This is a genomic window from Snodgrassella alvi (assembly GCF_002777855.1).
In the GTDB taxonomy this organism is placed as follows: domain Bacteria; phylum Pseudomonadota; class Gammaproteobacteria; order Burkholderiales; family Neisseriaceae; genus Snodgrassella; species Snodgrassella alvi_E.
Genome location: NZ_MEIK01000028.1, coordinates 57,672 through 115,342 on the forward strand (window position 1 = coordinate 57,672; position 57,671 = coordinate 115,342).

The window sequence follows — 57,671 nt, forward strand, 5'->3', positions numbered from 1 at the left end:
GTATATAATTACCATACAGCGATATATGGTCAGTGGCTTTAAACAGCAGTGCCGTACCGGGCGTTAAAGCGTGTTTTTTGTAATGAGTCATCAGCGTTTTATAGCCGGGAGAGAACATATCGCTTTTTACCTCCTGATAGCGCAGACCCAGTGTTAGCTGTAGTCTTTCATCCAGAAAAGACATAATATCTGCCGCTCCATAGCTGGTGAGCTCAAGCGTACTGACTGAAATCGGTGCTTTATTAAACGGTACCGTTTTGCCCCATTTTGGGTGATACATATTGGTAATCCAGTCAGCACCGGCTACTCTTCTCACCCCGTAATCATGCTCATCATGTTTGTAATAAGTGGTATTCATTACCCACTGATGCGACACTGGGCCGGTATTGAATTGACCTTTCAAACCCACGTCTGCGGATTTTTTATCCACATCGAATGCTAGCTGGCCAATCATCGTATTGATGGTGCCTTTATTGTCCAGCAGCTCAGAAGAAGTGGCACCGTTGTATTCATATTTGGTTTTACTGCGCCCAAACGCTGCATAAGCCGTGATGTTATCGTTAAAATCATATTCAGCCCGCATCATTGCACCGCGGTCTTTATTGCTGACATAAGACCAGTCGGGATTGACAAGCGTTTTCGGGTTTGGCGGTGCAGGAACATCCTTTATCTTGCCCAGATTGATCCCCCTCACTACGCCATCCACACGATCATTCGCCATATACACATCGGCTGAAACTCTGGCTCGGTGGCCACGCCAGTCCATTCCTATCGAACCAAGCTGCGTTTTCAGATCCTGCTGTCTCACCGGTCCGGAACCATTCTGATACACACCGTTGACACGGATACCAAACTGTTTGTCCTGACCAAACCGACGGCTGGCATCAATCGTGCCGCCCCATTGCGAATCAGACATATAGGTAGGTGATATTCGCAGCAGCGGTTCATCTCCGGCGCGTTTGGATACCAGATTAACCGTACCTGCCACCGAACCGGACGGCGGCATACCATTCAGCAGCGCAGAAGGTCCTTTCAGCACCTCAATCCGTGAAAACATGGCCGGTGGCGTACGGTAATATGGCGCAATACCGAATAACCCGTTCATCGACATATCATTGGTATCAGACTGAAAACCACGAATATAGTAATTTTCACTCCAGCCGCCAATCGCACCATTGGTGAAAACGGATGGGTCAGTAGCTGCAATCACATCTGTAATATTGCGTGCCTGACTGTCTTCAACGAATTTATCCGTATAGCTCACCGTATTAAACGGCGTTTCCATCGCTGTTTTATTGCCCAGAAAACCAATACGATTGTTTTTAGACACATGGCCTCCAGGGTAGGTGCTACTTTGGCCTGCCTCAACCACCACTTCGGCTAGGTTGGCTTCACCGGAAGGCTGAGCCTTAATCGCAGCGCTTTTCCTGACCGCTGGTTTAGCCTCATCATCAGCCGGTTGGGCATACAGCGCCGGCGCATACATCAGCATGGCACTGGCCATACTCAGTAGCAGCGCTTTGGGTGCAAAAGCAGTAGCTTGTAAGCCACGGCTATCGCGTTTCTGCGGCGCAGACAAGCCATCCTGCCTGCGGTGATGCGTGTGTTTACCCATCAATTTCTCCTGAAAATTCAGTCTACAAAAATGTTTAAATTTATTGGCAGTAGTTGATTCCTGTAGGCTGATAAGGGTTTGGTTGTGAAATCGTTATCAGTATTATTGATAACCTTTTATCACATCCTGCATCAGCAAACGCATCGAAGTAGGGCTAGCACCGGTGGTATACCAAGCATCGGCATCCACAAAAACCACGCGCTTATTCTTCCATGCTTTGGTGGCGCGCAATAACGGATTGGTTACCTGAGCCTCCGTAATCACTGGCTGATGTTCCATCACCGAAGTGCGGTCGATAATATACAGAATGTCTGGGTCAGCCCGTTTGATAAACTCACTGGAAATTGGCTGTCCATGCAGCGTGGTACTGGTGTCATTGCTGGCCGGTTTTACCCCCAGATCGCTGAAAATAAAGCCGTAACGGGAATCCACCCCGTAATTGCTAAAAGAGCCATTGTTGTACAGTACCACCAGCGCCTTTTCCGGCCGTCCTTTTGTTACCGCGCGTACTTTATTCACCTCTGCATCCAACTGCGCCACCTTAGTGCTTGCCAGCTCTTCACGGTTGAAAATCTTACCCAGCGTCAGCAGATGGTTTTTAATTGTGTCTAGATGTCCGTGTTCACTGTTATTGAAATTAATTTCATAATACAGCGCGGGCGCAATCTCACTCAGCTCCTGATAATGGTCTTTCTGAATCGGAGTCATCAAAATCAGGTCTGGTTTCAAGGTATGGATGCGCTCCATATTCGGCTGCACAATACCGCCTAAGTCTGCGATATCATCATGATTGTTTTGGTATTTTTTCAGAAAATGCGGAATAAAATCCTTAGGCATGCCGGCAATCGGCACATTGAGCTGATCCAGAAAGTCTGCTTCATTCATATCCAGTGCCGCCACCCGCTGTGGCACATCATTAATTGTGGTGGTACCCAGCTGGTGTTTGATAACCAATGGTTGGTCACGCATTTGTACCGGCGTGGCGGTTGTCGGTGCCGCCTGCTTATCACACCCACTCACCGCCAGCAGTGACATTACCGCCGTCAGTCCCAGCACACCGAGTGCACTTTTTCTGAGTTTCCCGTTCATATTTATCCTTTCAACGTATGAAAATACTGACACACATAACCATGCTTACCCTGACTGATTTCAAATTCCAGTTCATATAGCCCGCTCAAACGCTCTTCCGTTATGACTTCATGAGTAGCTCCGCTGAAATAAACCTGTCCCTGTTTTAAGGCCACAATATAATCAGAATAATTGGCCGTAAAATTAATATCATGCACCACCATAATCACCGTTTTTTGTTGCTCTTCACACAGCCGCCGCACCGCTGACATAATCTGTACCGCATGATTCATATCCAGATTGTTTAGCGGCTCATCCAGCAGCAGAATCGGTGTTTCCTGTGCAATCGTCATTGCTAAAAAAGCCATTTGGCGCAGACCGCCACTTAATTCATCGATATACACATCGCGCAGTGCGCCCAGCCCCAAAAAATCAATGGCCTCATTTATCACCTGATGGTCGCGTGCAGACAGCACCCCGTGCCCATACGGAAAACGGCCAAAAGACACCAGCTCCTTTACCGTTAGGCGCAGGCCGAAATAGGTCGACTGGCGCAGCGTTGCCACCAGACGGGCATATTCAGCAGTCCGGATGGCAGCGATATCCTGCTTTTCCAGCAGAATCGTGCCCGAAGTAGGGGATAGTAAACGGGCCAGAATCATGAGCAGTGTGGATTTACCTGCCCCATTCGGCCCAATCAATGCCGTTACCTGATGCAGCGGCAGCTGCAGATTAATATCCTTCAGCACCGGCTTATGGCCATAACTTTTACAAATATTCCGAATATCAATCATGCCATTCCCCGATGACGCACAATCAGCAGCAGGAAATACACCCCGCAAATCAGGTTAATTAAAATACTGACCGTGGTCTTATAATTGAACACATGCTCCACCAGAATCTGCGCCACCAGAAACACCGCCACCGCCACCGCACTGGCAAACCATAGAATGCGTTTATGCTGAAAATGGCCGGCAAAGGCATAAGCCATATTGGCAATAAATACCCCCATAAATGCCGTCGGCCCTACCAGACTAGTCGATACCGCTACCAGCACCGCAATCAGACCAAATCCCCAGCGCACAAAACGTGCGTAATCTACTCCCAGAGACACAGCCTGTTCTTCACCCAGTGCCATCACATCCAGCGTGGATAGATACGGGTAGCCCAAGCTGCCCACAACCAGTATCGCTACTGCTGCATAAATTAGAGTCTGAATTTCCGAATGATTAAACGAAGCATAATTAATACCCTGAAACACCGAAAATTCCCCTGGGCTAATTTTCAGCTCAATAAACTGCGTCAACGTCGTAATCACCATCGTCAGCACCAGTCCAAACAACAGCAATAACCACAGATTCTGCCGTGCGCGTGGCAGCAGAAAATGATGAATCAGCCATGAATACAACAGCATCAGACCCATTGAAGCAAAGAAATTGCCATTGAGGCCCAGCAGCCCCAAACCACTCTGTCCGAGAAAAAACAGCAGCAGCACCTGCCAAAACAGGTACACCGATTCATAGCCCATCACTGCTGGTGTGAGAACACGGTTGGTCACCAATGTCTGAAATACCACCGATGACACCGCAATGCACACACCTGCCAGCAGAATCGTTCCCAGCCGCAACAGGCGTTTGGGCAGTACATAATCAACATCAAAGCCGGAGTCATACAGCATAAAAAACAACGCTAGTCCGACAATGCAGGCACATAGTATCCAGAAGCGACGGTTCATCAGCGTAACCCCCGCAAAATCAGCAACAGAAACACAATGCCACCCACCGCTCCAGCTGTTAGCCCAATCGGTACTTCGAACGGATAAATCAGCAGACGGCCGCAGATATCACACAACAGCAGCAAGCAGGCACCACCAAGCGCCACCAGTGGCAGGGTTTTAACCAAATGTTCGCCATATTTCAGCGCTACCAAGTTTGGAATCACCAGCCCAATAAATGGAATCGACCCCACCGTAATCACCGTGGCAGCCACCGTTATCGACACCAGCAGCAGCCCCAGCGCCACCGTGCGCCGGTAGCCCACACCCAGACTAGTGGCCATTTCCGCCCCCATGCCCACCACTGTAAACCGCTGAGCAAACACAAAGCTGAACACAAGCACCGGAATCAGCACATACAGCAGCTCATAATGCCCCTGTACCACACGGGCAAAATCACCCAGTAGCCAACCTTGCACATTTTGGAGAAGATTATATTTATAAGCATAGAATTCAGCTGCGGCACTGAGCACACAGCCATACATCAGCCCGATAACCGGAATCAGCACAACTTGTTGAAAACGGATTCTGGCAACAATCAAAATATAAATCGCACCGGCTACAAAGCAGAACAGCAGTGCAGTCAGCATTTTGCTGAACACACCGGCTGAAGGCAGCAGCACCAGCGATACCAGAATGCCCAGCTTAGCCGCATCCAGCCCGCCAGCTGTTTCCGGCTCCACAAATTTATTGCGGACAATCTGTTGCAAAATCACCCCGCTAACAGACAGCCCCATACCCGTCAGAATAATGGCTATCAGGCGTGGCAAACGGCTAACGCGTAGCGTCAGCCAGTCACCCTCGGCACCGGCCAGTAAGCCCGACCATGACACCGGATCTGAGCCTACCAGCAAAGACACAATGCACAAACTGATAAACACAGCCGTCAGCGCCCGATACATCAGCCTAAAGCCTTATCAGCGTGACAACAGCACCTTGCTATCGACATTGAATTGAAAATAAGAAAAACCGCAAGCCCGCAGGATAAATTCTGCGCCTGCTCTGGCTGAAACCGCCCGCGCATTGATTCTCCTCAAGAAGGTGTATTGAATTCTTATCTCATGAGCACATGATTCAAAACATATGCCAAAAATAGATAACACCGATTATTATTGATGGAAATGAGAATCAATTGTATTATATTGCTAAATTATATGTAAAGTATTATTAATACAATAAAAACAATCTAGCTTCAAAAGCAGAATAACACCGACACAAGCCCCTCAAATAGTTAATAAAAGTTAATTTATTGGCGTTTTATACCAATAAACGGCCATCAATTAACATTTACTCACTTAGCATAGTCAGGACAAGAGAGGTTAAACAGCATGCTCGACACCCAAACAGCACCATCACCCGCAACCGAACATGAAGAATATATCTGGATGCAGCAATTGCAGGAACCGGAGCAGATAAAATATCAGCTCACAGCATGGCAGATGCATCCTGCTGCGGATACTGCCATCCTGCAACAAAGCATTCAAAATCTGCTCAGCAACCATCCCGATTTAAATACCCGTTACGAATTCACCGATGATGGCGATTTATACAAATATCCAGACACAGACTGGACAGCCTGCATACATCATGAGCAGACAGACTCAGACAGCGTTGCCGGCTTATTAACCACTCTGGCGCAGCTTCAATGGCAACCAGAAAGCATGCCACCATTTTTGGCCGATATCATCAGCACCAGCACCGGCGTTATACTAGCCTTTCGCCTTCATCCAGTACTCTCACAATCATTCACAACCGAAGAACTATGTGAAGAAATAATGGCTGACTACACCAAGTTGAGTCATTCTACCCGCCCGCCCGAGCTGATTCCCATTAATCTAGACGGCCTCAACACCATGGCTCAGGCACACGCTAACAGTGCCATTTCTGACCTTATTCTGACCGAGTTCAGAAACACACTGGCCGAGCCGGATATGTCAGCGGACGATGACTTCTTCGACTTTGGTGGCCATTCACTGCTGGCTACCCGCGTCATTGGCAACCTACAAAACAACCACGGCGTCAAACTCACCTTCAACGACTTCTTCAAATCACCCACCGCCCGTGCACTGGCTACCGTCGCGCGGCAAGAGCAGGCTCCAGCCAACACCACCGAAGCACAGCCGGATGAGCAGGCACCCCTAACACTGGCACAGGATTTTCTATGGCAGGCCTATCGTGCTTTCAACTTTAGTCCCATATATAACTTACCCTTTGCTATAGAATTTCAGCAGCCAATCAATGAAGAAGCTTTGCATCAGGCTTTTCAGGACTTAATCATCCGCCACGTTGGTTTGCGTACACTATTTCGCAGTGATGGAAAGCAAACCATACAATACACCGTGCCCGTAGCCGAACTAAAGCAATACCACTGGTTCTGGCCAAGCAGCGACAGCACCGGCGCCACATTAGCCAGCGAAGCAGCCTACCAGTTTGATCTGACCCGCGAACTACCACTCAGAATCCGGTTATTAAAAGCCAAAAACGGCCACACCATTCTTTCCTTTCTCGTGCATCACATGGTCATCGACGAATGGTCTCTAAATACCATCATGACCGATTTAAACACCGCCTACGCCGCACGCCTGCAAGGTAAAGCGCCTGAATGGCCAAATAGCGTACCGAGTATTCATGAATTTGCACGCCAGCAGCGTTTGCACGGCATCGACCCGCAACACCTCGAATACTGGCGCAGCCGTCTGCAAGGAGCCGTTACCGGCCTGAACCTAAAAACAGCCGTACCCGCAACCAGCAACAGCGCCCCACAGGTAGAATGGCTGCAACTCAGTTTCGACCACACCTTCCATCAACAAATTTCTGCCTTTGCCAGAGCCCACCACGCCTCAATTTTCAGTGTGTTTTACACCGCCATCGCCAGCGTGCTGCAAAAAGAGGGCGATTTACAAGAAATCGTTATCGGCACCTCCGCTTCCGGCCGTACCGACCCAAATTACTTTGACACCGTCGGCTACTTCACCACCATGGTGGCTCACCGTATTCATTTTAGTCCGCAGCAGACATTCGATTCCCTGCTGGCTGCCACCAGCCAGCAAATCAACGAATCCATGGATTATGCCGATATCCCGATAAACTATATCCAGCAGGCCATCGGCATCCCCGATAATCAGGGATTAATGTTTGACGTATACATCCACATCCACTCCGGCAACGCCCTCAACGGTGAGCTCAACACCCCAAAGGGTACGGTTCCCTACCGGCAAATACTGCCCGAACGCAATGAATCCATGTTTGGCCTGCATTTCGAAATCATGGAAAACCTCATCAACAACCAGCCCAGCCTGAACATGATCATCACCTATCAGGCACACCGCTTCCCGAGCGCATTAATCCAACGCATTGCCGCTGAAATACAACAGTTATTGCTGCAATTGGCTGCTCAGGCTGTCATCAAAGCTGGTCGCTAAACCAAAGTCCCAAAAACAATAAAGTGCTTAAATCTACTTTAAGCACTTTATTGATATTATTTTCTAACACTAATGCCGCATCTTCTGCTGCACCTGTCGCACCACATCCTGTATCGTCTTACAACGCAGCAGCAACGGCGCCTCAAGCTTAATATCAAACCGCTCTTTAATCCGGCCAGCCACCTGCACCAATTGTTTCAGTCGCATGCCCATCGCTAGAATCTCAGTGTGTCCAGTGATATTTTCGGTACTGGCAGCCGATTGCGAGTGGAAGTCGCGGAAAATCGCCACAATATCCGCAGCCAGAGTCTGCTCCTGCACTGAAGTGGTCTCAGCCTGCGGTGCAGACGGATACAACTGTTCCTGTGCCATTTGCTGAACCAGCTTGCGGTCAATTTTCACATTGCGTGTTAGCGGAATTTCTTCAACCGCTAGCCAGCGTGTCGGAATATGCGATTTAGGCAGGCTCAACAGCAGACGTTCTTTCAACGCCAAAATATCCATATCCTCCATCCCCGCCGGCAGCTTATACACGGCCACCAGCTCCTGCATCGCTGTTACCGGATGCGTACAGCCCACCACCACACTATCGGCTAGGCCGCCGGATTTAGCCAGCACCGCTTCCACCTCCGCCGCCGAAATCCGTACCCCCTTAATCTTCAAATATCCTTGTGTACGCCCCGCAAAAATAATATTGCCATCCTCACGGACATAGCCCAGATCACTCATACGTAATGCAATTTTTCCGCCTGCGCAGTCCAGCGGCACAAAATCATTGGTCAGCATCTGCCCATTAAGCAGATAACCATTGGATAGATTCACACCTGACATATACATTTGCCCCACCTCACCAAGCGCACACGGCTGCAATGCTTCGTCCAGAATATAGTAGTGGTTGTGTGGCAAAGCCTGACCATAAGGAATCACATCCACATCTTGTGCTGTTATTTCATGCCATATACTCCAGATAGTGGTTTCCGTCGGCCCCCCCAGCGAAAACAGACGAGCCTGTGGTAGTTGCTGGCGTAAATACTCAATCAGAGCAGGCTTAATATAATCACCTCCCTGTGCCACCAGCCGCAACGATTGTAATTGCTCCGGCCGCGCCACACTGCACAGCATATCCACAATTGCCGGTACACTCACCCACACTGTAATCTTGTGTTCGGCCACCAGCTCAGCCCATGCACACGCATCCTTCACTTGCATTATCGTCGGTACTACCAGCGTTGCTCCCTGAGCCATCGCCGCAAACACATCGAATACCGACATATCATGATGAAATGGCGTTACCGCCATCAACACATCTTCCTGCCGCACTTGCCACCTGTCGATTGTGTGTTCGAGCACATTCGCCGTAGCCTGATTATTCAGAACCACACATTTCGGCACCCCCGTACTGCCGGAAGTATACAAATAATAAGCCGCACTTCTGTCCAGCCGGTAGCGGCATTCCGGCACCGGCATTAACGGAGCTGCCGGTAGCTCATCCAGCACAATACATTGCCGACCAGCAATATGCGCTTGTGCAATCACAACATCAACCTCACTATTGTCGAGCAAATACATACGCCGTGCCGGTGGTGCGTCCATATCCACCGGTAACCAAATAATGCCCAGCAGGGCGCATGCCACCACCGCATACACATGCTCCGCGCTTTTAGGCAGACACACCGCCACCACCGCGCCAGCTTGTAAATCTTTTTGTTGCAATACCTGCATGAACCTGGCCACCTGTTCACCCATCTGTGGATAACTAATGGCCTGACCAGCATAAAAGAGTGCCGTTTTATCCACCACACCCGCAAACAAATTACGCCGGATACGGTCTAAAAAATCAAATACCTGCTTCCCTGTACCCTTTGTATGCAATCCGTCCGGTACATAGTCATCTGATGCAGAAGGGTAGGGTTGCTGTAGCGCGGCTTGGTCAGATTGCATATCAATTTCTCCCATTATCGTGATAACACAGCGGCAGCCATCAAGCATTGCCCGCTCAGTTAACTGCCTGCTGACAAACACATTCTATACATGATTAACGCTTTTTAAAAGATAATAATAATTATTTTCATTTATAAATATGGGTATGATTTATAAATATTTTTCTAATCGTATCTGATTGTCAGATATATTTTGTCAAACTCAGCAGGTAATAATTGCCAGCCGCAGAAGAGTAGGGACAAATTGGCTGAAAGAGCAGATTTGGATAAATCATAAACAGCCGCAAACATTTAGCAGGAATAAATCACAACAATATTTTTGTTGCTCCTTATTATAAGTACACATATAATAAGTTTACTTATCAAAAAGGGAAAACAATGGACAAAATAGCAATCACTTTCACTCTGCCAACCTCAGCTACACCAGAAAAAATCTGGCCTTACTACACTGAAATCTCATTAAGACAGCAGTGGGAAACCGATCTAGAAGAATTTCGCCTTACAGGCGAGCTGAAAACCGGCGTACAGGGCATGTTTAAAATTCAGCATATGCCCGCAATGTCTGTAACACTTTCAAAAGTCATAACCAATCAGGAATTTACTGAAGAATTTAATATGCCCGATATCGGCTTATTATATTTTTCCCATCAGATAGTGCAGCTATCAAAAGACCAATATGCCTTAAAAGCTGAAATTGCACTCATTCCTGATGAAAAACTTGATAATGCCGCAACGCGTGATTTTCTAAAACAAATCTCTGATGATATTATGGACAAAGCATACGCATTGAAACATCTCGTCGAGAACTAAGAAATGAGTCAGGACAATAAATTTCATACACAATTTACCAAAGATAGCGATTCAATTGGTTTTGTTTTCATGAAAACTTATTCGTCCTGGCACAACCAAATAAAAAATTGTCTCAAACAGCAGCACATCACCCATCCCCAGTTTATCGTACTAGCCACACTTGCCTATTTGTCACAATATGAGCAAGAAATCACACAAGTCTTACTCGCCGATAAAACCAATATCGACGTCATGACCATCTCACAGATACTGGAAAATCTAGAAAAAAAGGGTCATATCATCCGCAGCGTTTCCAGCAGAGACAGTCGCGCCAAATCCATTACCCTCACACCAGCCGGCTTCGACAAAGCCAATCAAACCGTGCCTTTAGTCGAGCACATAGACCAGCAGTTTTTCGCGGCATTAGGGGAAAATAAAAACCGCTTCCATCAGATGCTCTTAGCCCTGTTGAAAGTTTAAAACTAAATTTTCTTCGGTTTACTTTAAATATAGTAGACTTAAAAAGTTAATTATACCAATATCATTTATCTGGCAATTGGCTGATATTGCCAATCATTGTTTCCCCAAACTATAGAAAAATTTGCCACAATTATAATCAAAGATTAATTTATATTTTAATAAAAATTGTTTTTGAATAAAAAAATAACCGCTCTTGGCGGTTATTAATGGTGGCCAGAGGCAGGATCGAACTGCCGACACACGGATTTTCAGTCCGTTGCTCTACCGACTGAGCTATCTGGCCATCGGGGAAGAGTGCGCATTAAACCAGATATTAGCGTGCTTGGCAAGTATTTTATTGGTTTGGTTGTTTATATGATTGTTTCTGTAACAGAAAAATCTGATTAATGACATTTTGCCTGCTATATTGGCAGCCAAAGCTTTACTCTAAATGCTTTGTGGGTCTCGTTTTTGGTTAATAGTGGACGGGTAAACGGAGCTGTATTAAGGTAAGCATTTTTTATCACAAAGGCGAAACAGATGCAGGGCGAAGATAAGCCGCAATGGTTAAATGGCTGGTGGCAGCAATGTACGCATACACCGTCGCCGAATTTTAGTCCACGCCCGCAGCCGGCCGATATATCGCTAATTGTGTTACATAATATTTCCCTGCCACCCTTTGAATATGGGCAGAAAGCGGTACAGCGGCTGTTTACCAATCAGATTAAAGCGGATGAACCGGATGATTTTATGCGCTCGCTTACTGCTTTGCGCGTATCCAGTCATTTCTTGATTGAGCGCAGTGGTGCTTTAGTGCAGTTTGTATCCTGTGATGATGCAGCATATCAGGCGGGCGTATCGCGGTTTGAGGGACGAGAAGGCTGTAATGCGTTTTCGATTGGTATTGAGCTCGAAGGCTGCGATTTTGAACCATTTACAGAGTTTCAATATGCACAGCTAATTGAGTTGTTGCAAGCATTATGTGCCAGTTATCCGATACGCGCGATTACTGGACATCAGCATGTGGCGCCGGGACGTAAGTCTGACCCAGGGCATTTTTTTCAGTGGCAGCGGCTCTGTGAGCATCATTTGCCAGTAATCACGGATTATCAATGGCCTTTGTAGCTTAAAGCTGCCTGTGGGTGGTATTTTTGGTTATAATTCTGGTTAACTGTTAATTAAATTGCGGCTTTCGCAAATTGTCTAGTAGGAATGTAATGAGTGATTCTGTATTGATTGTGCTGGTGGTGGGTGCAGCCATTATTCTGGCGGTACTGGCTTATAATATTTATCAGGAAAGCCAATACCGCAAGCAGTTGCGTGATCAGTTTGGTCATGCCAATAAAGATGCTTTACTGGACAGTCAGGTAAATTCAGTGCGCGATGGTGCAGAAGCACAGTCGATGCTGAATACCAAAGCCATGGTGCCAGAGCCTGAGGCGGATAAAGCTGCAGATGCTGTGGCGGAGCAGGCTGAAACCATATTTACCGGTGAAAACGCCGTGCCCGAAGCCTCTGAAGGGCTGGTAGCGGAAGAAGAAATCATTGATGCGGTAGAGCCTGTGCCGGCAGCGAATTCTGAAGAGATTGCAGCAGAAAATACATCTGAACGTACACAAATGACGCCTTTATCACGTACTGTTGCGGTAAAAGGACGTAAAACTTTGCTGGACGTACACGATATGTCCAAACAGCCTCTGCCATGGTTTGATGTTCGTTTTGATTATCTGGCTTATATTGCTTTGTACGAACCGAAAGAATTGCACGCTATGCCGCGCTTGAGCAGCCGTTCCCGTTTTAGGCTGGTGGGCTGCACCATGGACGACCGGTATCAGATAGCTGAGCCGATTCCTAGTGTTTACTATCAGGGATTTGTGGTTGGTTTACAGGCAATCAGTCGTAGCGGTCTGCTGACCCATGAAGAGCTGGCGCATTTTGGTGAACAGGCAAATCGCTTTGCTGAGCAGATGGATGGTCAGTTATTGTTAACTGATATTAACACTTTTCTGGATGTGGCACGGCCGCTGGATGAGCTGTGTGCCCGTGTTGATCAGACCATTGCTATTCATCTAGTATCGCGTAGCAATGTTAGTGGAATGGAATTGCGCGCGGCGGTGGAAAAGCAGGGTTTTGAGCTTGGGCACGATGGGGCGTTTTTTTATGCCGGTAGTGATGGTGAACCTTTGTTTAATATTGTTACCTTGGATAACACGCCGTTTACATCCACTTTGTTAGCAAATCAAAATTATCGTGGATTCAGTATGTTATTTGATATAGTACATATACCGAACGGCGAAAAATGTTTTGATCAGTTTATGGATATGGCAGTTAAGCTTTCTAGTCAGCTGGGACTGGATCTGGTTAATGATAAAGTGGAAGAATTATCCACTGAATGGCTGCGAGAAGTGCGCCGTTATGTGATTGACCGGCAGAAAGAAATGAAGCAAGTTGAGCTGGAACCCGGAAGTGAACTGGCAAAAAGACTGTTTTCCTGATATTGCCTGAGATTTTAATTAAAGAAGAGATGGCAAGCCGCAGAATGGGGTTTGCCATTTTTTTTAGCTGCTTTAAGGAAAGACTGCTATGGATTCAGTAAGCGAACAGCAAATAATTGATTTAACTGCACTGCTCAATCGCTATGCCCATGAGTACTATGATTTGGATGCGCCTACTGTCCCAGATGCTGAATATGACCGGCTGTTTCGACAGTTACAAGCATGGGAAGAACAGTATCCACAATGGCGCCAGCCAGACAGCCCGAGCAGACGTGTGGGTGGGCAGGCGCAGCAAAAATTTACTGCAGTGGTGCATCAGATTCCAATGTTATCGCTGAATAACGCATTTTCACCGCTGGACGATAATAATAAGTTTGACCACAGCGAAATGTATGCTTTTGATAAGCGTGTGCGTGATGGTCTGGGTGCTGAGCCTGATTATATTGTGGAACCGAAATTTGATGGTCTGGCCATCAGTCTACTTTATCGGAACGGCTTATTGATACAGGCTTCTACTCGTGGCGATGGCTATACGGGCGAAGACGTAACCGAAAACGTACGCACCATTATCAATATTCCTTTGCGCCTGCAAGGAAACGATGTACCCAGTGTGCTCGAAGTGCGGGGTGAGGTGCTGATGCTGAAAGCCGATTTTGAGCGGCTCAATGCGCACCAGCAGGCAGAAAATCTAAAAACTTTCGCCAATCCGCGTAATGCCGCCGCCGGCAGTTTGCGCCAGCTTGACCCAAAAATTACCGCGCAACGACGCTTGCATTTCTATGCTTATGGTGTGGCACAACTGGATGAACACTTTGCCGTAGCAAGTCACAGTGAAGAATTAGCTTTAATGGCTCGTTTGGGCTTAACCATTCCGCCGCAAGATACTTTATGTTATCACGCCAATATCGAAAAAATACTTGCTTTTTATGAACGTATTTATCAGGTGCGTGCTGATTTACCATTTGGTATCGATGGTGTGGTGATTAAGGTTGATAATCTGGCGCAGCAGGACAAACTGGGCTATGTGGCACGCGCGCCACGCTTTGCTATTGCGCAAAAATTTCCAGCTGAGGAAATGTTGACTACGGTAGAAGCCATTGATGTACAGGTGGGAAGAACCGGTGCGGTAACACCGGTGGCGCGATTAACGCCGGTATTTGTCGGCGGTGTGACCGTGACAAATGCTACATTGCATAATGAAGGTGAGGCTCAGCGCAAAGATGTGCGCGAGGGTGATACCGTGATTGTGCGCCGTGCGGGCGACGTGATACCGGAAATTGTATCGGTGGTGCTGGCACAGCGGCCGATGGTGGAACAACAAACCGATTTAATCACGCCTGCAGAAGCAGTACCAAAGTATCCGCCATTTCGTATGCCGGAGCATTGTCCTGTTTGTGGTCATGAAATTGTGCGCGAAGAGGGCGAAGCAGTAGCGCGCTGTAGTGGCGGCATGCTGTGTCAGGCACAGCGGGTACAGGCGCTGATTCACTTTGCATCACGTCGTGCCATGGACATCGAAAATCTGGGCGATCGCCAAATTGAATTGCTGGTAGCTCAGAAACGCGTTCATCATTTTGCTGATGTCTATCACCTGCAACTAGATGATTTACTAGCGATGAAGCAGCAGGCTAAACAGGAAGCGGCCAATAGTGAAGAGGCTGTGGCAGATGAGCTTGCTTTATCTACAACCGGTAAAGCGGCCAAGCAGCAGCCTTCTAAATGGGCTGAAAATATTCTTGCTGGTATTCAGGCTAGCCGTCAGCGCCCGCTTGCTAATCTTATCTATGCTTTAAGCATTTTTCATGTGGGAGAACGTACGGCCAAACAATTGGCACAGGCTTTCGGTGATTTGACTACCCTGACACAGGCTACCGAGCCTTTATTAGCCTGTTTGCCAGATATAGGCAGTGTAGTAGCACATTCTGTGGCTTATTTTTTCAGTCAGGAAGATCAAACTAGCCAGTTAAAGGAATTGCTTGCTGCCGGTGTGCAACCTCAGCCAGAAACCCGTCGTTTGCCACTGCAAGATTATTTTATTCCTGAGCGTATACTCGCACGCTTACCAGGAGCAAATCTAACTGAGTCGCGAGCACAGAAATTATGGCAACTGGCCGGTATGGATTGGGCTAAGCTATTTACTGACAAAGCTTTACCCGAAAGCTGGCAGCTGTGGTGTGCTGAACCACAAAATCATGAATTATTAAAACAAACTATAGCTTTGCGCGAGCAGTTGCTTGCCGTTCAGCCGGAGCAAATTACATCAGCAGCCAATGAAGCCGTAGCCGGTAAAACCTTTGTGCTTACTGGCACTTTACCTAGCTGGTCGCGCGATGTGGCTCAGCAGCATATTGAAGAATGTGGTGGGAAAGTAAGTGGCAGTGTGTCAAAGAAAACCGATTTTGTAGTGGCTGGAGCAGATGCGGGCAGTAAGCTGACCAAAGCGGAAGCACTTGGTGTTACCATATTGGATCAAAGCGCATTGATGACCATGTTGGGAATAAAAGAATAGAACTGATGAAAATACAACCAATTCGTAAATGTGTATTTCCTGTGGCGGGGATGGGTACCCGCTTTTTACCGGCTACTAAAGCCAGCCCAAAAGAAATGCTACCGATTGTGGATAAACCACTGATTCAGTATGCCGTTGAAGAAGCAGTGGCAGCCGGCTGTACCGAGCTGGTTTTTATTACCGGCCGTAATAAACGCTGTATTGAAGACCATTTCGACAAAGCGTATGAGTTAGAAACCGAGCTGGCATATCGTAACCAAAATAAACTACTAGATTTTGTGCAGGATATTTTGCCACCCAATGTTACCTGTCTGTATATCCGGCAGCCTTCAGCACTGGGGCTGGGACACGCTGTATTATGCAGCCGTGCGGCCATAGGTAAAGAAAATTTCGCCGTAGTTCTGGCTGATGACCTGATAGATGCCCAGCCGGGAGCATTAAGCCAGATGATGGAGGTTTATTATCGTACAGGCTGTAATGTACTGGGCGTGGAAAATATTGACCCGCAGCAGACTGGTGCATATGGCATCGTGGAAATCGCCCGCGAAGATACGGATGATTATATCCAGAGCATAGTCGAAAAACCGCATCCTGATGATGCACCTTCACATCTAGGTGTAGTAGGGCGCTATATTTTGTCTGCACGGGTATTTGATTTTCTAACTAATTTACCGCGTGGTGCTGAAGGTGAAATTCAGCTTACGGACGCAATTGCCCGCCTGCTAACTGAACAAAAGATGATTGCGTATGCATTCAGCGGTACCCGCTATGATTGTGGTGATAAGCTTGGTTATCTTGAGGCTACCGTAGCTTATGGTTTGAAACATCCTTTAGTTGGAGAAGATTTCCGGAAGCTATTGCAACAAATGGTTTGTTAATTATTTCAATAGCCGGCCTGTATCAGGTTTTGCTCCTAGGCCGGTTATGATAATCACGTTATTTAATTCAGACACCAGTTAGAGTAAATATCTATTTCTAAATTCAGGTAGCTAAAAGGTTTTAACAAGATCAGTTTTTTATTTGTTCCCAACTTATATCATATTTAGCCAGATATTTTTTCAGTCTGTCAGCATCATTGGCACGCTGTTTCTGCGCTCGTGACACCGCAAACAGATAGCGACCCGCTTCAGATAAAGTTCGGCTTTTGCGGCATACTTCCAGCACTTTTTCCAGTTGATAGCGGTCAAATTCATCTAATTCAGCTGGAATCAGCGCATCCCTAGAAGTGTTTTGCTGCCAATGTTGCTGTAAACGCTGAATTTCATCTTCAACCTGTACCAAAGTAATATTTCCTTGGGTGGCTAACGTCGCCATGCGGGTAATGGAAGCTGTAAGCTCGCGGAAATTGCCTGTCCACAGAGCAGTAGCCGACGTGGCAAAATTCACATAACGGCTTCTAGATTGCTGATTAAAGCGCGGCATGGTGCCATATTCCTGTGCAAAGCGCGCCAGCTCAAAATCGATATTCGGCTCAATGTCTTCCTTGCGTTCCGCTAGACCAGGCAATTGATAGCTCCATAAATTAATGCGTGCGTATAAATCCTCCCTAAACTTACCTGCCGCAATAGCCTGCTTTAAATCTTTATTGGTACCGGCTATCAACTGAAACTGACTGGATACCAGCTTATCCGATCCGAGCGGATAAAATTGTTTTTCCTCAATCGCTTTCAGCAGAATAGCCTGCTCATCCAGCCCCAGTTCGCCAATTTCATCCATAAACAACAAACCATTATCCGCCTGTTTCAGTAAACCGCTTCTGGCCGTACTGGCACCCGTATACGCCCCTTTGCTGTGACCGAACAAAGTAGACATCGCATTATCGCCGCTCAGCGTAGCACAATTAATTTCCACAAACTGCCCGCTTAACTGATGTTGATTCAGCTTAAGCTGGTAAATTTGCTTAGCCAGAAATGATTTACCCGCACCAGTAGGGCCACACAGCAGAATAGGCGCATGCGAACGGCTGGCCACCTGTTCTATTTCAGTAATTAACTGATTGTAATGTTGATTTCGCGTGGCAATACCAGATTTAAGTAACTCAGTCGCCTGACTGGCATACTGCTGGAAACGCGTCAAAATCTGGTCGTAGCGGTGCAGATTCAAATCAATAATATTAACTTGCCCTCTGCTGCACAGATGCTGGTGTTCTTCAGCTACAGACAACACATTTTCCGCCTTGGCTGTATTTTTTTCAGGTGGGGAAGATTGCAACAATCTAGCCGGATAAAAGCGTGATTCAGCCAACAAAAACCAGCAAATCTGCATCACATGCGTACCAGTTGTGATATTTAAAAAATAATTTTCTTCTTCAGTATCAAATTTATAACCCTTAGCTAAATCCAATAGATAGGTATATACCTCTTCAAAGTCCCACGGGTCGCTTATCCGTACCTCAACCGGATTTACCTGAGTCAGCGGCGCAATAGTGTGAATATCCTGCACAATTTCAGTCAGTAATCTCTTATCACAGGTTTTATACAACAGCTCAAGGCGTGAAACCGGCAATTCTGGATGATTGCAGACATCAACCGTTGGCCGCCAACGCCCCCAGCGTTTTCTCCCCTTGCCGCGCTGGTCTAGAACATTACCCAAAAAGCCAAAAACAACGTTTCTCTTATTCATCTCATCTTTCTTATCATTTATAAATATACATAAAATTATATATAAAAATATAAAAAAAGGATGTATTTTATACGATAAAAATGAGCATAAAAACTTAAAAGATATTTATTTAAGTATTAAAAATAATTACTTATAAATTTTATTTCAAAAAAATTTCCACTTGGTACAGAAATTGCAATAAGAATGGTGTCTGTCATACAGACTGTCTGATAGGGCAGTCAGGTGCATAGCGAATGTAGCCAGAAAGGGAATAAACCAGTTCAGTTGCATTATCAACATGTATTCCTGCGTAGAACAGACAACTCCCTTTAACGGAGAATATTTGAATAGCTCACTGGTAGAGCAATTGGAACTGATCCAATTTGTAGCAGGTTCGATTCCTGTTTCAAATCCTTGTCATAAAACTTTGTTGTAAAAAGCAATACCAGCCAGTAAACAGCAATAAGCTAGTAGTTAAAGCTTAGGCACAGGAAAAACCGCTTAACCGGACAAAATCAGCTTAAGATGATTTATCCGGATAAAAAAACCGGATAGCAGGCAAAAAATTAAAAAAGCATAAACAGGCAGTTTCTAGCTTATGCAGCTTAATCTTTCCCCTGTTATTTCGTTACTTAATCCGTTTGAATGTGTTCATTCTGTTTACTGGCTGCCTCAACAGGAGAATTAAAATGTTTACCATCATAAATGTAAAAAAGGGTGAACTGGCCATAGTCAGTAAACGCGGAGAGATTGATAACATCATCACCGCAGGCCGTCATTATTTTTGGAATCCCTTTTCCGTACTAACCTTTACACAGGTAGATTTGGCTGATACACAAATCGAGCCAGACACCGCCAACAAACTCATCAATTTTTATCCACAACTGGTAGAAAAATATTGTCATCACGTCAGCCTCGCAGAGGATGAAATTGGCCTGCGCTATGAGGAAGACAAACTAGTAGAAATAATAATGCCCACTACCAAAACAGTGTACTGGCAGAGTTATAAACCACAATTACTAAAAAAAGTTACCTTGCAACAAGGTTACCGCTTGCCGGATGAAATAGCTCAAGAGCTGATACAGGCTAAAAATACCGGCAAAGTAATAAAAGGCTTAAATAATCTAATCCTGCATAATTTTACCGACGAAGAAATAGGTACCCTGTTTGTGGATAACCAATTTGTGCAGATTATTCCGCCTAAATCAGTATTCGGCATGTGTGAATTTAAACATAAACTGATACTGGGCAAATTCAAATTACAGGATAGCCGCATTAACGACGTACTGGCGGCATCAATAGAGCAGAACGCACCAGCACAAATGGCACAATTTTGCGTGCAGATGCAGGTGGGCGCCAATCAGGTCGGCCTACGATTCGAAGATGATTTATTGGTAGAAATCCTGCCACCGGGTACCAAACGCCTATATTGGCAGAATAACTGCAAACAACACATGCAGACCATAGAACTAAGCGATGGCTATCAATTGTCTGAACAAATGGTGCAGCAGCTATTACAGCCCAAATTGCGCCAAAAAGAAGTGCAGGGAGACAGCAGTGTACTGATTGCCCAAATACCGGCCTATCACCTTGGCGTACTGAAAGTAAATGGCAAAGTGGAAAAACTGCTGGATGCCGGTATCACCGCCTACTGGCGTTTTAACCGTGAAATCAGCGTTGACATCGTCGATACACGCTTGCAGACCAAAGAAATATCCGGTCAGGAAATACTCACCCGCGATAAAGTCAATCTGCGTATCAATCTAGTGGCCAACTGGTACTACACCGATGTATTAACCGCCTATGCCAAAGTTGCACAGCCGACGGATTTGTTGTACCGACAACTGCAATTTGCACTGCGCGAAGCGATTGGCACACGCACACTGGATGAATTACTGGAAAACAAAACAGTAATCGATGAAGTAATTAACGCTCATATGCAAACCAGTATGGCTGGCTATGGCATCGAAACAGTTAGTGTCGGCGTCAAAGACATCATACTACCGGGAGACATGAAAATCATACTTTCGCAGGTAGTGGAAGCAGAAAAAGCGGCACAGGCCAATGTCATTCGCCGGCGTGAAGAAACTTCCGCCACCCGCTCCCTGCTCAATACCGCCCGCGTAATGGAAAACAATCCAGTGGCCTTGCGTTTAAAAGAAATGGAAACACTCGAACGAATCGCCGAACGCATTAACAAAATTTCCGTAGTTGGCGGACTGGATCAGATATTGCATGGATTAATCAATATCCAACCAAAAATATAGAAAACAAAAACACAAAATCATGCCATCAACTATGGCATGATAAAACCATGGAATAAAAATGACTCAATATAATTTGTTACAAGCGGAAAATGCAAAACCAATCAAAATGTGGACACAAGGCGTATCAGTCGAAGATGAAGCCAAAAACCAGCTAATCAAAACAGCCCAATTACCATTTATCTTTAAACATATTGCCGTCATGCCCGATGTCCATATCGGTAAAGGTTCAACAATAGGAAGTGTTATCCCAACCATGGGCGCAATTATTCCGGCAGCCGTGGGCGTGGATATCGGCTGTGGCATGATTGCTGTACAAACTTCTTTAGTGGCAACTGATTTGCCCGATAATTTATTGCCTTTGCGTCAAGTTATCGAAAAAGCCGTGCCACATGGCATGACCCCCAAATACCGCGGACGAGATAACGGTAGCTGGCAAAATCCACCACCAATTGTCAATCAATACTGGCAGCAACTGTTACCGGGTTTTGAAAAATTAACCGCAAAATATCCACGCTTCTTAAAAACGAAGAATCACAAACATCTAGGTACACTGGGTACCGGCAACCATTTTATCGAAATCTGTCTCGATGAAACCGATAGCGTGTGGATAATGTTGCATAGCGGTTCACGAGGCATAGGCAATACTATCGGCAACTTTTTTATCGAATTGGCTAAAAAAGATATGGAAGTGCATATCAGAAATCTACCCGATATAGATCTGGCTTATCTTCAGGAAGGGACAGAGCATTTTCAAGATTATGTTGAGGCCGTACATTGGGCACAGGAATTTGCGAGGCTAAACCGTGAAGCCATGATGCATAACGTTATCGCAGCAATGCGCAAAATCATTACCAAACCATTTACCACCCATCTATCCGCAGTAAATTGCCACCACAACTACGTGCAAAAAGAACAGCATTTTGGTGATGAGATTTTTATTACCCGTAAAGGGGCAGTATCAGCGCGTAAAGGCGAACTAGGCATCATACCCGGTTCAATGGGCGCCAAAAGCTATATCGTGCGAGGATTAGGTAATGAAGAAAGTTTTTGCTCTTGTTCACATGGAGCAGGAAGAATAATGAGCCGAACCGATGCAAAAAAGCAATTTACCATAGACGACCAAATCAAAGCCACCGCCCATGTTGAATGCCGTAAAGACGCAGACGTAATTGATGAAATACCAATGGCTTACAAAGATATCGATGCCGTCATGACCGCCCAAAAAGAACTAGTGGAAATCGTGCATCAATTACGGCAGGTAGTGTGCGTAAAAGGATAAAACGCATCAAGGAGAAATCATCTATATCAATAAAATATCAAATAACACTAACCTTGATACTGTTAATAGATAGCCTGATGCAAGCAAGGTTTTGCTAAAAGATTAGGCTTAAGCATTATTATAATTATTTACTGGAATAACTTAATAATTCAGAATGTTATAAAAAATTAAGCTTAGCCTTTTAATTTAATCGCAGAAATAAAGTTAAATATTATGATGCAAAGGTAAGCCATATAAAAACAACAAATCAAAATCGATAAGCATATACAAATACTAATAGTCGAAATATGGTATTTACCAAAGTTATTCGCCAATTAAATAAAGAAAACTAAGGATGAAATAATGATATGAATTATTTGAACGTATAATTTAATATAGTAATCAATATTTTTGATATTTTATTTCTGGTAAAAAAATTTAGTGTTTATAAAAATTAAAAAATTTTAAATCACATATTTTTTGATATAATATACTTATTTTATTATATGTATTCTATTGATAATATTTAAACAAAATTGTTTATAAAGGAGTAAAATTATGACTCAGTCTAATATAAAACTAAAAATCTATTTTACCGATTTCTTCAATGTAGATAAGTCAGAATTAGAAAATTATGGAGCGTTTAATATCTCATTAATAAATGATTTACCATTATTTGTAGACCCTTTTTTATTATTTAATAGTGAAAATTCGCAGTACAAATCTCTACATGAATCAATGATTAAATATATAGGTTTTTTAAAATATAAAATTCTGGCAAAAGAAGGGAAATTTTCTAATAATGAGATTAAAGCTTGGTTTATGTTTAACGAGGTTCAACAAAATTGGTTAGGTTATAGTTGCGTGGGAAATAGAGGTAGAGGTTTAAATAGAGCGTTTGCTAACACTTTGATTGATAGTTTTATTAATAACTCAAGTGATTTTAAAGAAAACGATATAACACAAGGTCTTCATCCCGAAAAACTTTGTCTTATAAAAGATGGTACAGGAAAAGATAGTGTTAGTGATTTAACGGTTAATTTAATAAAAAAATTTCTTCTAGAGTATACGCAAACGTTTGCAGAAAAATATATTTCCGAAGATAAATTAAAGGAATTTACAGTTGAAAAAGTAGAATTTAATTATGATACTGAAACTTGGCAAGCAAAAAAATATATATTACCGAAATTTGAAGAGGAATATGTTCTATTAACTCCAAAAAATATTCTAACTAAAGATGAAAGTTGGATTAATAAAAAAGAAATGATAGGAGATTTTTCTAATATATGTTCTTCTATATCAAATGTAGAACTAAGAGCAAAATTGGAAAAATATGTCAATGACATTTTACCAGAAAATTATAATGCACAAGAATGGGGAAAAGCTGTAAAACAAACTATTGAGAAATTTCCTGAATTTATTGACTATTTTATTAAAATGAAAGAGATCGATGGTAAGGAAGCTCATATTCGAAGTGATTTAAAAATTAGAGAAACTCAAGAAATATTTATTGGATTAGTATCTAATTTAGTAGAAGCACTATATCATTATACAAATTTTTATCAACAGTCATATGATACTTTGAAAGATACTTATCAAAGAATAATATTTCTAAAGGATATTATTGAAAATAAGGATGAATTTAAGCTTTCTTACCAAAATAAATTAATTAAAAAAGAATCAGATTTACAACTTTTATTAAGATTAATTTGGTTTGTTAGACCTTCTTATGTTGATAATGATATAAAAATTGATTTAAATACATTGGATTATGAAAATTCTCGATCATCTAAAGGTAAAATGTTAGTTGAATTTAAATTGGCTAATAATAAAAAACTTAAACAAAGTTTAAAAAATCAGATTAAAAAATATGGAAAGGAAAATCTTAAATCCATAAAAGTTATTATATACTCTAGTTTTCCTGAATATGATAAAGTAAAAAGAATTTTAAGGGAATTAAACTTAAAAGTTGGCAAAAATATTGTTTTAATTAATGCAATTCCAGAATAAACAACAACACATTTAAAAAAATTTATATATGTAATTATTACCAATTTAAATCTGATTTATCAAAATTTATATGAATATATTTAATAAATACACTTTAATTCAACAATACAATTGCAATTGCGTGTATGGATATTTAACAATGTTTTCTTTTCAACCTAATTATATACCTTTACATCGTCCATTTTTTTCAGTTTATTTTTTAAAATTTTATGTTTGTAAGGGCGTTTAAAGAGTTAATATGTTGAAGAATGGTTATATATTAAAATTACCCTTGATGCGTTTTCAATTATGGTAATCAGAAATATATATTGTTTCAGCATTGTGATTTTGTTACAGCCTTTTCAACTATAAACTGGTTAATATTTTAATTTATTGCAATATATAAACAAAACTAAATCTCATTTGATTATGTTTGTAAACGATTTATATTTTTCTTTTCATTATTCAGAGATGGATAATGTAATGTGATTAAATAAATGTTTTAACAATTTAAATGCTAATATAGGCACCATTATTTAGCCAAAATCTTTATGAATATCTGGATTAACCTGAGCAATTTTGACAAATTGAATCTAGTTTGGTTGCTGTTTCTTAAGCTGTATAACTATGTGCATTTTTGGTAGTCGGATACAATAATTTTATAAGAACGGTCTAGATTAATTTGCTCATTTTTTTGGCTATTATTGGCATTGAACTAATATTTATTAGACACATCATTATTTTAGCTGGTAAAGAAACCCTTTTTATTTGATTTTATTACCAACCATGTGTTGATTCTTCTCAATTGTGAATAATTCCCATTAAAAAGTCTCGCAACTCAATTTCACATTGTTTGGTATATAGCCTTATGTAAAATGTATGAAAAATATATATTCTTATCTTTAATTATCAATATTTATTAGCTTGTGAACATTTTTGATTGGAATATCCATAATTTTGGCAATTTCTTCGATTGGCACACCTTTAGTCAATAATGCATTAGCAGTTGCATGTTCAAGTTTTTCCCGACGTGTTTTTTCAGCTTTGGTCTTACTTCTTTCAACCGCCAGCTTTTCTTTCGCAATTTGCTTTTCTTCTTTTCGGATGCGCTCAATAACTTGAAAAGTCGGTACGTATTTCAGGCTTTGTTCCAGTTCCTCCATCAGTTTAATACTGCGAAAACTAATATAAGTTGTGGGGGTAATAATCAGATGGTCGACAAGGTCAATATTTAAAATGCGGCCAACTTGAATTAAACGGTCAGTGATATCCTTATCTGCCTCAGACGGCGTCAGCGAACCGGAAGGGTGATTATGTACCATAATAACGCGAGAAGCGTTTTTCATCACAGCTACGCGAAATACATTTATTGGCTCTATATTCACCGATTTATAGCTGCCCAGTGCAATTAGCTCAAGGTACAGAATATAACCTGCCTGATTCATACCAATCATCCACAGATGTTCTTTTTCTCGGTCGATCTTGTTTTCACGCAATAACACACGCTGCATAATCTTGTACACATCATCCGTGCCTGCAATATAGCGTTTGTCCTGCGAGGTCAGTTTAATATCCATCTTAAAACCTTATAAAATCACCGAAAATACTATAGCATATACATGCATACGCTTGGCCAATGTCATTTAATTTTGATATATCAAATTTTAGCGCTAAGTATCAATCTAGTAGATTTTTAATGTGAAAATGTCGTCCAGAACGACGGTTCTTTTTAATCAGAGCCTTATTTGAATTCTATTTTACCAATATAAGCTCTTTTTTTGTTGCTATTCTATTTGATTAAACTCAGTTTTTTTCACCTTCTCAATAAAAAAGTTAATCACTTTATCTTGGCCGCTATTAGCCTCGCAGTAGATGAGACTTACTGCACATCCCGCATAAACCACAAGTTTACTTATTTTTCTCAAACGGTAGATTGTTAATGATTGTCGATTGCCTGCTTATCTATTTAGTTTATCAGCAAGACTAATACTTTTTTCCTATAGCTGGTGGTTATATAACCAAGCAGGCACTATTCCCCTCTGAGCTTGAAAATGCTGATTTAGATGGATTAATAAGGAATAGATAGGAAACAGAAATACATGGCTGAGTGCAGAGCAAGATATGCTTATCACCAGCAACTAAAGATTAGACATGTAAGAAAGCAGACAAAACAGCATAATGAAAATTGCAATTTTTAAAACCAGCACATAATGAGCAAATAAGCTCATATAGGTAGTGAGATAAACTCAGCAGCAATCTATTTTGGCCAAAATAGCAACTAAAGTCAGCACTGGAATCTGGACTAAGTATGAAATACGAAGTAATTAGTGAATTAGATTTCATTTTCTAAGGCATTTGTTTATTACCGCTATTAGCGAAGATTTTATATAATTTGGATAAAACATCCAGTTAGACAAAATCAATATCGCTTTAGGTATTATGATAGAAAGTAATCGGCAATATTGGCTAACCAACTTTTGTCCACAACTCACAGCCACAATTGAGCATGAGAATATAAAACAGAATGGCAAATGCTATAATTTTTGTCTGATAACTAATAGATAAAATCAAACCCATACCGAAAAATCCACAAGACCAGCTCGGATATTAATACGCTCCGGCAGCCATAACTAATGCTGTTTTTAACCAATCTGTAGCTAGCTTAGAATATAGTTGTAAAAATTTACTTTGCTTCATTACATATCAGGTTGTATCAATTTATAATATAAATTAAGCATAAAAAAAGAATGGCAATAGCCATCCTTTTTTGATTAGAGAAAACTTGCTTAAATATCCACCTGCGCATTCAACGCATTGTTTTCAATAAAAGCCCGCCGTGGTTCAACTTCATCACCCATCAGGGTAACAAATACATCATCCGCCGCCATCGCATCTTCGATTTTAACTTTCAGCAAGCGGCGTACGGTTGGATCCATGGTGGTTTCCCACAGTTGCTCTGGATTCATCTCGCCCAGCCCTTTATAACGCTGAATAGTCAGCCCTTTTTGTGCTGTGGTCATCAGTAAATCCAATGCTTGCGCAAAGCCTGTTACTGCGGTTTTTGTTTCGCCTTTCACTACTTCAATCGGGGCATCCACAATACCGCTTAAGGTTGCAGCGGTCTGGCGGATAATCTGATAGGCGCGGCTTTCGGCAAATTTCTGTTCCAGATAGCTCACCATCTGATTGCCATGCAATTGACGGGTGATTTTAATCATTTGCACTTCGTCTTCGGCACCAATGCGTTCCAGTGTGAGGTTTTCATCATTGATGAGATTAGTTAAGGCTTGTGTGGCCTTTTCTGCACTGGCTACATTGCTTAAATCCAGATTTTCATTCCAGTAGAGTAGGGCATTTAATACGGCGCTGTCGATAATGCGGCTTTCACGCATAATCATGCTTTGCGCTAAAATGAACTGTTTGGCAATCTCCGCCAGTGCATTTCCTTCAAGGATGGTTTCACCAATATTCAGTCGTGCTTTGTCCAGAGCAAGACTTAGCAGAAACTGGTCTTTTTCAAACTCGTCTTTCAGGTAGCGTTCCTGTTTGCCATGCTTGGCTTTGTAAAGCGGAGGCTGGGCAATGTATACATAGCCGCGTTCTACCAGTTCAGGCATTTGCCGGTAAAAGAAAGTCAGTAGTAAGGTACGGATATGGGCACCGTCTACGTCGGCATCGGTCATGATGATGATGCGATGGTAGCGCAGTTTTTCCGGATTGAATTCCTCTTTGCCTATGCCGGCACCCAGTGCGGTAATCAGGGTGGCTACTTCCTGACTAGCCAACATTTTTTCAAAGCGGGCTTTTTCGACATTCAGTATTTTACCTTTGAGCGGTAAGATGGCCTGAAATTTGCGGTCACGACCCTGCTTGGCAGAACCACCGGCCGAATCCCCTTCGACCAGATATAGCTCAGACAATGCAGGATCTTTTTCCTGACAGTCGGCCAATTTGCCCGGCAGACCTAATCCATCCATAACGCCTTTGCGGCGGGTAAATTCGCGTGCTTTGCGTGCGGCTTCACGGGCACGGGCAGCATCGACAATTTTACCGGTGATGATTTTGGCTTCAGTGGGATTTTCTTCCAAAAATTCAGACAAACCTTTGCTTAAAACTTCATTGACCACCGGTCCAATTTCGCTGGAAACGAGTTTGTCTTTGGTTTGTGATGAGAATTTCGGGTCAGGCAGTTTCACTGACAATACGCAGGTAAGACCTTCGCGCATATCGTCGCCGTTGGTGTCTACTTTGGCCTTTTTGGCTACTTCATTGGCTTCAATATAATTGTTGATGGTACGAGTCATGACCTGACGTAAAGCAGTCAGATGAGAGCCACCATCACGCTGTGGAATATTATTGGTAAAACACTGCACGTTTTCCTGATAGCTATCGTTCCACTGCATGGCGCATTCTACGCTCATGCCGTCTTTTTCGCCGCTGGCGTAGAAAACTTTGTTATGTAGCGCAGTTTTATTGCGGTTCATGTATTGCACAAAACCAGCCACGCCACCACTAAAAGCAAAATTTTCATGTTTGCCGTCACGCTTGTCAAAAAGTTCAATACTGACGCCATTATTCAGGAAAGACAATTCGCGGATACGTTTAGCCAGAATGTCAAAGTGATATTCAATATTGCCGAATGTTTCGGTGCTGGCTAGAAACTGTACGCGCGTACCTTGTTTATCGGTGTCGCCGACTACGGATAGTGGTGCGATGGCGTCGCCGTGATTAAACTCTACAAAATGTTCTTTGTGATTACGGTAGATAGTCAGGCGCAGCCAATCGGATAGGGCATTTACTACAGATACACCTACGCCATGCAGACCACCAGAAATTTTATAACTATTGTTATCAAATTTACCGCCGGCATGCAGGATGGTCATGATAACTTCAGCCGCAGAGCGGTGTTCTTCGGGATGCATGTCGGTGGGAATGCCACGGCCATTGTCTTCAATGGTAATGGAGTTGTCAGCGTTTATTGCTACGGTGATATGATCACAATAGCCGGCCAGCGCTTCATCAATCGCATTGTCCAGAACTTCGAATACCATGTGGTGTAAACCAGTACCATCCTGGGTATCACCAATATACATGCCGGGACGCTTGCGAACGGCATCCAAGCCTTTTAATACTTTGATACTGTCGGCGCTGTAATCTTCAGGGTGTTGATCTGTCATAAGAATTCTTTATAAATCTGGGGCAGCGGTTATGCTTTTAATATGATGCCTGTTGGCAGAAAAGAATATTAAGGATGCTCAATTTTGCCATATTTACAGGGCTGAATCGAATAATTCATTAGATAATTATTATAGCAGAAATTAAGTTTTTTTTCAGCCGGTTGATATGTTTAAGGTGATGTTTTATCGGATTTTTTATTGAATGATAATTATGTTGAATGTAAAGAAAAAACTGCCCTGAATCAGATATGGATGAGGGAATCATTTATTCTGATTCAGGGCAGTTGCTAAGTCTTTGTATAAGAGATATTTATATTCTCATCGGCATGACTATGTATTTAAAATCGGGATTGTTGGGGATTGTAAATAATGTTGAGCGATTGGCATCGCCGAATGCCAGTTGCAAGTCATCGGCATGTAAGTTGCGTAATACATCCATCAGATAATTGATGTTGAATCCGACCTCCAGTGTGTCACCCTGATAAGCGATTTCCAATTCTTCGCGTGCTTCTTCTTGTTCATTATTGTTACAAGTGACGCTGAGCAGCCCCGGCTGGATTTGCAAACGCGCACCGCGGAATTTTTCATTGGCCAGAATAGCTGCACGTTCTAAAGCGCCAAGTAATTCGCTACGATTGGCAAGGAAGATTTTGTCATTATCTAGCGGAATCACGCGGTTGTAGTCTGGGAATTTGCCGTCTACTACTTTGGAAACGATAATAGTATCGTTGCAACGGAAGCGAACCTGATTATTTAATAGTTCTATAGTAATTGGTTGCTCAGGGAATGTAAGCAATTTGAATAGTTCCAGTACCGTTTTGCGGGGTAGAATCACTTCTGCTTTAGGTAAATCTGTATCGAGACTACAGGCGGCATAGGCCAAGCGGTGCCCGTCTGTGGCTACTAAACGCAGCTGATTGCCTTCGGTTTGCATCAGTAAGCCGTTTAGATAATATCGAATATCCTGAATGGCCATGCTGTATTGGACCTGTGACAGCATTTCTCTGAAGGTCTCCTGAGGGAGGGAGAAGCTGGCATTTACGTCTTCTCCTACACTCATCAGTGGAAAGTCTTCTGCCGGCAAAGTTTGTAGATTAAAGCGGCTTTTGCCGGCTTTTAGGACCAGACGGTTATTGTTCCAGTCTAGTGAAACCATGGCACCGGCTGGTAGGGCACGCAGAATATCCTGTAGTTTTTTGGCATTGGTGGTAATGCGGAAATCTTCAGCTTCGCTTTTTGGGCCTATGGTATCAATCTGAATTTCCAGATCGGTGGCCAAAATTTTGATTTGCCCCTGATGGTTCTCCAGTAATACGTTAGATAGGATCGGCAAGGTATGGCGACGCTCGACAATGCCGGTTACGGCTTGCAGAGGTTTAAGTAAACTATCACGTTCTGCTTGTAGAATCAGCATGTTGTTTTCCTTGGTTTAATCTCGCAAAATCATCATTAAGGTTTCGTACGCTTTGGTTGTCTCGGCATCTGATTTACGGAGTTTGGAGATGCTTTTTACCGCATGCATGACTGTGGTGTGGTCACGGCCACCAAATCCGCTGCCAATAGCGGGTAAACTAAGTGGGGTGAGTTCTTTAGCCAAGGTCATGGCCATCTGACGCGGACGTGCCAGATTACGTGTACGTTTTTTGCCTACCATATCACTGATGGTGATACCATAAAATTTGGCTACGGTGTTTTGGATGTGTTCCAGTGTCATTGGTTTGTGATTGACGGCCAGAATATCCTGTAGTGCTTCTGTGGCTAAACCGACATCAATCGGCCGGCTGGCAAAACGGCTTTGAGCCACAACACGCTTGAATGCGCCTTCTAGTTCGCGCACATTACTGCGGATATGTTTGGCAATAAAGAACGCAGCTTCGTCTTCAAGTTTTACCTGTGCCAGCTCGGCTTTTTTCTGCAGAATGGCAACACGCATTTCCAGTTCAGGTGGTTCCAGCTCTAGACTTAGTCCCCATGAAAAGCGTGATTTTAAGCGATCGTCCATGCCATCAATATGAGTAGGCAAGGTATCACATGTAAGAATAACCTGTTTTTTTTCGTCAATTAAATGGTTGTAGACGTAAAAAAACTCTTCCATGGTGCGGTCTTTACCAGCAATAAACTGAACATCATCCATAATCAGCAAGTCCACCTGTTGGTATTGCTGACGCATGGCATCGAAAGATTTAGCATGGAAAGCATTCATGATGCCACGGATGAATTCATCGGCATGTATATAACGGATTTTGACTTTGGCATCTGCAGCAAAGAGCTGATTACCAATGGCCTGTACTAAGTGAGTCTTACCCAAACCAGTGCTGCCGTAAACAAAAAACGGGTTGTACATGCTATTGCCTGGGTTTTCCGCTATAGAGAGGGCGGCTGCATGGGCTAGCCGGTTACCTTTGCCTTGTACCAGTGCAGCGAAGGTGTGTTCAGGATTGAGATTAGTGTCGGTATAGCGTGATTTTTTACTGTTTGCCAGTACATTATCAGACTCAGTTGTAGGTGTAGTTGTTTCTTTTTTATCTACTTTGCTTGGTTTTTTAGGGCTGACTTCACTGCTTTCAGCCGTATTGCTATCACTTTTAGACTGATTATTTTTTAGCCTTTTGGCAATAATGTCCTGAGCGGATTCAGTGCGTTTAGTTGTTGAACGCGGTTTGGCTTCTTCAGGTGCAGGGGTAGTGTTTAAGGGTTCATGTTTATTAAGGTTTTCAGTCTCCACCTGAACCGGAGTACCGCTTTCAGCTTTTACAGAATTAATGGTATTGGTAATTGCCTGAGCCTGTGTAGCTGCTTGTAAAGATTGCCCCTGACCAATTTTGAGGATTAAAGGAGTTTGTCCGTGTGGGAGTATGGCCAGACGGGCGTTTTCCACAGCTGGCCAGAAACGCTCGCGTATATGGTTGAATGCAAAGGTATTGCGCGCGAATATTACCCAGTTGCCATTTTCTTCGCCTACGGTTAGGGGAGCAATCCACATTTGGTATTGCTGGGGCGGTAGGTTTTGTTTAAGTTGTAACAGGCACTGCGGCCAAAATTCTGTTAGGGTCATGCGTGAAGCTTATTTTGTCTGCCAATGGGGCTTGGCTTAAGTAATAGAAACAGGTATCGCCTATTATGCTAATTATACGCAATAAAGAGCTTTATGACCACGATTTGCACTCTGTGTTAACCCGTTTGCAGTCTGGGTTTGCTCTAGATTATATTGATTGACAAAGTGCTGTTCTTGTTGTGTAATGCTACGTTTTATTTAAAGTTAATTCGGGAATAAATTATGAAACGTACTTATCAACCATCCGTTACCCGTCGCAAACGCACTCATGGCTTTCTGGTTCGCAGCAAAACACGCGGTGGACGTGCTGTACTGGCTGCCCGTCGTGCCAAGGGTCGTAAACGTTTGGCTGTGTAAGCACAAGAATGGATTATCATTTTGGCAAAAAATATCGCCTTTTAAAAACGGATGATTTTTCATCCGTTTTTGCGTTACGTTGCCAGAAAAGTCGTGCTTGGATTCAGGTGTTTCATGCACGCAATACACTTGGTTTTCCGCGTCTGGGTTTGGTAGTGGCCAAAAAAGTGGCCAAACGAGCCAATCGGCGCAATTACATGAAACGTGTATTAAGAGAATGGTTTCGCCTGCACCGGCATGAATTGCCGCCGTCAGATATAATCATTCGTGTACGCCAGCCCTTCCGACATGTGGATTATGCTGGTGTAACCAAGACTTTACAACAGTTGCTTTTGGCAGCTGACGGGTGTAAAGCAAAGTCGCAATGAGATATTTATTGCTGGGTCTGATTCGGGTTTACCAGTATGCCATCAGCCCGCTTTTGCCGCCCCGTTGCCGTTATAGCCCGACCTGTTCGCAATATGCAGTACTCGCTCTGCAAAAATACGGGGTATTCAAGGGTGGCTGGCTGACAATCAAGCGCATTTGCCGCTGTCATCCCTGGGGTGGTTGCGGTCATGACCCACTTCCTTAGCGAATACACACGGAATACACTATGGATTTTAAACGATTATTGATATTTTTTGTGCTGACCATGGCCATTTTGCTGGGTTGGGAAAAATTATACCCACAACCCGAAAATCAGCCAGCGGCACAACAAACATCTTCTACGAGCAATGCAGTTTCCACTGGCGTGGGAGCTGAGGGTGCATTAAGTAAAACTGAGCCAGTTACGGTCACTACGGATACTGTTAAGGCGGTTATTGATGAAAAAACTGGCGATTTGCGCCAGCTTACACTGACTAAATACAAAGCTACCAGTGATGCCAGTAAGCCATTTGTGCTGCTGGATAATGGTGCGAATGGCCATCAGTACATTGCCCAGTCGGTATTATTAAATCGTCAGGGTGATTATCAGTTTAAAAATCTGATTTTTACTGCGCCGCAAAAACAATACACACTTAATGGAGACAAGCTGGATGTGCGTTTGACAGCAGCAGAGCAGAATGGTGTGCAGGTAAGTAAGATTTATACCTTTACTAAAGGTAGCTATTTGATTGGCCTTCGCTATGAAATTGCCAATCACAATGCACAGCCGCTGCAAATGGATGTGGCCTATCGGGTTTTGCGTGATGACAAGGAGCCTGAAGGTACTGGCTATTTCGATCACACCTATACTGGTCCGGTGCTGTATACGCCCAATGGTAAATTTGAAAAAGTGGCTTTTAAAGATCTGGACAGCGATTATGCTTCCGGTCGTGACCGAGCAGACTATCAGCGTAAAACCAATACCGGCTGGATCGGTATGACCCAGCACTACTTTATGACTACGTGGATTCTGCAGCCGAAAGAGGGCAGCAGTGTTTGTGGCAGCAATGATGACTGCAAAATTGATATTCGCAAACGTAGTGATGGCTTATATTCGGCAGGTGTGCGCGTACCAGTAAAAGATATTCCCGCTAATTCCAGTGCTAGCTTCGGTATTTCTTTATATTCTGGTCCGCAGATTTATTCAGTAATTACTAAGGTTGCTGATCATCTGCAAATGATTAAAGACTATGGCAAGGTATCGCTGTTTTCTTCGCCGTTATTTTGGCTGCTAAACTGGTGGCATGGACTGGTACAGAACTGGGGCTGGGCAATTATTCTGCTGACGCTTACTGTAAAAGCCATTCTTTTCCCGCTTACTCATGCTTCGTATAAATCTATGGCTAAGATGCGTGCCGTAGCACCTCGCTTGCAGGCATTGAAAGACCAGTATGGCGATGACCGCATGCGTATGCAGCAAGAAATGATGTCGTTGTACAAAAAGGAAAAAATCAATCCTGTTGGCGGCTGCCTGCCTATGCTGTTGCAGATACCGGTTTTCATCGGTTTGTACTGGGCACTGTTTGCTTCGGTAGAATTGCGCGGTGCTCCATGGATTGGCTGGATTACCGATTTGGGACGTCAGGATCCTTATTACATTCTGCCGGTATTGATGGCCCTGACCATGTATCTGCAAACCTTTATGAATCCGCCTCCTACGGATCCGATGCAGGCTAAAATGATGAAAATCATGCCGGTAGCGTTTTCTGTGATGTTCTTCTTTTTCCCTGCCGGTTTGGTACTGTACTGGCTGACAAACAATATTTTAACGCTAGCACAACAATGGTTTATTAATAAACGTATTGAACGGCAGGCGAAACTGCACCGCTCATTGGATGCATGATTATAGCTTGCTAGTAAAAGGCACTTCAGTTTGAAGTGCTTTTTATTTGTTCAGTGCTTCAGAGACATATCGCCGGTGTAAGAGTTAATCATTAATGAGTTTTTCTATATAAATTGTTTAAAGCAGTTCTTATATTTGCTACTGTGAGCATGAGTGCACATTTATGATATTCGTTCAGGTATTTTCAGGAATTAGTTTATATAGAAAATATGCTTACTTTTTTTTTATAAGCTGATGTGTATTAAATGTAAAGCAGGTACCTGATTTCTAGATGATAAAAAATAAACAAAAATACTTATGGTAGGGAATTAAGTTTAATTTTTAATGGAATGCATCACTGACCGTTATCGTTTTTTAAGCTTGAGAATCGCGATAAATGTTTTTTGTATTCAGATTTTTACTTATCAATAATCAATTTGCATATTTATGTTTTATTCTTTTAGGAAAAAAAATGAGATTGGTATGAATAGGAACTTGTTCGGGTAATTACAGTAAATTAAGATTGTCGGAATTTAGTAAGCTAGCAGACTTTAGTATTGCAATGATGGTCGTTATATCTGCTCAAATTTGCTTTTGGCTGGATTAACTCCTCCAAATTGAGCTATGAATTTTTAATTTCTCTTTTTTGCGTTAGAACTATTATCAATACTATCATATTTTATTTTAAAACAAGCACTTCTGGCTGAAATGCTTGGTGATTATTGCGCATATTTTATTACGAATTAAATGATGGATAGCTTGGCTTAATTGTGATTAAGTTTTCAAACTTAATCATCATTGCTTTAAGCCTTAAAACTGATGCGCTGAATTAGCGATAATGCTACCGAAAATGGCTAGGACAATTATATATAGTATTATCGTTATTGCCACGACTATCAGGTATGCTTTGCAAAAATTAGAGCGGTTAGGATTGCCGTTGCCACTAAAAGCCCAGACTAAAACCATGATCAGATTGACAATAGGTATGCAAAACACGATAAACATTATAAGCCAGTCCCCAATAGACATAACTGGCGCAAGGTTGCCTGAAGAAGAGTTGAAAGTGTTATTATTTGTTGGATTTTGCATAATTATTCATTTCAATAGTTAATAAATGTTATTAAATACTAACACATTTAATATTGTAAATGAATATCATTTTGAAAAACTTGTATATTTAAGGCGTGACAGACTGAATGAAACGATATAGTGTCTATCACGCCTTTTAGTCGTTACTGTACGTAGGTAGTGGTTTGTTGTGTAGTAGTGGTAGCTGTTTGTTGAACAGGGTTAACACGAATTTCTACACGGCGATTTTTGGCACGGCCTTCCACTGTGGCATTGCTGGCAATTGGATTGGCAGAACCGTAGCCTACTGCGCTAATACGATTGCTGGCGACGCCACGGGCGCTCAGGAATGTGGAAACAGACTCAGCGCGACGTTGTGATAATGGCCTATTGATATTGTCATTACCGGTGCTGTCGGTATAACCAGCGATGGTGATATTGGTATCCACATATTTAGCCAGAATCTCAGCTACAGATGATAGGGAAGATGTGGCGGCGCTGCTTAATTCAGAGCTATTAGTTGCAAATGTGATGTTTTCTGGCATGGTGAGTTTAATCTGGTCACCTTCGCGCTGTACTTCAACATTTGTATTAGCCAGTTTTTGACGCAATAGTTTTTCTTGGTAATCCATATAAGCACCGATGCCAGCACCGATAGCACCACAGCCCAGAGCAGCATTACGTGCACCTCGGCTATTGTGGGTAATTGCACCAACGATTCCGCATACGGCAGCTCCACTTAGGCCGTAAACAGCGGTTTTGCTGGCATGGGTTTGGCCGGTACTAGGATCGGTAACACAGCCGGTCAAGGCTAAGGTAGTGGCGGCAGCGAGTGCAGCCAATGGTTTCATGATGGTCATACTTACTCCTTCTCTTAAAATTTGATTATGGTTTTCACATGTATGTTTTATGCTATCTATAGCAGAAAAGCAAGTGAGGGAGGGAGGAGGTGCGCAAACTGAAAATATTCTGTCCGGTTTGCATATCTGTAATTTATTTTGTAGCAATGCTGGTTTAAGCGACAAGTTTACTGCGCTATATTACAATTTAGTCTTATTTAAACGTGTTTGAGGCTCGTTCGCCCTTGAAAACGGCCAGTTTAGCCTCATTCAATTAAATTGCCTGTATTCAGGGCTACTATCAGTCACTTTGGAACCAGACATGCTCAGCTTGTATAACACTTTAACTAGAAACAAACAGAAATTTACACCGATTAATCCACCACAGGTGCGTATGTATGTGTGTGGCATGACCGTTTATGATTATTGCCATCTGGGGCATGCACGGGTGATGATTGTGTTTGATATGGTGACGCGCTGGATACGTGAGCTGGGCTATGAGCTTGATTATGTGCGTAATATTACTGATATAGACGATAAGATTATTAATCGGGCAAATGAGCGCGGCATCAGTATTTCTGAGCTGACTGATTATTATATTCAGGCTATGCATGAGGATGCGGCTGCTTTAGGTGTGCTGCCACCAAACCATGAGCCGAGAGCCACACAGTATATTGGACAGATGATTGCCATGATTGAAGAGATCATGGCAAATGGTAAAGCTTATTTGGCTGAGAATGGTGATGTATTTTATGCGGTACGTGAGTTTCCTGACTATGGCCAGCTGAGCGGTAAGAGTTTGGATGATTTGCGCGCTGGTGAACGAGTGGATGTGGATGGCTACAAGCGTGATCCCTTGGATTTTGTGTTGTGGAAAGCGGCCAAACCCCATGAACCGGCGTGGGACAGCCCGTGGGGACGTGGTCGGCCGGGCTGGCATATTGAGTGTTCGGCTATGAGCAAAGCTTTGTTGGGTGAGAATTTTGATATCCACGGTGGTGGAGCTGATTTGCAGTTTCCTCACCATGAAAATGAGATTGCTCAGAGCTGCGGTGCAGAAAAACAAGGTTGTTGCACGGAAAAAAATCACTTTGCTAGCCATGTAAAATATTGGCTACATAATGGGTTTATTCGTGTGGATAATGAAAAAATGTCTAAATCCCTTGGAAATTTCTTCACTATCCGCGAAGTGTTGCAAAAATACGATGCAGAGGTAGTGCGTTTTTTTATTTTACGTGCCCATTATCGCAGTCCTTTAAATTATTCTGACGCCCATCTTGATGATGCCAGAGGCAGTTTGACTCGATTGTATACAGCATTGAAAAACACAACAGCCGCAGATGTTGAAGTTAATGCGGATTTAAATGATTATACGCGCCGGTTCTATGCTGCAATGAATGATGATTTTGCTACAGTGGAAGCTGTTGCCGTTCTATTCGAACTGGCCAATGAAATTAATAAAACTCATGATGCGCAATTGGCAGGGTGCTTAAAAGGGCTGGGTGGTCTGCTGGGTTTGTTACAGCGTGATCCAGAGGCGTTTTTGCAGAATGAAGTGGGTGAAGGCGTACAAGGTCTTGATAATGCCACCATTGAAGCGATGATTGCTGCACGGCAGCAGGCGCGTGCAGAACGCAACTGGGCAGAATCAGACCGTATTCGCGATGAACTAACGGCTGCCGGCATTGTGTTGGAAGATGGTGCTAATGGTACAAGCTGGCGCCGTGCCTGATTTTTTCTTTATCTAAAACAGATATTAAAGAGACTATGGATCTATTCTGAATCAGGGGCTTGACAGCAGTATTATAATTTTAATGTATGGTATGTTTTGAATCTGGTAATACAGTGCATCTTTTTCACAGGACATCTGTGTAATATGGCTGTTCTGTGTGCTGATTTACTTGAAAATCTTACTCATGCGAGTATAATCGCCCGATTCCAGACATCCGTTTCAAGAGGTACAGGCACATCCCCTGTGCCCGCTTAACTAAGGACGACACTATGAATAACAGCATTCAACCTAACTACCACGACGTAACTGTGACTTGCTCCTGCGGTAATACTTTTGTAACTAAATCCGCAATGGAAAAAGATACTTTCAATATTGAAGTATGCTCTGCTTGTCATCCGTTCTATACCGGTAAACAGAAAATCGTTGACTCTACTGGTCGCGTGGACAAATTCAATCAGAAATACGGCAATATGTTCAAACGTTAATCTTGTTTGCAAGATATTGCACCAAAAAAGACTGCCATTATGGCAGTCTTTTTTAATGGGGATTTCATATGCCTTATTCAGGATCAATATAAGTAATATTCACCTTTTATGGTTTTATAAGTAATTTTTATATTTTCAGCTATTAATCAGCGTTGATTTAGTGTCTGGTTAATCAGCAGCCATAACCAGCTGACCACTACAAAAGGCATGGTCAGTACCGGAAGTGCATAGGGTTTCAGAAGAGTAGTAAGGGCAGACTGAGTAAATACGGTGAGAATTATAGCCAGTAAAATATATAAATTGGTTTTGCTGTCTGGTGAATTGCTGAAGGTAATCAGTGTAATAGCAGTTAATACCGCATTGAATGAATAAAGCCCCAGTGTAATAAGCTCAAGTTGACCTCCGTACATTAGGGCGATGCCGATGGCAAGGATTGAACCGGTTATGGCATATAGGGTGATTCGGAGGGAATTGACAGCCAGAGCGATCAAAAATGTTATTCCCACCAGTGTACTGTTGAATAAAAATACTTCAGCAATGCCAAGAATGCTGCTTGGCAGCAGGTGCAACAGTGTAAAGCTGGTAATGTGTGCGGTAGCGGTATCTGCCTGTACTCGTGACAGCGCTGAAAAAGAAGGAATTGCCAACAGGAATATCCATGTAATCAGGATGAAGGGCATGGTCAGACAGGGTAAATACCATTGCTGTAATATTGTGCTTAGGGCTTTGGTAATGAAGACCGAAAGTATGGATGCCAGTACAATAGTGCACCATAAATAGGGTGAGTTTTCACAAAAGGTAGCCAATGCAATGCCTGTCAGACAGGCATTAAAGCCATAGATTCCTTGCTGCCAAGCTTTTTCATTAAGCTGATACACATAGGCCATGATGTTGGCGCTGATTACGGCCACTAAACTGGCTACTCCTATAATTGGTTTGCCCGTAAAGCATCCCCCCATCAGTACCCCTAGCAGAAAAATCAGTCCAGATAATGCATTGTTTTGGAGCATGACCTGACCGTAGCTGCGGAGAATCACATCAGTAAAGCGGACACAGTAGTTGTGGTTGCATAATTGATGCCATTGCGCTGCTACAGACATTTTTTTCATCCGTTTTCTCCTTTATTAATATTTCAGCTCAGTAGGTTAGACTGCTTTTATACTGTTTCTGCGTAGGTAAATGTTCTGGTAATGTGGGATGGAAATAAATATACGATATTTAATGCTAGTTGGGCGGAAAATTTTATTTTTTATGAGCTTGAAATATTTGATGATGAAAATGTTCCTGCCAAATTGAGAGTATGCTTTTTCAGTGCTGTTGTTTAACTTTAGTTCTTTATTGTTTAGTTTGTTTTTTATTTTTTCATGTTTATAAGGTTTTTATTTGGGCAGGTAAGTTGTGCTGAAACGTTTAAGAATCTGAAATTCAAAGCAAGTAAACATTGATTAGTTGGTAAGATCAAATACAGCTTAGGAACGTTGAAGTTTGTACTAAATTTGCATTTTGAATAATTTTTGTAATATAAAAGAAGAAATAATTAAAATATTATTTTTAAATTTAATTAAATAGGGTAAATATGTGACTATTCTAAATCTGTATTTGGCCGTCAGGCTAGCAGTGAAACGGTACAATCAGAAAACAATTTTGCTCTGAGTAACGTGCAGGTTAATTAAATAAGCTAAACCGAGCGATATCTACTTTCTAAATTTGCTCCTAATACTGAATTGATTGATATTAATAAAGAAAGGGCTCTTTCAATTATAAGTATGTGATCAGTGAAATGAAAGGCAATCTGAATTTAACCAAAAGTAAAAAATGACGGCTGAAAATCCGAAGATTGTAGTGTTAGAACTGTCATCCCAGTTTTATTTTTCCATATAAATGTAGCGATGATTTTGTATTCTGAAACTTTCAGCATTATGCTTGGTATTGAGGAAGGTTGATAATAATTGAAATGTGCTGAAATGAGCTTAAATCGTTCTCCGTGGTAGGGATGGGCTTTATTGTCGCTGTTTTGGGATAATTTTTAAAACGCGGTTTTATTTCATAATGCATGTATCAGTCAGCCCCAGGTTTTCTGCTTTGATTGTTATTGCAATGAATTATCCGTTTACTTGGTATCGGAAGAGTGTCTGTATATGCACAACTGTTGCCAGTAGTAGTTGTATCTATGTTATTGTTTAATACTGGCTCGTTTCTGATTTTGTTTAGAAGAGTGGCTTCTAGCAATGGGAATTGAATGATAAAAATATTAAGAAGAAAGAATTTATGCAGCCTCATTTGAATTCAGTGGGCACACCTTTATTTTATGGCGTATTTATCGTCATCATAATTGTAATGATAGCGATAGATATGCTCACGCTGAAAAAAGAAGGCGTACATCGCGTTAGCACTAAAGAAGCGCTGCTGTGGACATGCGTCTGGATTGCTGTTTCACTTGGTTTTGCTCTCTGGCTTTATTTTGAGCTGATGCATAATCCGGTGCTGGGCAGTGAGGTGGCTGCTGATTCGGTGATGGATTTTCTTACTGGCTATGTGTTGGAAAAATCGTTATCGGTGGACAATATTTTTGTCTTCGTGCTGATATTTAGTTATTTTAAGGTGCCGGCAGAGTATCAACACCGAGTGCTATTGTACGGAGTATTGGGGGCAATCGTCCTACGTGCTGTGATGGTGGCTTTGGGTGCAGTTCTGGTCAGCCGCTTTGAGTGGGTGCTGTATCTGTTTGGTATATTCCTGCTTTATAGCGGGATTAAGCTGATGCTGCCGGAAAAAGATGAGAATAAAAGTTTGGCTGATAACCCACTGATAGGTTGGCTGCACCGCCATATGCGCGTCAGTGAGCAATTTAATCGTGAGAAATTTTTTACCATCGAAAACGGCCAGCGCATGGCCACGCCATTATTGCTTACATTGGTAGTGATTGAATTGAGTGATGTGGTTTTTGCTGTAGACAGTATACCGGCTGTCTTTGCTGTTACCACTGACCCGTTTATTGTGTTTACTTCGAATATTTTCGCGGTGCTTGGTTTGCGTGCGATGTATTTTTTATTGGCCAATGTGGTTGAAAAATTTGTTTATCTCAAATATGGGTTGGCAGTGGTCCTGACTTTTATCGGTGCCAAAATGCTGGTGGCAAAATGGTGGCACATTCCTTCTTTTGCTTCACTGGCTGTAGTATTTACTGCTTTACTGCTGGCGATTCTAGCTTCATGGTGGAAAACCAGAAAGCAGCCGCATAATCTGTAGACGACAAAGGAAGTTTTCACAACAGCCCGCTTCAGCTTATTTTGATTGTTAATACACACAATAATGGCTGGCGGGCTGATACTCTGTAAGTAAGCTTAAAACAGAATGAAATGCTTAGGCCAATTTGTCTACAAATTCACTTACTCGAGCTACGTAGATTTTTACAGTTTCGATATCGCCAGCTGGAATCTCATCGACACTGGCATCGGCTGGTGTCTGAACCATTGCTCCGATGGAACCTCCGAGTACATTTACATCATTGCGCGCTGCTTCTTTGGAGTTAGCCGGCAGTAGTCCGAGACTTACCCAGATACCGCCATGCTGTGCTGCCAGTGTCTGCATCCAGATTAGGGTTACTTGTTTGTCGCCACTAAAACTGGCACTGTTGGTGAAGCCGCCGAACACTTTATTTTGCCATGCACGCTCTGCCCACAGGCCGGATGTGGCGTCGGCTACTTTCTTAAACTGCCAAGGTACATTGCCCATATAAGTAGGTGCAGCAAAGATGATACCTTTGGCCTGATGCAACTGCTGCCACTGATCATCATCCAGCTCGCCATTGGCATCGATTTCTACCAGTACAGCATCAGTATCGGCTGCAGCTGCCTGAGCAATTTTAAGTGTATGGCCATAACCGGAAAATACCAAAATAGCTAGTTTACTCATGTGTCTGTTCCTTATGATTGATTGCCAAAACAGCTTAAGCGGGTGGCGCTACTATCGCAAGTATGATTCAGGAAATAAAAATGAAGATTATTGCCTGACAGTAAACTATCAATGCTTGGATATAAAATTCTTTACAACCCGGTAATTGATCCAGAAACGACCCTTTGCAGACTCAGATGAAAGACTATATTGCACAGTTTAGTTGCATACTTGATAACGCAGTAAATAATTGTTAAACTGAATTAAATACATAATCATGTCTGAAACGTTTCAGGTATGGAAAGAAAACCTCGCCTGATCTCATCTGAAATATTGGTGTACAGAAGCGCGGTAGCATTCACATCAGGCACACAACCATTTCCAGATAGTTAAACACAAAAGATTGTCTCAAAACCTGCCCGAACTGCAGCCATTCATTTGTATGCTTAAGGGCAGCAAACGTGGTGTAACTTTTATAAATGAAAGGTAAATATATGGCGTACGCAAGTACCAATCCCTACACCGAGCAACAGGTAAAAGCATTTTCTGATACCACCGATGTTGAACTGGAAACTGCTTTGAATCATGCAGATGCTGCTTTTAAACAGTGGAAAAACACTACGTTTGCCCAGCGTGCGCGTGTTTTACAAAATGCTGCTGATATTCTTCGAGCCAATATTGATGAATATGCCCAGTTACTGACACTGGAAATGGGTAAACTGTTTCGCGAAGCCAAAGCTGAAACCGAGCTTTCTGCGCAGATTTTTGAGTATTATGCTGTTCATGCTGAGCGTCAGCTTCAGCCGGAAGTGTTGCCAGTTACTTCCAATAAGGGCAACCGTGCTCGCATTGAGTTTGCTCCACAAGGTATTATTTTGGCAGTTGAGCCGTGGAACTTCCCATATTATCAGATTGCCCGTATTGCAGCCCCGCAGCTTGCTGCCGGTAATGTGGTTGTGCTGAAACATGCGTCCAATGTGCCGCAATGTGCCGCCAAAATGGCTGCCATGCTGCTACAAGCTGGTTTACTGGATGGTGCGTTTCAGAACCTGTACCCAACGCATGCACAACTGGCAAAAATCATTGCTGACCCGCGCGTGCGCGGTGTAGCCTTAACCGGTTCAGAAGGTGCTGGTGCTATTGTGGCTGCACAGGCTGGAGCAGCATTAAAAAAATGTACTCTTGAGCTTGGTGGCGCCGATGCATTTATCGTTCTGAATGATGCTGATATCGAAAAAGCAGCCAAATGGGCTGTATTTGGCCGTCACTGGAATGCAGGGCAGGTGTGTGTGAGTGCCAAACGCATTATTGTAGAAGAAGGTGTTTACGATCGTTTCCTGAATCTGTACCGCGAAGGAGTGCGTCAGCTGCGCATGGGTGACCCGATGGATGCCGCTACCACACTGGCACCACTATCTTCTCGTTCTGCGGTGACTGGTTTGCAACAACAATTGGATGAAGCGGTAAAACTGGGCGCTCATGCTGAAGAAATTGCATTGGATATGCCGGCTCAGGGATGTTTTTTCCGACCGGTTATCCTGACCAATATTCAGCCGGATAATCCGGCACGTCACTGGGAATTTTTTGGTCCGGTTTCTTCTATCTACCGCGCCAAAGATGCAGCTCATGCCATTGAAATTGCCAACGATACCCCATATGGCTTAGGTGGTTCTATCTTTACGTCTGATGAAGAACGCGGTGCCAAACTGGCTCAGCAGATTGATACGGGTATGGTCTTTATTAATCATCCCACCATGGTTAAAGCTGATTTGCCATTTGGAGGCGTGAAACGCTCCGGTTTCGGACGCGAATTGCTTGATTTAGGCTTAAAAGAATTCGTGAATGCTAAACTGGTAAGTATTGCAGACATCGACGCTGAATTCTAAATTTGTTTGAAAACTAACGGGGCTACTGGACAAAAAGCAGCTCCGTTTTTTATTTTAAGATAATTTTTTTCATTAATATTTTGACTGAATAACGTTTGGCCAACAGCCATCCAAACAGAAGTGTTTAAAAGATGAGACAGATAAATTACTGAAATGTAATATAAATGTAGCATTGTGGTAAAAGTCAGCCAACTTATCCTGCACCAATCATTTTTCAGCTAAAGTAGTTTAATCAACTTCATGTGTACCATCATGTTGATAATAATTAGCTTTTTAAAGCGTGCCAGCAAATAGACAGGAGGCAGTATGCTAACCATAATCGCCGCACCGACCACTCAGGACTTTGCTAATCCGCGCCTGAGCGACACTTATAGCCAGCCGCAATTTCTGACACAGAGTGAACAGCTGGTACAGATTTGCCGCAAACTTAGCCTCAAACAATTAGAAGAAATTATGCACATTAGCCCGCATCTGGCTGAAGTGAATCAGCAACGCTTTCGCGATTGGAAGCCGCCATTTACCCTCGATAATGCTTTACAGGCTATCTTTGCCTATGGTGGTGATATTTACAATAGCATGCGCGTCAGTGAATTATCATTGCACGAACTGGACTACATGCAGAAAAGAGTATCCATTCTTTCTGGCCTTTATGGTTTACTGCGGCCATTGGATTTAATCCAACCGTATCGTCTGAGTATGAATGTGCGACTGGAAAATCCAAAGGGAATCAATTTGTATCATTTCTGGCATGACATTCTTACCAACCATCTGAATCAGATTGAAACCGATACCATCATCGACTTAGCCTTTGACAATTATTTCAAAGTAATTGATAGCGATAAACTGAAAGCCAAAGTAATTAAACCTGTATTTCTTGATGAAAAAGCCGGTAAATACATGAATGTCAACGCCTATGATAAAGAAGCGATGGGTTTGATGACTCGCTTCATTGTGCGAAACAAACTTGAGTCGTCTAAAATGCTGCATGAATTCAGCGACCATGGTTACCAGTATTGCGCAAAAGAATCGAATGAACATGAGCTGGTGTTTAAACGTTCTGAAAAAACGGCGCAGCAGTATCAAAATCGAAATTAATTTCAGCATCTGGATACTAACGGCTGAAAAAGCGCGTAAGTTACACATAAAAATGTGGTGCTTGCAGTAGATTTCGGTACAATCCCCGCTTTAAACCATATAGAGATCTGACCATGTCTGAAACAACGCCGATTTGCCCGCAATGCGCTAGTGAACAAAATTACTTTGATGGCACATTTACTGTTTGCCTCGAATGCGGGCATGAATGGGATGCTAATAGTACACCAGCCACACAGGAGCTGGATGTCAAAGACAGTAATGGCAATCCGTTAGCCAACGGTGATGATGTGATTCTGATTAAAGACCTCAAGCTCAAAGGTAGCAGCACCGTATTGAAAAAAGGTGCCAAAGCCAAAGGAATCCGTCTGGTTGAGGGTGACCACGAGATAGACTGTAAAGTAGATGGTATGAAAATTATGCTAAAAGCATGCTTTGTTAAAAAAGCCTGATACTCTGAACGATAGAAATACCGCCAATCTAAGTGCCTAAACAAAGCATTGTAGACTGGCGGTTTTTATATGTGGATCATTAAATTATCCACAAACTGTAATTACAGCTTAGTTATCCACAGTATCAAGCCCCGGATCAACTACAGCATACACACGGTTATCAAGCTTATCCGCACTGATTCTTTGTAAAATTATCCGCGCTAACTCTGCTCTATGAATATAACCTTGTACCTGCTGCTGATAAAAACACTTGCCAGTGCCAGTAGCTTCACCTTGCGCCAGACCACCCGGGCGCAAAATCTCATAATTTAGCGTACTGGTTTGCAGCCACACCTCAGCCAGAGATTTTTCTCGTACTGCATGTCCGAAAGCTTTTTTCGCACGCTCTGACATTGTTGCCCAAGTATCACCACAGCCCAATGATGTCACCAGCAGCATCTGGCCGATACCACATAGCTCTGCCGTATCCATAATCAACCGCTGTGCCAGATAGTGCGCGCCTGCCGAACCACCCAAGGTAGACACAATCACAGTATCCTGACCAGCTAGCGTGCACACTTCGCGCACACTGGATTCATTCGTGGCATCTCCAACTATTGTTTCCACTCCTTGCTGTTGTAACTGGCGGGCAAAATCCTCATCCCGTACCAGCGCCACACAGCGCCAGCGACCGGTTTGTTTTAAAGCCTGCTGCACTACCTGATAAGCTGTGCCCATTTTTTGGCTTACCCCGAACAACAGTAATGTTTTCATCATTGCTCCTGTGTGGTGGCAAAACGCTGTGCCAGACTGCGGAACTTAGTTAATTGCTCCGCTTTCAGCTGCCGCTGCTCATCTCGCCCCACAAAAATTTTAAACATTGCGTCACCATGCTGGTTGAGAAAAATAATCGACGCCGTAGCCATTTGCATAAAACTGCGTTCTACAAAAGCAATCTGCGCACAGTTTTCTGCGCGAATATGGCCGCCGAAACCTTGCTGATGTTGCAGATTAAAATAACCGGCACCATATTTACCTGCTGGTAGTAAACCCGAAAATTCCGCAATAATATCTGCTGTATGCACCAGAAAAGTAATTTCTCCCCATGATTGCACATCCTGCCACACTGCATCAAAGTGGCTGCCAGCAGTTATCACCACATCCGGTATTGCCTTAATCACCTCAGCCAGTGTCACCTGATACTGTTGCGCAATCTGCTCCAGCGTCCCTTCTGGATTGCTGCGCATAAAAAGTTGCAGATTATTATTTTGTGAATGTTTTGTCATCGTTTTCCCTTAATCAAGTCAATTGCATTAAATGTATTTTTGTCACGACGTTGTGGCAAAACGCTGTATTGGTTTGCTGATGGGTTGGCGTTGCATCATTTTTTCCTGCCACTCAAGATGTTCAGGATTATTTAAAGCCAGCAGTAACTGCTGCAATGCTTGCAACAGATTACTTGACCAAAAACGGCCAGACGGCGTTAAACGCGCGTAGCCCCTTTCATTGATCAGCAGACCAGCCCGCTGCCACTGCATAAGCAGCGGTTCCAACAATTCCGCCTGAGACGTTAGCGCGGGTAAATTCACCCGTCCCACCTCAATCCCCGCCTGAAGCTGATGTAACCAGCTACCCAACAATGATTTATCCGTTAGCATCATCAATGGCTTTTTACCTGACTGCATCTGTGCATAGTATTCAGCCAGATCACGATGCAGCATAAACGAATGCCCATTTAAACGCCCACCTGCGCCGGAGCCAAAAGCAAAAAAATCTGCTCCCTGCTTAATCAACAGGTTATATAAATTTCGTTCACGTGTGGTTTTTGCCCAATGGCTGTTATTTAATTGTATCCAGCCCTGCTGGCGTAAAAACGCCTCACCTTGTAAATAAAATTCACATTTAGCTGCCACGGCAGGCAATTCAAGCTGTCCTTTATCTACTCGTCTAGCCAAAGGCGTAGTTGGCAGCAAATTCAATGCATACAAATCTAACCCGTCCAGCGGCAAAGCGGCTGCCAGCTCCAGATCAGTCTGCCAGCTTTGCACAGTTTGCCCCGGCAAACCGAACATCAAATCACACACCAGTGCCACACAGTCTAGCCGCCCAATACGCTCAAATGTCTCAACAATCTGCTCACGGCAGGATAAACGTCCCAGCTTCTGCCGGATAGCTGTATCAAAAGTTTGTACACCGATAGAAAACCGATTCGCACCAGCGGCAATATAACTTTCTGTACGTGCCTCATCAAAATCGGAAATTCGCCCCTCAATCGTAATTTCACAATCTGGCGCCAGTGGCAAAGATTGTCTGAGTAAGCTGATAACCCGCGCCAGTTGACCTGCGGGTAGAGCAGATGGCGTACCGCCCCCAAAATAAATAGCGTGAATCGGTGCAGACTGCATCACCGGATTATTCATTTCCAGAGCAATCTCAGCTAGTAAAGTCGTTATATACTTATCCGTATCAAATTTGCGCAGCAGATTCTGGTAAAAACCACAAAACTGACAATGCGTTTCACAAAAAGGAATATGAATATAAATCAGCCTTTTATTGCCAGATATTGGCGATTGCTGCAATAAAGTCCATTGCTTTTCTATCTTTTCAGCAGCTAAAGGCAAACTGGCACGTAATGGCATCACCGCCCATCTATCCTGAAACGGCAGCCCAGTAGAGGCGGCGTAAAAACGGCTTAAATCCAAAGAGTTCATAACACAGACATCAAATCAAAGTGTCAGGATTAAATAATAATTATTCTCATATGGCAATGGTTTTAAGCCAGCAAAATGCTACAACTTCCGCTTTATTGACACACATCAACTGACATAAAAATGTCAGCAAACTCATGAATGAAGTACAAAACGATAGCCAATGGGCTGGTGCAGACCTTTGCTTTAACAACATCAAAAACTTCATTATTATTTAAGATTTATATTTTAGTAACAAATAAAAAGCAAATTAACTCTGCACCTATGCTCTAAGCGGGATTATTGAAATATTGCGAAGCCATCAGCATCTATCAGCTCAGGACGTTACAGAACAAAATGCTGGTTTGTTTCTAAAAATTCTCAATAGGCAAACAACAATAAAATGCTTTAGTTAGATGGTATTTGGTCTACTTTACTTGAATGCCTAATTAGCTGATCCCAACACTTTTACCAGTAAAGTGTGATTATCGAACAGGTTAACTGGGTATATCCGAACGCTCCTGTAACTATCCACACTAAAACTCTTCAGCGAATTTTCAAACACTAATTTTGGTTTCACTTAATACCAATTGGGTTACATAAATATTACCTTTAATATTACAATATAATAAAGCGTGTTAGATGTAGCAAATTGATTATTTGTGTTTTACTTAAAGCCTAATAAGAAAATGGTATTAATTAGATAGTCACAAAATCTGATTCTTAATTGTTTGAAAAAATTTTTCCAAAATCTTTTATTGGAGACGATTCTTCTTTGTCCACAACAGGTTCTTTTAGATAATCCTGAACAAGTTGAAAAATGTGATTTACTTTTTCTATTCGAGTGGTAATGAATCCAACTGGCAAGGGTACGTCATATGAATCCAAGTATGCATGATAGCAAACCACGGCAAATTGGTTCTCAAATACTATGATTTCAGTATTGTTATTTAAAAAACCTCCTTTAAAAGCATAGAAATTGTTTTTAAATTGTTTTTTATCCGACGGCAGCAAATTTTTTTTAGTATTTTTATATTTAGAATTTTTTATAGGAAGATACAGCCGAAAATTATATAAATGATATTCTTTTTTATTTTGATTACAAAATGCATTATTGTAAAATAAATTAATTTGTTCCGAAAATTTTTCTTGAGCTCCCCAGTAAATATTCTCTACTCCCATCCAATAAAGTATTTTTGGCGATTGTGAAATATTTTTTTTTAATTCATCCATCGAATTCTTCAAAAGCTTTTGAATATCATCTTGATGATAAGTTTGACCAACAAAATAAGTATCTTGGGGTGACTTTTGATTAATTTTTTCTAACATAAAAAAATTAAATTTTGGGGTAATAATTTTTAAGGTTTCAATATCATTTAATTTTTCCATGCTACTGATAATGTCTTGGACATTATTTTTATATTCATGTTTATATTTTTCTAATATATTTGTTACTTGATGAACTATTTTTTCACTATGATTTAGTGTATGAATATCATTTCGACCTAATTGATTGCCAGTATCCTTATCCAAAGAAAAAAATTGGGTAAAACGAAAGTATTTATTATTAAATACTTCCACTCCATCTATTTTATACAAATGTCCATAATCACTGTACAAAATTAATTTACCTTGATCCTTCAATTCATTAAACTGTTGTTGAAAATTACGTTCTGCATATTTTGACCTAAACGCAAATATTTCTGAAGATATATTTAAACTAATAGCATTTTCATTATTGCTTAAATGTTTTTTGTCTATAAAATTTTCGTTTATTAGTTCCATATATAGATTGATTTCTTTTGTACGTAAATCAATTAATTTTGGTGCTAAAGTATTATGTTTAAATAGTTTTCTACCTGCTGTAGTTAAACCAATATTTCCATCGGAAAGATATTTAATCCATTTTTTATTCGCTAAATCATTTAATGCATTTTCAGTTTCATATTGAGTAAATGCAAAATATTTAGCAATTTCTTCAGGTCGGCAAGGACACAATATAAGTAGACGTAAAATATATTCCCGTACAAAAGACAATGCCTTTTCATCAGTGTATGAAAAAGAAATGCGAAACTTTGGCGCTATGATTATAAAATCTATTTGGTTATAAACTAATTTATATTTTTGTTCTTCCATAATTTTCTCGCTAATTACTGTTTATTTTTTTCAAATTTGATGATTGAATAAGCCAATTTATCTTCATTCGATTCCATCATTGCCAATACCTTGCCCAGAGGTAAATCAGCATTTTTACCTCGCCACATAGCTGTTGCACCTACAATTATTAATCTATCCATTGCACGAGAAAGAGCAACATTAATACGATTAGGTGAATTTAAAAAACCTGGTTGAAGTATTTTGTTATTGCGAGTGATAGACAACATAATAATGCGATTTTCTTTGCCTTGATAACTATCTACAGTATCGATTTTAATCAGTTGCCTGAATTGTTCATCCCATTTTGTTTCGTTAAATTTTTTTCGTATCAAATTTTTTTGTTCACTATACATACAAATAATACCGATTGCAGCTTCTCCTTTTTTTAAACAATTCAGTACAATATCACTTTGTTTGAAATCTGTACTCGTTTCCAAATATCGAAGATGCTCTATGATTATATCGGCTTCTGCCTCATTAAACAGTCTGCCATGCTCGTCCTTTTTTTGCTCGTTCGAATTAGGTAAATTACTTGTATCCAACCAAGTTACACAGCTTGAAAAATGTTGATGAATTAATCTATAAATATTAGGTACATCTTTGATTAATCTACCATTTTCTAATTCTCCTGCATAAAAACAATTCGATACTAAAGTGCCTATTGCCGGTGCCATTCGATACTGTGTTTTTAGGGTAGCGCATGTATGCTGCCCATATGGGGAATCAAATACTCGTTGAAAATCACTGCTTAAAAACTGTTGTTCGAATTCTTCTTTACTTTTTCTATAATCATAATGTTCCATCAAAGCTTTTTTATGCTCTTCTGAATACAATGGAGGTAGCTGCTTATGATCACCTACCAGTAAAATGCGCTTAGCCGATTGCATGGCTATAGCTAGCTCACTTGACATTGAGCGAGCTGCTTCATCAATAATCACCCAATCGTATATATTTTGATCAATTTCGATATTGTCATGACCTATGCCTACACATGTGCCTATAACCAGTTGACGCGAACGGGCTAGAAATTCATCATAATTAACTCCTTCGTTTGATAGGGCTTGCTGCATTGAATCGGTCAACTCAATTAAATTGTCAGCTTGAGCGGATTGTTTAGGCGAAATTCTGTAGTAATGGTCAAGTATTTCGATTAAACTGATTAAAATTGTATCAATTTTATTTATATCAAGTAAAATTTTATCGGTATAAATATTTTTATTTTTTCCAATGAAGGCTTCGAGAGAGAAACAAATATATTCATAAATTTGATTACAAAGATTCGAAGACTCAGCTATATATTCTTGGTTTTCAGCTACATCATATTGCTCTTCTTTAGGAATAGGTTTTTTCAAACGTTCTAGGCGTTTAATTTGTTTACCAATGTTCAACTGTAATTCTGTTCTCAATTTTAAATAATCTTCAGATAATCCAAGTATTTGTCCAATTTCACAGATGCGGTTTATCTGTGTGGCTTGAAGGATTTCTCGTTGAGCGCCAACTAGATTCAAAGAAAATACATCTTGTAAATCAGTAGAAACAGCGGTTTCACGGTTACTAAATCGAACAATACTGATATCTTCTTTTAAACGTTGACAATGTTTGCGAATTCGTTCGGCTGCGGTATTAACTGCTTCATGAGACTGGCTGACCAATAGAATTTTTTGTACATTTTGTTGAGTAAAAAGAAAATGTACAAATGCGGCGATAAACTCAGTTTTTCCGGTTCCGGGCGGACCTTGTAATAAGGATAAAGGGCCATTTTGAATTAATTTGGCAAATGCATAACGCTGTGCACTATTTAGGGTAACTATTTCACCATATCCGTTATCACGGTCATAGAGTCGGAATTCTTCTTCTCCTATTTTGATGTCGTAATTTTTACATGGAAGGGTACAATTGGTCTCAAAATATTCTGGTAATTGACTGATGATACTTTCTCCTGCCAAAATCCGCTCCACTGCTTTTTTTCTCCGTCTCAGCGAGGAAAAAGTCTGCCAATTTTGCAAGTACATAATGGGATTTGTTTTTAAGCAATTGATAAATTTAGGTTTTTCTTTAAAACAAAGATAATATGATGTACAAAATTGTAAATCCAATTGACCCATTGTACGTTCTTTATTTTTATCATTTTTTACTAAAACAAATATTTTATCATCTGCACGAAACTGATCTAAAATTTGTCTATTATCTCCAGATTCGTAAAAAACAAACCATTTGTTATTATTTTCATCATGTCTAATTTTTGGAGAATTTTGATTCTCCTTATAATCTATTACAGCTTTAACATAAGGTAATGAATCTGTTTCTTTACTAATTATTGCTGTCCATAGATTACGTACGCTGAGCTGATGAGTTAAATTAGTTATGGGGAAGGAGATTTCTGATAGATTATCAATTGAATGTTGTAAGTTTGTTGAATCATTTGTACATGGTGGGGTTAAATTCAATTGCCTTTGTTCAATATTTGTTTGTTTAAAAATGGATATTTTATGGTTAAATTCAGGCCAATTTAGCAATTTCTTCGTTAGTTCAGTCAAATCAAAATTTTGATTTCCAGATATTTCTAAACTGAAAGGAATACTTAAATTGCTTTTTTTCTTTACCCAAAAGGGTATTTGCACTTTTGTATTTGATATTTTGGCTGAATCAAAACATTGAGTATTTAAATTGTATACAGTATGAAATAAACCTCCGATACCATAAAAATCAATGTTGATTTTATTTTTTATATCTTTTTTAAGAGATAAAACAATAAATAATTTATTTTCATCTGGAAAAATTTTTATATCTTGGCTGTCACTATTTTGTCCTTTAATATTAATAGAATTCTTTTGTGTTGGCTGTAATGCTTTTTTAAATCTTTCCAGTGATAAAAATCCAGTTTCTCTATCTGAGCATTCAAGCTTGATTACCTTAGCTATTTCAGGAAATTTAGAAGATTCCTCTCCCCAACTTATATCTAGCAATTCACAGGCCATTCGCATAACGGCAAAATTATCTCGTTCTTGCTCACTGGCTTCTTCAGCGGTAGGAGGGGAGTAATAATAATTGAGATTACTTTTACCATTAGAAGTGTAATCTATTAAATCAAGTAAGTACACTTTAGCATTGTTATTATCATCGAGAATTTTTATGTTTTCTGGATGTAAATCGCCATGATATAAATTCAAACTATGCAATTGTTCTATAGTTTGTATTAATTTGTAAATTATTTTATATTTATTTTTTACATCTAGATTTTTACTTTGGATTTCTTTCCATGTATAACCTTCGATATATTCGCTTACTATAAATAAACTACTAGATCTATCCGCAATACCAAATTCTCGAATTGTGGGTAAGTAATCAGGAGCAAGATCTTTAAGTTGAGATACTTGCTTTAAAAAATTCAATAAAATTTGTGCTACAGATTTATTGTTTTTATAATGGATATTTAGCCATGCTTTTACGACTTGCCCATTAGATCGATAAACTTCTTTATCATTAGTAAATTTTAAATATTCTGTGTCTGTATCTTTTGAATATTCAATATTATGGTTATAAGGATGTTTGTAAGAATCTAATTGGTTTTCATCAAATTGAAAAATGTATGATTGTTGTTGTGTTCTTTCATTAAAAGCATCGAAAAAGGCTTTTCCATCTATATAAGGCTGTTCTGATAAGGCTTTCCTAAATATATCCGCATACCATTCGTTATTGGTTTTGATTTCTTCTGCAAATTTTTTAATGCTATCTGGCAAAATGCTTTTTGAATTAATAATGTGCCATGCTAATACTGTAGCAGAGCGTATATCCTGAATAAAAGGAGTAGGTTTGCTTATGGGAAAGTATTCAAATGCTAAATCTTTTACCCCTGATACTGATAAAATTTCTCTGATATTTCCTATAGTACCTTTTTCAGGGTAATAAGCTGAAATAAAATTGGAAAAAGTAATTTTTTTTGTGTTTGCTATCCATATACTATGATAATTGATGTCACGATGAGCAATACCTATTTTATGCAAATCCGCTAATTTGCTTAGCATTAAAAAAACTAATTCCAGTCTTTGTTCTTTACTCAAATTTTTAGCATTTTGTTCAATAAAGATATTGAAACTTTTATTTGAAGGCAAATAAGTGAATATGTCTGTATATTCTGAAGTAATATTATCTTTTGAAGGTGGTGATTTGTGATTGAGACAATTATTAAATAAGTCTTCATTAGCAATTTTAATGTGTTCTAAAACTTCATATTCGCGTTTTATGATGCTATATCTGCCATCTGATGTTTTAGCAAAATCATCGTTAATCCGATTAAAATCCCAACGCCGAATTAATGCTAAATCTGTTTTAATATTTTCTGATTGTGCCAAGTATTCTTTATAAATCTCCTTTGGATGAACAAAAAGGGCATCTTTTTCGGCTTTATATCCGTTGATGCGGTAGAATTGAGACGAAATTCTGTTTTCTTTAAAAAATTCTTCAGCTAAATCAGCTGGGTTTATATAAGTTGCATCATTTCTAATATTGAATTTTTTTCTAAATTTTTCTTCGTCTTTTAGTTCTAAAAAATATTGTAGTGACATGACATGGTTCTTTTCATCATCTGGTAAATTTATAAAAGTAGCTTTACCAGTCATGACCACTAAATATTCAATGTAAACACTTGAATATTTGTTTTGTGATTTTTGATTAATTTGTCGCAGTTTTTCTTTTATAAGATAAAATTTATTTCTTGTTACTGCTACAGGCGATTTACCTCTGTCTTCCTCATTCTGATACCAATGGCCTTTTGAACAACTTATTTTACCATTCCAATTTTTTAATTCGATAATAAGTATATTACAATGAGTAAATATTAATAAATCGTATTCACCTTCATTTTTGTTAACAGCAAGTCTAAATCCAGCATAACCTTTCCAAGATAACTCAGAATAGGTTTGTTGTTTTAAAGATATAAAATCTTTAAGTCTAGTCTTTGAAGATGATTTTTTTTCCTCTTTTATAAAATTGTTTTCTATGGTTGAAATGGCTTTTATTTCATGTTGTTGTAAGCCTTCATTACATAATTTAATCCATTTTTTTTGATTTATCATTACTTTTCTCTACTTAGCTTTATGACTTGTTCTTTATCATTATATAACTCTTGTATTAAATTTTATATATATTCAAAATGTTAAATTAAAATGCTTATAAATTTTTTATTATTAAATTTAGATTAATCCATTAATTTTTATTAGCGTCGCTATGATATTTGGAATTTAATAAAAAATGATAAGTTAGAAAAAAGATTGAACAGCAAGATGCCGTTCAATCTATCTTAAAATTATAATTTTAAATAAATATTACTCCACCGTCACCGATTTTGCCAGATTACGCGGTTTATCCACATCCGTGCCGCGTGCCAGTGCGGTGTGATACGCCAGTAGCTGTACAGGTATGGTGTGAACAATTGGCGACAGTACGCCCATATGGCGCGGGGTGCGGATGACGTGTACGCCTTCGCCGGCGGTAAATTCGCTGTCTAAATCGGTAAAGACAAACAGTTCGCCGCCGCGTGCAGCGACTTCCTGCATATTGGCTTTGACTTTTTCCAGCAAGCTGTCGTTGGGTGCGATAACCACTACCGGCATATTCTGGTCTACCAGTGCCAACGGCCCGTGTTTGAGTTCGCCGGCAGGATAAGCCTCTGCATGAATATAGGTGATTTCTTTCAGTTTCAGTGCACCTTCAAGGGCGATGGGGTAGTGGATGCCGCGGCCGAGAAACAGGGCGTTGTTTTTGGCGGCAAACTGGTTTGCCCAGCCGGCGATTTGCGGTTCCAGATTAAGTACATGCTGGACGCTGCCCGGTAGCAAGCGCAATTCGCTGGTGTATTGCTCTTCTTCCTCAGGGGTAACCAGTCCACGCATTTTGCCAAGGGTAACCGCCAAACCAAACAAGGCCACTAGCTGAGTGGTGAAGGCTTTAGTGGAAGCAACGCCGATTTCGGCACCGGCACGGGTATACAGTACCAGCTCGCTTTCGCGCGGCAGCGCAGATTCCATTACGTTGCAGATGGACAGGCTGTGCTGCATCCCCAGTGATTGGGCATATTTAAGCGCCTCCATGGTGTCGAGGGTTTCGCCAGACTGGGAAATAGTTATCACTAATTGTTCGGGGTCAGCGATCACTTTGCGGTAGCGGTATTCGCTGGCAATTTCCACATCGGTGGGTATCTGGGCAATGGCTTCGAGCCAGTAGCGTGCGGTTAGGGCGGCATAGTAGGAGGTGCCGCAGGCAAGAATTTTGATACTGCGAATGCGCTCAAAGATGGCGGCAGCATTAATGCCGAAGTTGGCCGGTTCGAAGCCACCAACTAAAAATACTTCTGCGGTGTCGGTGATAGCTTTGGGCTGTTCGTGGATTTCTTTCTG

40 protein-coding genes and 1 tRNA gene (2 of these 41 cut by a window edge) are annotated in these 57,671 nt (G+C 41.6%); 20 read left to right on the plus strand and 21 right to left on the minus strand.

Going from position 1 to position 57,671, the window contains the following annotated elements:
- The 5 genes from BHC43_RS03600 to BHC43_RS03620 all read right to left on the minus strand — a co-directional run.
- Positions 1-1,615, minus strand: the 5' portion of a protein-coding gene (locus BHC43_RS03600) for a TonB-dependent receptor (protein WP_180297418.1). 650 nt of this gene lie to the left of the window's left edge; the window shows 1,615 of its 2,265 coding nt (coding positions 1-1,615); the start codon lies at positions 1,613-1,615; the stop codon falls past the left edge of the window.
- A 102-nt stretch (positions 1,616-1,717) separates the two neighbouring features.
- Positions 1,718-2,704 carry a siderophore ABC transporter substrate-binding protein gene (locus BHC43_RS03605; protein ID WP_100156535.1) on the minus strand — a complete coding sequence of 329 codons (987 nt, stop codon included), beginning with the start codon at positions 2,702-2,704 and terminating at the stop codon, positions 1,718-1,720.
- 2 nt (positions 2,705-2,706) lie between these two features.
- Entirely contained in the window at positions 2,707-3,477 is a 771-nt protein-coding gene (locus BHC43_RS03610) for an iron ABC transporter ATP-binding protein (protein ID WP_100156536.1), read from the minus strand.
- The gene (locus BHC43_RS03615; RefSeq protein ID WP_100156537.1) at positions 3,474-4,418 is read right to left on the minus strand and encodes an iron chelate uptake ABC transporter family permease subunit; all 945 of its coding nucleotides are present in this window, start codon (positions 4,416-4,418) and stop codon (positions 3,474-3,476) included. The genes BHC43_RS03610 and BHC43_RS03615 overlap by 4 nt, the downstream gene beginning before the upstream one ends.
- Positions 4,418-5,359, minus strand: coding sequence for an ABC transporter permease (locus BHC43_RS03620; RefSeq protein ID WP_100156538.1), 942 nt, complete (start codon positions 5,357-5,359; stop codon positions 4,418-4,420). Before BHC43_RS03620 ends, BHC43_RS03615 begins: the two co-directional genes overlap by 1 nt.
- A 426-nt stretch (positions 5,360-5,785) precedes the next feature.
- On the opposite strand from BHC43_RS03620, the gene BHC43_RS03625 reads away from it, so the two are divergent.
- Entirely contained in the window at positions 5,786-7,879 is a 2,094-nt protein-coding gene (locus BHC43_RS03625; RefSeq protein ID WP_218966457.1) for a condensation domain-containing protein, read from the plus strand.
- A gap of 69 nt (positions 7,880-7,948) precedes the next feature.
- Here BHC43_RS03625 and BHC43_RS03630 read toward each other — a convergent pair whose 3' ends face one another.
- Entirely contained in the window at positions 7,949-9,820 is a 1,872-nt protein-coding gene (locus tag BHC43_RS03630; RefSeq protein WP_100156575.1) for a non-ribosomal peptide synthetase, read from the minus strand.
- A 377-nt stretch (positions 9,821-10,197) separates the two neighbouring features.
- Here BHC43_RS03630 and BHC43_RS03635 point away from each other — a divergent pair, with 377 nt between their 5' ends.
- Together BHC43_RS03635 and BHC43_RS03640 are read left to right on the plus strand one after the other, a co-directional pair.
- Entirely contained in the window at positions 10,198-10,629 is a 432-nt protein-coding gene (locus BHC43_RS03635) for a hypothetical protein (RefSeq protein WP_100156539.1), read from the plus strand.
- 69 nt (positions 10,630-10,698) lie between these two features.
- The gene (locus BHC43_RS03640) at positions 10,699-11,088 is read left to right on the plus strand and encodes a MarR family winged helix-turn-helix transcriptional regulator (protein ID WP_218966458.1); all 390 of its coding nucleotides are present in this window, start codon (positions 10,699-10,701) and stop codon (positions 11,086-11,088) included.
- A 207-nt stretch (positions 11,089-11,295) separates the two neighbouring features.
- Here BHC43_RS03640 and BHC43_RS03645 read toward each other — a convergent pair.
- A tRNA-Phe gene (locus tag BHC43_RS03645) sits at positions 11,296-11,371 on the minus strand.
- Between the two features lie 236 nt (positions 11,372-11,607).
- Between BHC43_RS03645 and ampD the strand changes: the two genes are divergently transcribed.
- The 4 genes from ampD (at position 11,608) to galU (ending at position 16,949) form a co-directional block, all read left to right on the plus strand.
- A complete protein-coding gene (gene ampD, locus BHC43_RS03650) occupies positions 11,608-12,192 on the plus strand; it encodes a 1,6-anhydro-N-acetylmuramyl-L-alanine amidase AmpD (RefSeq protein WP_100156541.1) in 585 nt (194 codons plus the stop codon).
- 107 nt (positions 12,193-12,299) lie between these two features.
- Entirely contained in the window at positions 12,300-13,562 is a 1,263-nt protein-coding gene (locus BHC43_RS03655; RefSeq protein ID WP_180297422.1) for a cell division protein ZipA C-terminal FtsZ-binding domain-containing protein, read from the plus strand.
- 88 nt (positions 13,563-13,650) lie between these two features.
- Positions 13,651-16,071 (plus strand): NAD-dependent DNA ligase LigA, encoded by a 2,421-nt coding sequence (ligA, locus tag BHC43_RS03660; RefSeq protein WP_100156543.1) that lies wholly within the window; start codon positions 13,651-13,653, stop codon positions 16,069-16,071.
- An 11-nt stretch (positions 16,072-16,082) separates the two neighbouring features.
- Positions 16,083-16,949, plus strand: coding sequence for a UTP--glucose-1-phosphate uridylyltransferase GalU (galU, locus tag BHC43_RS03665; protein WP_100151929.1), 867 nt, complete (start codon positions 16,083-16,085; stop codon positions 16,947-16,949).
- Between the two features lie 130 nt (positions 16,950-17,079).
- Here galU and rtcR read toward each other — a convergent pair whose 3' ends face one another.
- Entirely contained in the window at positions 17,080-18,693 is a 1,614-nt protein-coding gene (gene rtcR / locus BHC43_RS03670) for an RNA repair transcriptional activator RtcR (RefSeq protein WP_100156544.1), read from the minus strand.
- Between the two features lie 668 nt (positions 18,694-19,361).
- Between rtcR and BHC43_RS03680 the strand changes: the two genes are divergently transcribed.
- The 3 genes from BHC43_RS03680 to BHC43_RS03690 all read left to right on the plus strand — a co-directional run bounded on the left by BHC43_RS03680 (position 19,362) and on the right by BHC43_RS03690 (position 24,207).
- The gene (locus tag BHC43_RS03680) at positions 19,362-20,939 is read left to right on the plus strand and encodes a slipin family protein (protein ID WP_218966459.1); all 1,578 of its coding nucleotides are present in this window, start codon (positions 19,362-19,364) and stop codon (positions 20,937-20,939) included.
- A gap of 58 nt (positions 20,940-20,997) precedes the next feature.
- Positions 20,998-22,218 (plus strand): RtcB family protein, encoded by a 1,221-nt coding sequence (locus tag BHC43_RS03685; RefSeq protein ID WP_100156545.1) that lies wholly within the window; start codon positions 20,998-21,000, stop codon positions 22,216-22,218.
- A gap of 537 nt (positions 22,219-22,755) precedes the next feature.
- The gene (locus tag BHC43_RS03690; RefSeq protein ID WP_100156546.1) at positions 22,756-24,207 is read left to right on the plus strand and encodes a hypothetical protein; all 1,452 of its coding nucleotides are present in this window, start codon (positions 22,756-22,758) and stop codon (positions 24,205-24,207) included.
- 881 nt (positions 24,208-25,088) lie between these two features.
- Here BHC43_RS03690 and BHC43_RS03695 read toward each other — a convergent pair.
- From BHC43_RS03695 to dnaA, 4 genes are all read right to left on the minus strand, one after another.
- Positions 25,089-25,763 (minus strand): JAB domain-containing protein, encoded by a 675-nt coding sequence (locus tag BHC43_RS03695; RefSeq protein ID WP_100156547.1) that lies wholly within the window; start codon positions 25,761-25,763, stop codon positions 25,089-25,091.
- Positions 25,764-26,972: 1,209 nt separating this feature from the next.
- Positions 26,973-29,363 (minus strand): DNA topoisomerase (ATP-hydrolyzing) subunit B, encoded by a 2,391-nt coding sequence (gene gyrB / locus BHC43_RS03700; RefSeq protein ID WP_100156548.1) that lies wholly within the window; start codon positions 29,361-29,363, stop codon positions 26,973-26,975.
- 310 nt (positions 29,364-29,673) lie between these two features.
- The gene (gene dnaN, locus BHC43_RS03705; protein WP_100140729.1) at positions 29,674-30,777 is read right to left on the minus strand and encodes a DNA polymerase III subunit beta; all 1,104 of its coding nucleotides are present in this window, start codon (positions 30,775-30,777) and stop codon (positions 29,674-29,676) included.
- 15 nt (positions 30,778-30,792) lie between these two features.
- Positions 30,793-32,418 carry a chromosomal replication initiator protein DnaA gene (dnaA, locus tag BHC43_RS03710; protein WP_100156549.1) on the minus strand — a complete coding sequence of 542 codons (1,626 nt, stop codon included), beginning with the start codon at positions 32,416-32,418 and terminating at the stop codon, positions 30,793-30,795.
- A gap of 222 nt (positions 32,419-32,640) precedes the next feature.
- On the opposite strand from dnaA, the gene rpmH reads away from it, so the two are divergent.
- Genes rpmH through yidC form a run of 4 tightly spaced genes read left to right on the plus strand, consistent with a single transcriptional unit; the run spans position 32,641 to position 35,026 of the window.
- Positions 32,641-32,775 (plus strand): 50S ribosomal protein L34, encoded by a 135-nt coding sequence (gene rpmH, locus BHC43_RS03715; protein WP_004283944.1) that lies wholly within the window; start codon positions 32,641-32,643, stop codon positions 32,773-32,775.
- 8 nt (positions 32,776-32,783) lie between these two features.
- Positions 32,784-33,143 carry a ribonuclease P protein component gene (gene rnpA / locus BHC43_RS03720; RefSeq protein WP_100140727.1) on the plus strand — a complete coding sequence of 120 codons (360 nt, stop codon included), beginning with the start codon at positions 32,784-32,786 and terminating at the stop codon, positions 33,141-33,143.
- Positions 33,140-33,349: a membrane protein insertion efficiency factor YidD gene (yidD, locus tag BHC43_RS03725; protein ID WP_100140726.1), complete on the plus strand. Its 210-nt coding sequence runs from the start codon at positions 33,140-33,142 to the stop codon at positions 33,347-33,349. Before rnpA ends, yidD begins: the two co-directional genes overlap by 4 nt.
- Before the next feature lie 21 nt (positions 33,350-33,370).
- Positions 33,371-35,026, plus strand: a complete 1,656-nt coding sequence (yidC, locus tag BHC43_RS03730; protein WP_100140725.1) for a membrane protein insertase YidC — start codon at positions 33,371-33,373, stop codon at positions 35,024-35,026.
- Positions 35,027-36,237: 1,211 nt separating this feature from the next.
- On the opposite strand, the gene BHC43_RS10955 is transcribed toward yidC, so the two are convergent.
- Positions 36,238-36,933, minus strand: a complete 696-nt coding sequence (locus tag BHC43_RS10955) for an OmpA family protein (protein ID WP_100151878.1) — start codon at positions 36,931-36,933, stop codon at positions 36,238-36,240.
- Between the two features lie 301 nt (positions 36,934-37,234).
- Between BHC43_RS10955 and cysS the strand changes: the two genes are divergently transcribed.
- Positions 37,235-38,644: a cysteine--tRNA ligase gene (gene cysS / locus BHC43_RS03745; RefSeq protein ID WP_100156550.1), complete on the plus strand. Its 1,410-nt coding sequence runs from the start codon at positions 37,235-37,237 to the stop codon at positions 38,642-38,644.
- 269 nt (positions 38,645-38,913) lie between these two features.
- Positions 38,914-39,129 (plus strand): 50S ribosomal protein L31, encoded by a 216-nt coding sequence (rpmE, locus tag BHC43_RS03750; RefSeq protein WP_100090964.1) that lies wholly within the window; start codon positions 38,914-38,916, stop codon positions 39,127-39,129.
- A gap of 146 nt (positions 39,130-39,275) precedes the next feature.
- Here rpmE and BHC43_RS03755 read toward each other — a convergent pair whose 3' ends face one another.
- Positions 39,276-40,238: an urea transporter gene (locus BHC43_RS03755; protein ID WP_100156551.1), complete on the minus strand. Its 963-nt coding sequence runs from the start codon at positions 40,236-40,238 to the stop codon at positions 39,276-39,278.
- 1,159 nt (positions 40,239-41,397) lie between these two features.
- Between BHC43_RS03755 and BHC43_RS03760 the strand changes: the two genes are divergently transcribed.
- Positions 41,398-42,378, plus strand: a complete 981-nt coding sequence (locus tag BHC43_RS03760; protein WP_100140720.1) for a TerC family protein — start codon at positions 41,398-41,400, stop codon at positions 42,376-42,378.
- A gap of 114 nt (positions 42,379-42,492) precedes the next feature.
- Here the strand turns inward: BHC43_RS03760 and BHC43_RS03765 are convergent, their stop codons facing one another.
- Entirely contained in the window at positions 42,493-43,044 is a 552-nt protein-coding gene (locus BHC43_RS03765; protein WP_100156552.1) for a flavodoxin family protein, read from the minus strand.
- A 473-nt stretch (positions 43,045-43,517) separates the two neighbouring features.
- On the opposite strand from BHC43_RS03765, the gene BHC43_RS03770 reads away from it, so the two are divergent.
- The 3 genes from BHC43_RS03770 (at position 43,518) to BHC43_RS03780 (ending at position 46,453) form a co-directional block, all read left to right on the plus strand.
- On the plus strand, positions 43,518-44,909 hold the full coding sequence (locus BHC43_RS03770; protein WP_100156577.1) for an NAD-dependent succinate-semialdehyde dehydrogenase: 1,392 nt from the start codon (positions 43,518-43,520) through the stop codon (positions 44,907-44,909).
- Between the two features lie 306 nt (positions 44,910-45,215).
- Positions 45,216-46,004, plus strand: a complete 789-nt coding sequence (locus BHC43_RS03775; protein ID WP_100140718.1) for a YaaA family protein — start codon at positions 45,216-45,218, stop codon at positions 46,002-46,004.
- A 113-nt stretch (positions 46,005-46,117) separates the two neighbouring features.
- Positions 46,118-46,453, plus strand: coding sequence for a zinc ribbon domain-containing protein YjdM (locus BHC43_RS03780; protein ID WP_100151872.1), 336 nt, complete (start codon positions 46,118-46,120; stop codon positions 46,451-46,453).
- A 108-nt stretch (positions 46,454-46,561) separates the two neighbouring features.
- Here the strand turns inward: BHC43_RS03780 and BHC43_RS03785 are convergent, their stop codons facing one another.
- The 6 genes from BHC43_RS03785 to glmS all read right to left on the minus strand — a co-directional run.
- Entirely contained in the window at positions 46,562-47,206 is a 645-nt protein-coding gene (locus BHC43_RS03785; RefSeq protein WP_180297419.1) for an NAD(P)H-binding protein, read from the minus strand.
- A complete protein-coding gene (hutX, locus tag BHC43_RS03790) occupies positions 47,206-47,718 on the minus strand; it encodes a heme utilization cystosolic carrier protein HutX (protein WP_100156554.1) in 513 nt (170 codons plus the stop codon). Before hutX ends, BHC43_RS03785 begins: the two co-directional genes overlap by 1 nt.
- A 42-nt stretch (positions 47,719-47,760) precedes the next feature.
- Positions 47,761-49,143 carry a heme anaerobic degradation radical SAM methyltransferase ChuW/HutW gene (gene hutW, locus BHC43_RS03795; RefSeq protein ID WP_100156555.1) on the minus strand — a complete coding sequence of 461 codons (1,383 nt, stop codon included), beginning with the start codon at positions 49,141-49,143 and terminating at the stop codon, positions 47,761-47,763.
- A 699-nt stretch (positions 49,144-49,842) separates the two neighbouring features.
- On the minus strand, positions 49,843-51,255 hold the full coding sequence (locus BHC43_RS03800; RefSeq protein WP_100156556.1) for a hypothetical protein: 1,413 nt from the start codon (positions 51,253-51,255) through the stop codon (positions 49,843-49,845).
- A gap of 14 nt (positions 51,256-51,269) precedes the next feature.
- Positions 51,270-56,351 carry an AAA domain-containing protein gene (locus tag BHC43_RS03805; protein ID WP_100156557.1) on the minus strand — a complete coding sequence of 1,694 codons (5,082 nt, stop codon included), beginning with the start codon at positions 56,349-56,351 and terminating at the stop codon, positions 51,270-51,272.
- A 249-nt stretch (positions 56,352-56,600) separates the two neighbouring features.
- Positions 56,601-57,671, minus strand: partial view of a glutamine--fructose-6-phosphate transaminase (isomerizing) gene (gene glmS / locus BHC43_RS03810; protein WP_100156558.1) — the 3' portion only. 771 nt of this gene lie beyond the right edge of the window; the window shows 1,071 of its 1,842 coding nt (coding positions 772-1,842); its start codon lies beyond the right edge, outside the window — the gene reads right to left on this strand; its stop codon occupies positions 56,601-56,603.

Coding starts and splice junctions, on each gene's coding strand:
- hutX (WP_100156554.1), bottom strand. CDS start 47,718: ATGACAAAACATTCACAAAATAATAATCTGCAACTTTTTATGCGCAGC.
- BHC43_RS03780 (WP_100151872.1), top strand. CDS start 46,118: ATGTCTGAAACAACGCCGATTTGCCCGCAATGCGCTAGTGAACAAAAT.
- ampD (WP_100156541.1), top strand. CDS start 11,608: ATGCAGGGCGAAGATAAGCCGCAATGGTTAAATGGCTGGTGGCAGCAA.
- BHC43_RS03755 (WP_100156551.1), bottom strand. CDS start 40,238: ATGAAAAAAATGTCTGTAGCAGCGCAATGGCATCAATTATGCAACCAC.
- rnpA (WP_100140727.1), top strand. CDS start 32,784: ATGGATTATCATTTTGGCAAAAAATATCGCCTTTTAAAAACGGATGAT.
- rtcR (WP_100156544.1), bottom strand. CDS start 18,693: ATGAATAAGAGAAACGTTGTTTTTGGCTTTTTGGGTAATGTTCTAGAC.
- BHC43_RS03610 (WP_100156536.1), bottom strand. CDS start 3,477: ATGATTGATATTCGGAATATTTGTAAAAGTTATGGCCATAAGCCGGTG.
- BHC43_RS03630 (WP_100156575.1), bottom strand. CDS start 9,820: ATGCAATCTGACCAAGCCGCGCTACAGCAACCCTACCCTTCTGCATCA.
- BHC43_RS03695 (WP_100156547.1), bottom strand. CDS start 25,763: ATGGATATTAAACTGACCTCGCAGGACAAACGCTATATTGCAGGCACG.
- BHC43_RS10955 (WP_100151878.1), bottom strand. CDS start 36,933: ATGACCATCATGAAACCATTGGCTGCACTCGCTGCCGCCACTACCTTA.
- dnaN (WP_100140729.1), bottom strand. CDS start 30,777: ATGCTGATTCTACAAGCAGAACGTGATAGTTTACTTAAACCTCTGCAA.
- rpmH (WP_004283944.1), top strand. CDS start 32,641: ATGAAACGTACTTATCAACCATCCGTTACCCGTCGCAAACGCACTCAT.
- BHC43_RS03805 (WP_100156557.1), bottom strand. CDS start 56,351: ATGATAAATCAAAAAAAATGGATTAAATTATGTAATGAAGGCTTACAA.
- BHC43_RS03615 (WP_100156537.1), bottom strand. CDS start 4,418: ATGAACCGTCGCTTCTGGATACTATGTGCCTGCATTGTCGGACTAGCG.
- BHC43_RS03760 (WP_100140720.1), top strand. CDS start 41,398: ATGCAGCCTCATTTGAATTCAGTGGGCACACCTTTATTTTATGGCGTA.
- BHC43_RS03765 (WP_100156552.1), bottom strand. CDS start 43,044: ATGAGTAAACTAGCTATTTTGGTATTTTCCGGTTATGGCCATACACTT.
- BHC43_RS03620 (WP_100156538.1), bottom strand. CDS start 5,359: ATGTATCGGGCGCTGACGGCTGTGTTTATCAGTTTGTGCATTGTGTCT.
- BHC43_RS03785 (WP_180297419.1), bottom strand. CDS start 47,206: ATGAAAACATTACTGTTGTTCGGGGTAAGCCAAAAAATGGGCACAGCT.
- BHC43_RS03680 (WP_218966459.1), top strand. CDS start 19,362: ATGTTTACCATCATAAATGTAAAAAAGGGTGAACTGGCCATAGTCAGT.
- BHC43_RS03685 (WP_100156545.1), top strand. CDS start 20,998: ATGACTCAATATAATTTGTTACAAGCGGAAAATGCAAAACCAATCAAA.
- yidD (WP_100140726.1), top strand. CDS start 33,140: ATGAGATATTTATTGCTGGGTCTGATTCGGGTTTACCAGTATGCCATC.
- BHC43_RS03800 (WP_100156556.1), bottom strand. CDS start 51,255: ATGGAAGAACAAAAATATAAATTAGTTTATAACCAAATAGATTTTATA.
- dnaA (WP_100156549.1), bottom strand. CDS start 32,418: ATGACCCTAACAGAATTTTGGCCGCAGTGCCTGTTACAACTTAAACAA.
- hutW (WP_100156555.1), bottom strand. CDS start 49,143: ATGAACTCTTTGGATTTAAGCCGTTTTTACGCCGCCTCTACTGGGCTG.
- cysS (WP_100156550.1), top strand. CDS start 37,235: ATGCTCAGCTTGTATAACACTTTAACTAGAAACAAACAGAAATTTACA.
- rpmE (WP_100090964.1), top strand. CDS start 38,914: ATGAATAACAGCATTCAACCTAACTACCACGACGTAACTGTGACTTGC.
- ligA (WP_100156543.1), top strand. CDS start 13,651: ATGGATTCAGTAAGCGAACAGCAAATAATTGATTTAACTGCACTGCTC.
- BHC43_RS03775 (WP_100140718.1), top strand. CDS start 45,216: ATGCTAACCATAATCGCCGCACCGACCACTCAGGACTTTGCTAATCCG.
- BHC43_RS03635 (WP_100156539.1), top strand. CDS start 10,198: ATGGACAAAATAGCAATCACTTTCACTCTGCCAACCTCAGCTACACCA.
- BHC43_RS03625 (WP_218966457.1), top strand. CDS start 5,786: ATGCTCGACACCCAAACAGCACCATCACCCGCAACCGAACATGAAGAA.
- BHC43_RS03640 (WP_218966458.1), top strand. CDS start 10,699: ATGAAAACTTATTCGTCCTGGCACAACCAAATAAAAAATTGTCTCAAA.
- BHC43_RS03605 (WP_100156535.1), bottom strand. CDS start 2,704: ATGAACGGGAAACTCAGAAAAAGTGCACTCGGTGTGCTGGGACTGACG.
- BHC43_RS03690 (WP_100156546.1), top strand. CDS start 22,756: ATGACTCAGTCTAATATAAAACTAAAAATCTATTTTACCGATTTCTTC.
- gyrB (WP_100156548.1), bottom strand. CDS start 29,363: ATGACAGATCAACACCCTGAAGATTACAGCGCCGACAGTATCAAAGTA.
- BHC43_RS03770 (WP_100156577.1), top strand. CDS start 43,518: ATGGCGTACGCAAGTACCAATCCCTACACCGAGCAACAGGTAAAAGCA.
- yidC (WP_100140725.1), top strand. CDS start 33,371: ATGGATTTTAAACGATTATTGATATTTTTTGTGCTGACCATGGCCATT.